The sequence below is a fragment of the Roseateles sp. P4_D2 genome, from assembly GCF_056401875.1.
Genome location: NZ_JBFUIM010000006.1, coordinates 336525 through 392686 on the forward strand (window position 1 = coordinate 336525; position 56162 = coordinate 392686).

The window sequence follows — 56162 nt, forward strand, 5'->3', positions numbered from 1 at the left end:
CGGCACCAGCTAGGCCCGCGGTGCTGTGGCGCAACCGTCGTGCACGGGCCGCCAGCCAAACACGCGCCAACGCTCTGCGAATAAGCATCCCCGCTTTCCTTCGTTCCGCGAGGAAGGCGGTTTCCCTATCGTGCAAGGCATCAACCGACACCGGCCGCCATGCACATCACCAGCCTCTCAGCCAGCCCCAGCGAACGCTCGCGCTCCGCCTGGCTCACGCAGTTCGCGCTGACGCGCCTGGAAGGCCGCGCCACGCATCACGACGACATCCTCGTGCGCGAGCTGCCCGCCGCAGCGCTGCTGACGGCGGACGTGCAGGACCGGGCGATAGCCGCCGCCGTGCAGGCCGTCGAGCAGGCCGACCTGGTCGTCGTCGGCACACCCATCTACAAGGCGGCCTACAGCGGCCTGCTCAAGGTCTTCCTCGATCTGCTCCCGCCCGATGCGCTGCGAGACAAGGTCGTGCTGCCGCTGGCCACGGGTGGCAGCGCGGCTCATTTCCTGGCACTGGACTACGCCCTCAAGCCCGTGCTGTCGGCCCTGGGCGCCCGCCATGTGCTCGACGGCGTATTCGCCACTGACGCTCAATTGCGCCGTCATGAGGCCGGCGGCTTCGTGCCGGAGCCCGATCTGATTGCACGGCTGGACCGTGCCCTCGCTCCGCTGACGCCACGAATGCGGAACTCGCCAGAGCCCACTCAGCTGTCGACGCCGCAAGGCCAGCTTCACCACCGCTTGTCTCCTCGCCTCCCGCACGGGACCGGCGACTTCATCCCGGCGCTCGGGCGCTGATCGGGTGCGCCCGAGCGCCGGGATCTTTTTGCACAGGACGCTCTTCATGCTTTTCCGCTCTCTTCGACATGTCTTCCGCTGGACCGCGCCGCTGCTGATCGCGGCCACCAGCCTGCACGCTTCTGCCCAGACAACGTTACGCATCGGCTTCCAGAAATCCGCCAGCCTGTTGACGCTGCAGAAGTCCTCGGGCTCGCTCGAGAAGAAGCTCAGCTCCCTCGGCGTCGCCGTGAAGTGGGTGGAGTTCCCGGCCGGCCCGCAGCTGCTCGAGGGCCTGAACGTCGGCGCCGTCGACGTGGGCTTTGTCGGCGAGGCGCCGCCCATCTTTGCGCAGGCCGCCGGCGCGCGCTTCGTCTACATCGGCTTTGATCCCGCCGCGCCTGAGGCCGAAGCCATCGTCGTGCCCAAGGATTCCGCCATCAGGACGCTGGCCGACCTGAAGGGCAAGAAGATCGCGCTGAACAAGGGCAGCAACGTGCACTACCTGCTCGTGAAGGCGCTGGAGAAGCAGGGCTTGAAGTACAGCGACGTGCAGCCCGTCTACCTGCCGCCGGCCGATGCACGCGCCGCCTTCGAGCGAGGTGCGGTGGATGCCTGGGTGATCTGGGACCCCTTCCTCGCCGCCGTCGAAAAGCAGAGCGGTGCGCGCCTGCTGCAGGACGGCCGCGGCCTGGTCAACAACTACGCCTATTACCTGGCCGAGCGTGGCTTCGCGCAGCAGCACCCGCAGGTCATCCAGGCGCTGTTCGATGACAACCAGGCCCAGGCCGCCTATGTGAAGGCCAACGTCAAGGCCGCAGCGGCTGTCATCGCGCCGCTGCAGGGACTGGAGCCCGAGGTCGTCGAGAAGAGCCTGACGCGCTACCAGTTCGGCGTGAAGCCGCTGACCCCGGCCGTCGCCGCCGAGCAGCAAAAGATCGCCGATGCCTTCCACGCCCTCGGCCTGATTCCCAAGCCCATCCGCGTCGCCGACGCGCTGCCCGCCACCACCGTTGCGGAGGCCACGCGATGAGCGCCCACGCCACGCGCCGTGCTGCCATCGCCATCCTGGCCACGACGGCCGCCGTCTGGACGCGCGCCAAGGCCGACGCACCCACGCAACTTCGCATTGGCTTCCAGAAGGGCTCGCTCAACCTCGCCCTGCTGAAGAGCTACGGTCTGCTGGAGCAGCGTTTGCCTGGCACCCGCATCCAGTGGACCGAGTTCCCCGCCGGCCCGCAGTTGCTGGAGGCCCTGGCACTGGGCAGCGTCGACCTCGGCGCCACCGGCGACGCGCCACCGGTGTTCGCGCAGGCCGCGGGCAAAGACGTTGTCTACGTGGGCGCCGAGCCGCCCAAGCCGGACAGCTCGGCCGTGCTCGTCAAGCCCGACTCGCCGCTGAAGACGCTGGCCGACCTGAAGGGCCGACGCGTGGCGCTGCAGAAGGGCAGCAGCGCCCACTTCCTGACCGTGCAGGCTGTGAAGAAGGCTGGCCTGGCCTGGGCCGACATCCAGCCTGTCTACCTGCCACCCGCCGACGCCCGCGCCGCCTTCGAGCGCGGCTCGGTCGACGCCTGGGCCGTGTGGGACCCCTACTACGCCGCCGCCGAGATCAGCGGCGAGCTGCGCGCGCTGGCCACCAGCCGCGGCCTGACGAGCAACAACACCTTCTACTTGGCGTCGCGCGCGCTGAGCCAGCAACCGGCCCTGGTGAAGGCGCTGTTCCAGGCCCTGACCGACACCGACACGCGCGTGCGCACCGATCGCAAGGACGCGGTGCAGCGCTATGCCGAATTCGCCGGCCTGCCCACGGCGATCGTGCAACGCATGGTCGAGCGCCGCGGTGCCGCGCCCGTCGGTCCGCTGACGCCCGACCTGGTCCGCGAGCAGCAGCAGGTGGCCGACGCCTTCGCCGAGCTCGCGCTGATCCCCCGCCCCATCCGCGTTGCCGATGCCATTGCACAGGTGAAAGCATGAAGATCTTCTGGTTCATCCCCACCCACGGCGACAGCCGCTATCTCGGCAGCTCGCGCGGCGCCCGCGTGGCCGACCATGCCTACTTCAAGCAGATCGCCATTGCCGCCGACAGCCTCGGCTACGAGGGTGTGCTGCTGCCCACCGGCCGCAGCTGCGAAGACTCGTGGATCGTCGCGGCCAGCCTCATCGACGCCACCAAGAACCTGAAGTTCCTTGTCGCGCTGCGGCCCGGCCTCGTCGCGCCGTCGCAGAGCGCCCGCATGGCCGCCACGCTGGACCGCCTCTCGGGCGGCCGCCTGCTCGTCAACCTTGTCACCGGCGGCGACCCCGACGAGTTGGCCGGCGACGGGCAGTTCCTCGATCACGCGGCGCGCTACGAGCAGAGCGCCGAGTTCATCCGCATCTGGCGCGAACTGCTGGCCCGCTCGCACACCGGCGAGCCGCTGGACCTGGATGGTGAGCATCTCAGCGTCAAGGGCGGCAAGGTGCTCTACCCGCCCATCAACAAGCCCTACCCGCCGGTGTTCTTCGGCGGCTCCTCAGGCCCGGCGCACGACCTGGCTGCGGAGCAGGTCGACACCTACCTGACCTGGGGCGAACCCCCGGCCGAGGTCGAGAAAAAACTCGCCGACGTGCGCGAACGCGCCGCGGCACGAGGCCGCCGCCTGCACTACGGCATCCGCCTGCATGTCATCGTGCGCGAGACCGAAGATGAAGCCTGGCGCGCCGCCGGCGAGCTGCTGTCCGAGCTGGACGAAACCACCGTCACCGCCGCCCAGGCGCGCTTCAAGACCATGGACTCGGTCGGCCAGCGCCGCATGGCCGAACTGCATGGTGGCCAGTTCAACAAGGCCGATGTGCGCCAGGGGCTGGAGATCGCGCCGAATCTGTGGGCCGGCGTGGGCCTGGTGCGCGGTGGCGCGGGCACGGCCCTGGTGGGCAGCCCGCAGCAGGTGGCGGACCGCATCAAGGAATACTCGGACATCGGCCTGGAGTACTTCATCCTCAGCGGCTATCCGCATCTGGACGAGGCTCACCGCTTTGCGGAACTGGTGTTCCCGCTGCTGCCGCTGGGCGTGCGCGAGAAGCTCACCGCGCCCGTGCTGACCGGCCCGTTCGGCGAAGTCGTGGCCAACAGCTACGTGCCCAAGGCCGTTTCCGCGAGCTGAACCGATGTTGCGCCGCCTCATCCCCTGGCTGCTGCCCGCAGCTCTCCTCGTCGCCTGGGAGATCGCCTCGCGCAGCGGGGTGCTGTCTGCGCGCATCCTGCCCGAGCCCGCCGCGGTGCTGGCCGCCTTTTGGCAGCTGCTGCGCTCGGGCGAATTGGCGCATCACGTCGCCGTCAGCACGGCGCGGGCCTTCTCGGCGCTGGCCATCGGCGGCGGCCTCGGCCTGTTGCTGGGCCTGCTGACCGGCACCTGGCGCGCGGCCGAGACGCTGCTGGACACGACGCTGCAGATGGTGCGCAACATCCCCGCGCTGGCCTTGATCCCGCTGGTCATCCTGTGGTTCGGCATCGACGAAGCCGCCAAGCTGGTGCTGGTCGCCGTGGGTGTGTTCTTCCCGGTCTACCTGAACACCTTCCACGGCATCCGCAACGTCGACCGCGACCTCATCGAGATGGCGCGCAGCTACGGCCTGTCGGGCTTCCAGCTCTACCGGCAGGTCATCCTGCCCGGCGCCTTGCCGTCCATCCTCGTCGGCCTGCGCTTCTCGCTCGGGCTGATGTGGGTGCTGCTGATCGTCGCTGAGACGCTGTCGGCCCAGGCCGGCATCGGCTACCTGACGATGAATGCGCGCGAATTCCTGCAGACCGACATCGTGCTGGTCGGCATCCTGCTCTACGCCGTGCTCGGCAAGCTGGCCGACGTCGTCGCGCGCGGGCTGGAGAAGGCCTGGCTGCCCTGGCACCGCGGCTATGCCGCCGAGGGGAACTGATCATGTGGCTCACTGAATTCGACACGCCCGTGCTGCCGCGTGAGCCCGTGGTTGCCGATACGCCGGCGCGCAGCACCTCGCAGGGCCTGGCGCTGCAACTGCGCGGCGTTGCCAAATCCTTCGGCACACGCCATGTGCTGCAGGACCTGGACCTGACCGTCGCGCCGGGCGAGTTCGTCGCGCTGGTGGGCCGCAGCGGCTGCGGCAAGAGCACGCTGCTGCGGCTCATCGCCGGGCTGGACTCGCCGAGCGCCGGCCTTGTCGAAGCGGGCACGGCGGGCGAGCGCCGGCTGATGTTCCAGGACGCCCGCCTGCTGCCCTGGAAGCGCGTTGTCGACAACGTCGCGCTCGGCCTCGCCGGCCCCGATGCCAGGGACCGCGCGATGGAGGCACTGTCCCAGGTTGGCCTCGCCGGCCGCGGCAGCGACTGGCCGGCGACGCTGTCAGGCGGCCAGCGCCAACGCGTGGCCCTCGCCCGCGCGCTCGTGCACCGCCCTCGCCTGCTGCTGCTTGACGAGCCGTTGGGCGCGCTGGATGCGCTGACCCGGCTGGAGATGCACCGCCTCATCGAGCAGCTCTGGCGCCATCACGGCTTCACGGCCCTGCTCGTCACCCACGATGTCGCCGAGGCCGTGGCCCTGGCCGACCGCGTGCTGCTGATCGACCGCGGCGGCATCGCGCTGGATGCGACGGTCTCGCTGCCACGGCCGCGCTCTCGCACGGCGGCAGGGTTTGCGGAGCTGGAGGAGCGGGTGCTGCGGCAGATCGTCGGCCACCCGGCTTTGGCTTAGCGCCGGAAATGGCCGGCGGCCGGCAGGAAGTCCGTGTCGGTTGACTTGCTAGCCCTCACTTGCCATGCCTCTGAGCACATTAACCAGCTCGGGCAGGCGTACCCAAACCTCACCAGAGAATACGTTTGTCTCCGTGACCTTCGCTGGAATTGTGGAGACGGCGCTTGGCAAAACAACATAGCGCGTGGGCACCGCGACGCCGTCCTTGTATTGGAAGTCAGCAACCCAATGAACTCTCAATGCACCGTTTCCGCTGTGCATCACGGTGTTCCTGCGAAGGCGGGAGGCACACCGCTTCTCGTGCTCGGCCTCAGCGTCGCGATGCATGGAATTGGCACTCATCACTGGCTCGTGCCTGCTCCCAGGCCCCACAAGGAACAGGACGTAGCGATTTCCAATTTCGTAGCCGTAGTAGTTCCCAAACTCAATAGTTGCCCCGGCTGAAGCGCCTTTGAATCCGTCGACTATCAAGGCCGAGTACTTGGCGCCGCAGGACTTCTCGCCCGTGCCAATCGTCTCACCAGACGTCACCTCCACCAAAGCGACGATGTCCGCATCTTGAAAGAGCTGAGAGACTTCAATCGGCGGCAGCGTCGTTCCCTGAACCATACAGTGGAGGCCGACTACGCAGACTAAGACCAATCGCTTCATGGTGATGGCCAGCGTGGGAGCTAAGCGGACAGCGAATCCGTCCGCTGCAGCGAATGATTAATTGAAGCTCTCATTGCATGTGGGGTGAATTGGTGACGGGAACAACGCCGACGATGAGCATAGCCGCTGCAAAGTAGAACTCGAAGAACCACCAGCCTGACAAAAGTAGTAGCCACGCCGCAGATGGCTCACGGGAAGGATTGCCGAGAGCAAACAACCCGGCGGCGAAGAGGCCGAAGAGCAAGAAGAGAGAAAGCCAGAAGCCGAGATAGGCACGGCGGGGGAGGTAAAGCCGAACGTGAGCGGGGCTGAGAAGACCAGGAACGGTCTTGTGTTCTGGAAGAAGTGCGTGCCGCGACGCTCCGGACGCAATTGCGGCGCCGACACTCAAGGCGACGAGTGTGAATGGCGCAAAAGGAACTGAGTTCTGGAAGAGCCAAACATACAGCAATAGTGCGGCTACGCTGAATGCAGCGAGGGCGTAGATTCGGCCTGCTGATATGGGCATAAGACGGCTAACGAATAGCGTTTATCCGCCGACCAGGCGAGGTTGGAAGAAGTGTCGGCATAGCGGCGGCGGATAAACCTGTTGGACTGAACCGCCCACCGTACGGCGGCGTCAGGCGGCGATATGGGGAATGTAAGTTTCAAATCCCCCGCCGGACCAGAGCGGATTCACCCGGGTGAACGAGCCGCCCCTGCTCGGCCCGCCGCATGGCTCGCACGAAGCGATGGCGGTTCGCTCGGCCCGCAGTGAGCAGGGCCGTCTTCGCCGCTGGGCGCGCTGGATGCGCTGACCCGGCTGGAGATGCACCGCCTCATCGAGCAGCTCTGGCGCCATCACGGCTTCACGGCCCTGCTCGTCACCCACGATGTCGCCGAGGCCGTGGCCCTGGCCGACCGCGTGCTGCTGATCGACCGCGGCGGCATCGCGCTGGATGCGACGGTCTCGCTGCCTCGCCCACGCTCGCGCACGGCGGCGGGGTTTGCGGAGCTGGAGGAGCGAGTGCTGCGGCAGATCGTCGGCAACCCGGCCTTGGCTTAGCTGTCAGGGACTGAGCGAGTGGTGCTGGCTTAGCCGCCCGCAGAGCAAGGCCGCGAGCCGCGCAGCACGTTGTACGGATTCACCGGCGCACCGCGCCACCAGCGTGGCTTCGGCTCGAGCTTGAAGATCGCCAGGTGCAGGTGCGGTGCACCGGCCGGCGAATTGCCGGTCAGGCCCACGTAGCCGACCAACTGGCAACGGCGCAGCGACTGGCCTTCCACCAAGCCCGGCGCGTAGCCGTCGAGGTGGGCGTAGTAGTAGGCGTAGCGCGACGCGGGGTCGAACTGGTAAACCGTGAGGCCGCCGCGCTGGCTGGTGAACAGCTTGGCCACCACGCCGTCCTCCACCGCCAGCACCGGCGTGCGCATCGGGGCCGGGATGTCCAGTGCCTCATGGGCACCTTTCGTGCGGCCGTCGCCGAAGGTATCCGTCAGGGTGGCAGCCCACACGCCAGGTAGCGGAATGGACAAATCGCGGCCCTGCAGGTCGGCGATGTCGGCAGGCGTGACGGCGACGTCCACCGGGCCTGACGCGGGTGTGACCGCCGTTGCAGGCCAGGACGAAGGCACCGCGGGTGCCTCGACCCGCACCGCCGGCGCGGTCACCTGAGGTTGGACTGGCGGCGGCACTGGCGCGCGGCGCTCGCTGCAAGCGCTGGCGCAGGCCAGCAGCAAGGCCATTGCCGCGTGGGACGCGCCGTGGCGAGGCGGTGGGAGTGCCATTGCGTGCAGCCTGCCTTGCAGCCGAAGTCAGGGCCGAATGTCGACCTCGAAGCCCGGTTTCACGAGCTTGGCCAGACGTTGCGCGTCCCAGTTCGTCATGTGGATGCAGCCGTTGGTTTCCTCGCGGCCCAACTGCGCGGGGTTGGGCGTGCCGTGGATGCCCCAGTGCGGCTTGCTCAGCCCCAGCCACGTGTTACCGACGGGATTGTTGGGGCCCGGCGCGACCTCGGCCTTCTGCGCGTCCTTGGGGGCGTTTTTCAGCAGCGCCGGGTTGTATGTGAAGGTCGGGTTCGGCACCTCGCTGACGATCTTCAGCACGCCCAGCGGCAACGGGTCCTGCGGCCCGCCGATGCTGATCGGGAACGCCCCCAGCACCTTGCGATCGGCGCCGAGCACCCACAAGGTCTTGGCCCTCTTCTCGATCTCGATCCTGACCGCCGCGCCGCCGACCGGTGGACGCGCGGAGACGTCGGGCACGATCAACTCGTCGCCTGCCTTGAAATCCTTCGCCCGGCCACGATTGAGCGACGCGAGCATCGTCTCGCTGAGATGGAAGCGCTCCGCCAGCGCCTCGCCGACGGTTTCGTAGTCCAGCGACTTCAGCTTGGCGCGCTCGGCCATGTCGGCAGGTGTGCGGGTGTAGGGGCCGGCCACGTCCTTGTCGGTGATGGTGTAGGTCGTGAACGCACCGCCCGTATCGCCCTGTTCCAGCGCCTTTGCGGTGGCCGCGTCGAGCCGGCCGCTGACCTTCAGGCCCCTGGCTCGCTGAAACGCGGTCAGCGCGCGTTGCAGGTTGCGCCCCTGGCGGCCATCGATCTCGCCCGGCGAGAACCACGCCCGATCCAGAAGCACCTGGGCGCGGGCAACCGCGTGGGCACCCACCGCGTGACCGTGTCCAGGCACCAGCGACGCAGCGTTGAACGCCTCCAGCGTCTGCGGTGCCGCCGACGGGGTGGCGCGGGCGCGGTGCGTGGCGGCCACGCCCGGCGACGCGACGCAAGCGCAACACAGCAGCGCGGCAGCCATCTTCAGCGGCGAAATTGGCAAGGTCGGCATGGCGGGCTCACGAGGTGGGTCGATTCACCGCACCGTACCGAGGTCACCGCGCCGCACGTGTAGGCCGATGCCTGGAACCACTACCAATTGACGACGTGAACCGCTGCCCGCGAGGCTGGATGACTGCTGCGCGCCCTACATCGGGCATCGAGCCGTAGCCAGACTGTCCGCGGAAGGTGAAAAGAGCCAACGGAGACAAACGGTTCGCGCTCTACGATTTTGGATAGGTCGCAAGTGCGCGTTCCTACCTTCGTCGGTTCATAGCCCTGGAGCCTGAATGTTCTCTCGCCAAACACTTCTCGTTCTGTTGAGCGCCGCAGCGTTCACCGGAATTGCGCATGGTGCGCCATGCAAGACGACTGTCGATATTCCCCAGCGCCTGCGTGACAGCTCTCTGCTCCTATTGGGCGAACTGCACGGCACGCGCCAGATACCGGATTTCGTAAGCGCCTATGTCTGCAACTTGGCTGCTCAGGCGAGAAGCGTGGCGCTCGCGCTCGAATGGCCAGAGGAAAACCAAGCGGCAATCGACGCTTTCCTTGATAGCGATGGCCGGGGCGGTGCACGCAAGGCGTTGTTCGGTTCCCGCGATTGGTCAAAGCCCGCGCATGAACAGGATGGGCGTACCAGCATGGCCATGCTTGTGCTGCTCGATGAGGTGCGGCAGCACAACAAAGCCACGCCGACTCGCAAGATCACTGTCCGCGCGATCGACGGGGACGACCTGACGATGAGCCGCAACGTCCGTGCGCTGACCGCTACGGGGCTTTTCTCTCACGTCGTCGTGCTGACGGGAGACCTCCACACCAGTTTGGCCAAAGGCAACATGTTCGATCCGGCCATGGAGCCCATGGGCTTTCTGCTACGTGACCTCCGCCCGATTTCCCTCGTGGCGGAGTACGACCAAGGGACGGCCTGGAACTGCGCCGCCAGCCAGTGTGAGCCGCATGTAGTGCTATCCATGCCGACGCAGCGAGGCGCGCGGTATTCAATTTCGTTGCGGCCACCGAAAGATCGGCTCGGCTACGACGGCAACTTCTACGTGGGGAGGATCGACGCTTCGCCTCCGGCCGTTTTGCCCACCGCCGCAAACGATTGAGTTGAATGGCTTGCAAGAACGGCCGTCGCCCTTTCTCGCGCTCGGGCTGAGCGGCGGCAATCGCATGCCGGCACGACCGTCTCCGTCGCGCCCGGTGCTCGGACCAGGCAACATGGCACCATCGAGGCCGGGCAGGTCAACGTGGGGACGTCCATCAAATGATTTGGATGAGAGCCGCCGCTGACCGGCGGGTCAGACGTCGATCGTTGCTGGTCAAGCCTGGCCTGTGACTATGTTTTGGTTCAAATGGATTAAGTGACATTGAAGCAAGCGCTGATTTCATTCGTGCTCGTGCTGACGGCTGCAACCCAAGTTGTTGCCGAAGGCTCCGCGGCGGCTTTCCCGCAGATGCTGAAGCCGGAGGCACAGCAGGCCAAGTCGGCCCATCTGGCTGCGGACCTGCTGTCTCGCTACCACTACCGACCCCTCTCGCTCGACGACGCGTTGTCGGCCAGGATCTTCGACCAGTATTTAAAGGCGCTCGATCCGGAGAAACTGTACTTCCTGCAGTCCGACATCGATCGCCTGTCAGGCGACCGCATCTTGCTCGACGACGCGATCCTGGCTGAGGACCTGCGGGTGCCGTTCGAGGTCTTCAACCTGTACGAACGCCGAGTGGCTGAGCGGCTGACCTACGGCCGCACCTTGCTCAAGAAGGGGTTCGATTTCGGGCAAGACGAATCTTTGACGGTCGAGCGCAAGGATCAGCCTTGGCCTGCGACCGAGGCAGAGTCCCAAGACCTCTGGCGCAAGCGCGTCAAGAACGAGTGGTTGCGGCTCAAGCTTGCCGGCAGGGACGACCCGGCCATCGTGAAGATCCTCGACAAGCGCTACGAAAGCGCTTCTAAGAACCTGGGCAAGATCACAAGCGCCGACGCCTTCCAGGCCTTCATGAATGCCTACACGATGGCGATCGACCCACACACGAACTACCTGGGACCGCGCGCCGCGGAAAACTTCGGCATCTCCATGCGACTGTCCCTGGTGGGCATCGGCGCGCTTCTGACGCAGATCGACGACTACGCCACCGTCCGGGAGCTGGTGCCAGGAGGGCCCGCGAGCCTGTCGGGCCAGTTGAAGGTCGGCGACCGTATCGTGGGCGTCGCGCAAGGCGCGACCGGCGCCATGGAGGATGTCGTCGGCAGGCGCCTTGACGACACGGTGGCGTTGATCCGGGGCATGAAGGGTTCGACGGTTCGGCTGGACGTCCTGCCGGCCGACAGCGGGCCCGATGCGCCGAACAGGACCGTCGTACTGGTCCGCAACACCATCACAGTGCAGGACAGCGCCGCCAGGGCCAAGATCTATTCCGTCACGACGGGCGCAGGCAAGCGCCTGGTCGGCGTAATCACCCTGCCTTCGTTCTACGAGGATACCGACGCACTCAGAAAGGGCGACAAGGACTACCGCGGCGCAGCGAACGACGTGGGCAAGCTGCTGTTCGACATGAAGGCCCAGAAAGTAGATGGCGTGTTGATCGACTTGCGCAATGACGGCGGCGGGTCGCTGCGCCAGGCGGTGAACCTGACGGGCATGTTCGTTGGCAAGTTGCCGGTCGTTCAGACCCGAGATGCGAGAGGCAACATCACTGTCGAGAAGAACGCCGAGGCTGGTTTGGCATGGAGCGGGCCGCTGGGCGTCCTGATCAACAGGGGCTCGGCTTCGGCGTCAGAAATCTTCGCCGCGGCGATCCAAGATTACGGTCGCGGCGTGATCATCGGCGAGGGCAGCTTCGGCAAGGGCACCGTCCAGACCCTCGCCAACCTCGACCAGATCGCCAAGAACGCAGCGCCGACGTACGGTGAACTGAAGTTCACCATCGCTCAGTTTTTTCGGGTGAATGGCGGGACGACCCAACTCCGTGGCGTGACGCCAGACATCCTCTTTCCGCAAACCAGCGACGACACCGAGTTCGGAGAGTCGAGCTACGTCAACGCCCTGCCGTGGACCAATATTCGAGCCGTCGACTACTCGCCTGTGGGTGACGTCAAAACGCAGTTGCCCCGCCTGTTGGCTTGGCACGCAGCCCGCGTCGAGCACGCCCTTGACTTCCAGAACCTGCTGCAGGATGTGGCCAAGGCACAGGAGCGTCGCAAGAACAACGTGATTTCGCTCAGTGAATCAGTTCGACGCAAAGAACGTGCTGCCTCGGAGAAGCGCCTGGCTGCCCAGCTGGGTGAAGCGGGAAGGGGCGCGAGCGGCACGCTGGTCGACGACGGCTTGCAGTTCAACGAACGCCAGCTGGACAAGGATCTCGCCGCTGAGAAAACTCGGAAGACCATCAACGATGCGCTTCTTGACGAGGCTGTCAGTATCCTTTCCGACAGCGCGGCATTGAAGGAAGGCCAGACCCAAACAGCAGCGAGCGCTCTACCGATCCGTCCCCAGGTGGTCATGACCTTGCCGAACGTTTCCTCTGAGAAATAGCCGTTGGTGGCCGAGGCCTGACCTGGAGGCGGCCACGTCGAGCGGCGCGCACATTGCCGGACTCGGTGCGGATCTTCACCCAAATGCGCACGACCCCCATCAGGTTGCCTCAAGGGTTCTCGCCCGACATCTCCATGATCAGTCGCGTCACGAGGTACAGCCGCGGCGCGATGGAGCGGATGTCGACGTACTCGGCATCGTTGGAATGGGCGCCAAAGCCCGTGAGACCCAGGCCTTCGATCACCGGTCCTCGGGCTTGCATCGCCGCGAAGGAAGCGTCCGTGCCGCCGCCCGTGGCAACCTCCGCCACCTGCATCGCCAGGCCCAGCTCCGCGTAGATGGCCTGGGCACGCTTGGCCAGCGCACGTGACGCGTCGGTGGCCTCCAGCGGCGGGCGGCGCACCTCGAACTTGAGCTGAACCTTGGCGTCAGCCAGGCGCCGCTGCTGCACGCGGCGCTGCAGCTCCTTCTCCAGGCGGTCGAAGTCCGCCACACGCAAGGCGCGCGCATCGGCCTGGGCCGTGGCCTGGGCCGGGATCACGTTGCGGTTGGTGCCGGCCTGGGCCATCGTCCAGTTCAGCTTCAGGCCCGTGGCCGGCTCTGACAAGTCCTGCATCTGCAGCAGTTGATGAGCCAGTTCCGTCAACGCGTTGACGCCACCCTCCGGCCTTGCGCCGGCGTGCGAGGAGCGGCCTTCCACGCTCAGATAGGCCGAGCCGATGCCGCTGGTCGCCAGGCGCACACCGCCCTGCGCGCCGGCACCCTCGAAGGACAGCGTCATGTCCTGGTCGGCCGCGGTGCGCGTGATGGTTGCGCGCGAGCCCGGTGAGCTGATCTCCTCGTCGCCGTTGATCAATACGGTCAGCGTGCCGTAGTCGTCAATGCCCGCCTTCTGCAACAGCGCGATCACATGCAGGATGGTGGCCACGCCCTGCTTGTCGTCCGCGATGGCCAGGCCGTAGGAGCGTTCGCCCTCGATGCGAAAGGGCTGGTCCTTCAGCATGCCCTTCAGGTAGACGGTGTCCATGTGGGCGATGAGCAGCAGCTTCTTGCTTCCCCGCCCCTTGAACTGCGCCTTCACCATCTGGCCCTGACGCTCCGGCGTGTCCTCCATGCGGTACACCTCCGTGGGTTCGATCATCGACACCTCGCCGCCCAGGGCCTTGAGCTTCCCGGCGATCAGCCCGGCCACCGCGGCCAGGCCGTCCAGATCCTTGCTGCCGGACTCGATCTCGACCAGCGCTCGCAAGGTCTCCAGCAGCGCGGGCTGCTCCTGCTTCGCCAGGTCCTGCAGTTGCTGGGGCGTGGGTGCCGCCTGGGCCAGGGAAGCCGCCAGCAACGCGGCGGCGGCGATCAGGGTGCGAAGGTGCAGGTGCATGTCGAGGAGGTGCAAGCTGGGACCGCGCGACTGTGCCAGCGGTGGCCGGCGGTGCCCATCGACAAGTTTTCCCCACCCTATGCAGTGATGTAATAGGGCCTATTCGCGCTACGGCAATGGGTCGCGTTGTGACCAGAAAGGCTGCAGGCAAGTCGCAAACCGCAAGCCGTGTCATTACCCGGCGAGGATTTGCGACACAGCATTCGGCCTTTCTGGTCACAACCCTTCGGGAAGGTCCGTCGCCAGGGGCCACTCGGCGTTGCATCGCTGGCCCGCACGCGAGTGCGGGCGGCGCGCTGCGCCTTGATTGGCCACTGGCGACGGGCCTTCGCGACCCATTGCCGTAGTGCGAACAGGCCCTCCCATGCGCTTTCGCTCGCCGTCGCTGGCCGAACTCCATGCCTTCGTCGCCGTGGCCGAGCTGGGCAGCTTCTCAGCCGCTTCACAGCTGTTGTCCGTCACCCAGGGCGCGGTCAGCCGGGCGGTGCAGCGGCTCGAGTTGGAGCTGGGCCTGGCGCTGTTGGCGCGCGGCGGTGCCCAGGTCACGCCAACGCCCGAAGGCGCCAGCTACCTTGCCCGCATCAAGCCCGCCCTGGACATGCTGGAACGGGCCGTTCCCTTGCAGACGGCTCCCGCCGGCCCGTCACTGCGCATGGCGCCCGTGCCGTCGCTGTACGCGCGCTGGCTGGTGCCGCGGCTGCCGGCGTTGCAAGCGCAGCATGCGCAGCTCAAGCTCGAGTTCCGCCGCTGGCGCCACGACGACCGCTTCGAGCGCGACGACGTCGACTGCTGGATCAACCCCAAGCCAAGCGCACACAGCCGCTGGCCCGAAGGCGTCGTCGCGCAATACCTGCTCGGGCGCGAACTGGTCCCCGTGTGCCGCCCCTCGCGCGCTGCCCGGCTGACCCGGCCGCAAGACGTGCTGCAGCACCCGCTGCTGCACCACAGCGCCCATCCCGCCGACTGGGCGCTCTGGCTCAAGGCCCAGGGCGTGCAGGCGAGCCAGCCCCAACTGGCCTCGGGCTTCGACCTGGCCGCTGCACTGATCGAGGCCGTCGTCGCCGACATGGGCATCGCGGTCGTGCAGCTCTGCCTCATCGAAAGGGAGCTGGCCGCCGGGCAGCTCGTCGTGCCGTTCAGCGGCTGGGTGTCGTCGGGGCGCGGCTTTTACCTCTGCCGGCGGGCCGACCGGGAAGGCTCTTCCGAGCTCCATGCATTCGCGCAATGGGCGGTGGCCGAGAGCCGGCGCTGGCGGCGCCAGGCCTTGGCCGCGCTCGACTGACGGTCAATACACGAGAGAGAAGGTGACGTAACCCTCGTCCCGCGGCGGTCCATCAATGACTGCGCTCCTGCATCACGGCGCGGTTCTTCCCGCCTCGCTTGGCCTCGTAGAGTGCCTTGTCCGCGGCTTCGATGAGTTCAAGGGATGAGCCACCGCGCTGCGGGATCATCGAGGCGCCGCCGATGCACACCGTGAGGTGTCGGGCGGGCGCCGAATCGCCCGGCGCCAGTTCAAGGTCCTGCACGGCCAGGCGAAGTTTTTCGGCCATGAAACTGGCCCCGGCCGCCGGCGTGGTCGTCATGACCAGCGCGAACTCCTCGCCACCGTAGCGCGCCACGAGATCGGTCGAGCGGTTGGCATTCAGGTGCAAGGTGCCTGCCACCTTCTGCAAGGCCTCGTCGCCGGCCGGGTGGCCGTAGGTGTCGTTGTACTGCTTGAAATCGTCGATATCGACCATCAGCACGGAGAGCGTGCTCTGGTCGCGCAGCGCCCGGCTCCATTCCATCTGGATGTGCTCGTTGAAGCGGCGCCGGTTGCTGATCTCGGTGAGCCCGTCCACGTAGGTCAACCGCTGCAGCTCGATGTTCAACTCCGTCAGCTGCTGCTGGCTCTCGCGCAGGGCCCGGTACGCCTCGTCGCGCTGCAACTGGATCGAATACCCCCTGGAGTGGTAGCGGATGCGCGCCACCAGCTCGACCTGGCTCGGCAGCTTGACGAGATAGTCGTTGGCACCGGCCTCGAAGGCTTCGCTTTTCACCGCCGGGTCCTCGGTGGTCGACAGCACCACGATCGGGATGTCCATGGTGGCCGCGTTGGCGCGGTAGCGGCGAACCAGCGTCAGGCCGTCGATGCCGGGCATGACCAGATCCTGCAGGATCACCGTCGGCCCGATCTGCTCGGCCAAGGCGATCGCCTTCCCGGGATCGGCGCAGTAGTGGAAATCGATGTCCGCGTGGCTCAGCAGCGCGCGGCGCACGGCCTCGCCGATCATCGCCTGGTCGTCGACCAGCAGCACCATGACGGGACGGCGCCTGGCCGCCGATGGCTTCGGGAGGTCGAGGCTCTTCATATCAAGGTCGATCATCATGGCCTCCTGGTTCTGGTTGCATGGAAAGTGCAGCGCGCAGCCGCGGTGCGATCGCGTCGATGGGCAGGACGTCCACCGCAGCGTCCAGCGCCACGGCGGCCCTCGGCATGCCGTAGACGGCGCAACTCGCCTGGTCCTGCGCGATGGTGTGGTGCCCCTGGTCGCGCAGCGCCTTCAAACCGAGTGCGCCGTCGCGTCCCATGCCGGTCAACAGCACGCCGACGACGCCACCCCGCCACAGCGCACAGGCGCTGTGGAAGAACACGTCGACCGAGGGACGGTAGACGTACTCCCGCGGGACCGGCGTGTACGCCAGGCACCCGCCCGCCACAAGCCGCAGATGGTCGTTGGTGGCGGCGAGCAACACCACGCCCGCGGCGGGCCGGTCGCCTTCCGCGGCCACCCGCACCGGCAGCGTCGAATGCTGCCCGAGCCACTGCGCCATGCCGGCGGCGAACTGCTCGTCCACATGCTGCACGATGACGACGGCACCCGGGAAATCTGCCGGCAGGCCGTGCAGCAAGGTGGCCAGCGCCGCCGGGCCACCCGCCGAGGCGCCGATGGCGATCAAGGGTTGCGGGCAGCTCTTGCGCGACCTCGCAGCGGACCGGGCAGCGTCGACCCGGGCCGGGGCGCTGTCGCCGATCAGCTTGCCGATGATCTCGATCTTCGCCAGCAGCGGTGCGGCGCCTGCGTGCGGGTCGGTGCCGGCCAGCGTCGGCGTGTCGACGACGTCGAGCGCGCCGTGGCCCATCGCGTCGAAGACGCGGGCGGTGTTGGCACCCATGTTGGAGGTGACGAGCAGGATGGCGCACGGCGTCTCGGCCATGATGCGCCGTGTCGCTTCGACCCCGTCGACCACCGGCATCAGCAGGTCCATCAGCACGAGGTCGGGCCGCTGTTCCGCGCAGCGCTGCACCGCCTGCGCGCCGTTCTCGGCCACCCAGATGACGCGGTGTTCCGGCCTCAGCGCCAGCACGCGCCGCAAGGCTTCCACGGCAAGCGGCAGGTCGTTGACGATGGCGATCTTCATGTGACGACCGCCTCGCCGATCAGATCCACGGCCGCCTGCAGCAGCGTCTCGTCCTGAAAGCTGCCCTTGGTCAGGTAGTGGTTGGCCCCGGCTTCCAACCCGCGCCGGCGGTCCTCGTCGCGATCCTTGTACGACATGATCATCACCGGCAGCGACTTCAGGTTCGGATCCTTCCTGACCAGCGTGACCAGCTCGATGCCGTCCATGCGCGGCATGTCGATGTCGGTCACCAGCAGGTCGAAGTGGCCGGTGCGCACCGCATTCCAGCCATCCATGCCGTCGACGGCCACCTCGACGTCGAAGCCGTGCTGGGCCAGCAGCTTGCGTTCGAGTTCACGCACCGTCAGCGAGTCGTCGACCACCAGCACGCGCTTGCGCTTGCTCGCCCCGGCGGCGCCGGTGCCTGGCCGCACCTGGCTCAGCTGGCCGGAGGCAATCAGCTTCTGCACCGAGCGGATCATGTCCTCGATGTCGATGATGAGCACCGGCGATCCGTCCTCCATCAGCGCGCCGGCGCTGACGTCCTTGACCTTGCCCAGGCGCGGGTCGAGCGCCTGCACCACCAGCTCGCATTCGCCGAGGAAACGGTCCACCACCAGGCCATAGATGTCCTCGTGGTCGCCGACGACGAGGACCGACAAGTCGCCCGCCAAGGCCCGGGGCGCGTCCACCTGCAGCAACTGGTGCGCAGTGACCAGGCCGACGCGTCGCCCGTCGACTTCGACGTGCTGCCGCCCCTCGAGCAGTTCGACCCGCTGTGGCGCTACTTTCAGGGCGCGGAAAATGCGCGCCAGCGGGAAGGCGTAGGGCTCGCCGCCGATGTGCACGAGCAGGGTGCGCACGACCGACAGCGTGAGCGGCAATTGCAGCTGGAAGCGCGTGCCCAGGCCCGGCTGCGTCGACACGCGAACGCTGCCGCGCACCTGTTTGACCATGTCCTGCACGACGTCGAGCCCGACGCCCCGCCCGGAGACCTCGGTCACCCGCCGGCTGAGCGTGAAACCCGGCAGGAACAGGAACTCCAGCAGCTCGGACTCCGACAGCTCGGCCGCGACCTCGGGCTTGGCGTGGCGGCGCTCGACGACGGCGCTGCGCAGTGCCTCCAAGGCGATGCCGCCGCCGTCATCGGACACGGTAATCTGCAACGCCCCGGCGCTGTGGCGCGCCTCGAGCCGCACGACGCCTTCCGCGGGTTTGCCCACGGCATGTCGCTGCGCGGGCGATTCGATGCCATGGTCGAGCGCATTGCGCAGCAGGTGGCCAAGCGGTGCATCCAGCTTCTCGAGCACGTCGCGGTCCACCGGCGTCGCGGCACCGACGATGTCGAGCCTGACCTGCTTGCCCAGCGAACGCCCCAGGTCGCGCAGCATGCGGGGCATGGTTTGAACACCGTCGGCGAATGGCCGCATCCGACAGGCCACCGCCTCGTCGTACAACCGGCGCGAGAGGTCGGCCGAGCGCCGCTCGAAAGTTTCCAGATCGGCCAACCCCTGAGCCAACAGCTGCTCGCACTCAAGCATGCGGCGCCTGACCTCGGGCGGTGCGGCCCGCTCTTGCGCAGCCTCATGCTGAAGCCGCTTGAGCCGCAGCAGCGAGTTGGCGAAGGGCGTGAGCCACCTTGCGGCCACCAATGATTCGCCGGCCAGCCCGAGCAGCCGATTCAGGTTGTCGGCGGTGACGCGCACGACGCGGTCCGAGGCGTCGCGCACCGGCACCGCCGCGGGGGGCGCCACCGCTGCCTCCAGCACCGGCGCTGCCGCGTCGGGCGCCGGGTCGTCTTCGTCGCTGGCCAGCATCGCGGTCTTCAGGGCCTCGACGAAGGCCTTCACCTGCAGCGCGTCGCCAGGGTCCGTCCCGGCGGTCCGGCCCAGGCGCGCGAGCAGGTCCACACCCGCGAGCAACGGGTCGATCTGACGTTGGCGCAGCCGCAACCGGCCCGTTTGAGCGGCGACGAAGCAGTCTTCCATCGCATGCGCCACTTCCACCGCGGCGCCGATGCCGACGATGCTGGCGGCACCCTTGAGCGAATGGGCGGCGCGCATGCAGGACTCGAGCTGGTCGGGCGCTTCCGGGCTCCGCTCCAGGGCGAGCAACCCCTGCGTCAGCAACGGCGCGTGGTTCTCCACCTCGATGCGGAACAGGTCCAGCATCGACAGGTCGCTGAGGTCGACGTTGCTCATTGGGGCACCCTGGGCGCTGCGCGCCATCCCGCCAAGCGGGAATGAGCCCCTTCGGGCGGCCGGGCGGGGCTCATGCGAGGCCCCGTTGAATGGTGTAGAGCAGCAGTTGCTCGTCGAGCAGGCCGACCGCGCGCTCATTGCTGCCCCCTGGCGCTTCTCGAGGGGTTCGCCCGCGTTCGGGCGGCCGGGTGGCGGGTTCGTGCCAGGCCAGGATCGCCTTGGAGTAGGTCGCCGTGGCACGCGCGACGGTGGCAGGCACTGGCTTCAGCGTGGCCGGATCGAAGCGCTGAATGCCGTGCATTTCGTCGACCGCGAAGCCCAGGCGCTGGCCGTCCAGGCCGATCACCACCAAGCGCCGAAGTGTCAGGCGTTGCCGTGCGTGCCCCGTCTCGGCGACGTGCGCCAGGCCGAGGACGCTGCCCAGCGATACGCAGACCAGCAACTCGCCCCGCACGTTGGCCACACCCTGCACGACGCCGCCGCGCCGGCTCGGCAGCGAATGGATCGCCGGCAAGGCGGCGACTTCCTGGAACACCGGCGTCGGCAGGGCCAGCCATTCGGCACCGATGCGAAAGATGACCGCCGAGCCCACCTCGGCCAGCCCAGCCTCGTGAGCCTGCGCCATGTGGCGGGTGCAGTCGGCGAGGTAGCCGGGCGGCGCCTGCCGGTCAAGTAAGGCCAGCGCGGCGGCGGCGTGGGTGGGACAGTGGCTGCAGTGCACGTGCTGCTTCAGTTCCGGGCAGGAACCATCGCCGCGAATGCCGATGCGGTTCCAGCAGTCGTCCAGGGCCACTTGCATGTTCATGTCAAGCCCCGCCTGGTTGCAGCCGGCTCGCGCGCTGCTGCAAGCGCCGCGCGCCGGCCGCGTCGCCCTGCTTTTGCAGCAGCAGGGCAAGGTGGATCAACGCCTCGTGGTGATTCGGGTTCAGATAGAGCGCCTTGCGGTACTGGTCGGCCGCATCGCCCGTGTTGCCGCTTGCGTCGCGCACCAGGCCGAGCAGATTGAACGCATCGGCCGTAGGCCCGTGCTCGCGCAGATGTGCTTCACAGTGCGACGCAGCCTCGGCGAGGTGGCCCTGGTCGGCCAGGCGCTGTGCGTGGGCTATGCCCGTCGCCGCTTCGGCCCGCACAGTCGCCTGCGGCGCGGTAGCGGGGGGCGCCACCCGGGGCCGAGCGGGCCGCGGGGGCGCGGCCACCGGGGCCGGAGCACGTACGGGCCTGGGTGGCGCCGGGGTTGCACGGAGCTTGATGACGCTGCCGGGCGCCGGCCCCTTGCGGAAGGCAAACGCGAGCGGAAGCTTTGCAGAGACGAAGCCGTGATCCGACAGCAGGGCCGTCTCCGACGGGCCGACGAACAGCCAGCCGCGCGGCGCAAGCAGCCGGCCCAGCACCGCGATGGCGCGATCCTGCGTGGCGCGGTCGAAGTAGATCAGCACGTTGCGGCAGAAGATGACGTCGTAGAGCCCCGTCCCGGCCACCAGGCCGTCCAGCAGGTTGCCCGGTCGAAACTGCACGAGCCCGCGCACCGCCTCCGTCGGGCTGTGGCCGCCCGCCGTCGCGATGAAGTGGCGATCACGGAACGCCAGGTCGCTGCCGCGAAACGAATTGCGGCCGTAGACCGCGCCCTGCGCCCGCGCCAGCGCACGCAGGCTGATGTCGACGGCATCGATGCGCAACGCATTGGCCGGGAAGCCGGCGTCGAGCAATGCCATGGCCATCGAATAGGGCTCTTCGCCGGTAGCGCACGGCACGCTCAGCAAGCGCAGCACGCCCTGCGCCTGAGCAGGCGCTCCCTCGCTGGCCAGGCGCGCCAGCGCCACGAAGGCCGCCGGGTCACGGAAGAACCAGGTCTCGGGCACGACCACCGCCTCGATGAGTTCCTGCAACTCGACGCTCGAGCCGCAGAGCCGTTCCCAGTAGGCCTGCGCGTCCGCCAGCCCGCAGGCCGACAGCCGCTCCTGCACCGCACGCTCGACGGACGCCGATCCGATCGAGGCCGCATCCAGGCCCATCGTCTGCTTGAGCAATTGCTCGAAACGGGTCATGTCCATCACGCTGCCCCGGCCTCGTCGAACAACATCGCGCGCAGCGACGCCGGAAGCAGACCCTGCACCTCGACGCGCTGGATCAGCCCCTGCGCGTCGGTCGTCACCGGGCCGAGCCAGGGCGCTGCGTCGACGTTGACGCCGGCCGCAACGAACTCCGCCGGCTCGCGGCGCAGCGTCTGCGTCGCCCTTTCGACCAACAGGCCGAGCAGGTGCGGGCCGGCTGCGGGATCGGGGAAAGTCAAGAGCACGATGCGCGTGCTCAGGCGGTTCGCTGACGGGCGGCCGAGCGCGAGTTCGCTGAGGTCGATGACCGGCACCGGCACACCTCGGTAGTCGCACAGGCCGGCCACCGTCGACGGCGCGAGCGGGATCGCCTTCACGCCAAGCCGCGGCAGGACGGCGACGACCTGGCCCGCGTCGAGGGCGTAGCGTTCACTGCCGATCTGAAAGAGGATGAACAGCATCCGGCCGGCCCTCGGGCCTCAGGCCTGCGCCAGTTTGAAGCGCGAGACGCCGCTGCGCAGCCCGCCAGCCGCCTGGTGCAAGCCGTCGATCGCCTGGCCCGACTGGCGCAGCGAGTCGACGGTCTGCTGGGCGGCTTCGGTCAACTGTGTCAGTGCCTGGCTGATCTGCTCGGCGCCGGTCGCCTGCGTCTGCACGCTTTCGCTGACGGCCTCGAAACGCGGCGCCAGGGCCTGCACCTGCGAGATGATCTGCGACAGCTGCGCGCCGACCTGCTGCACCTCCTGCATGCCGCGGCGCACCTCCTCGGAAAACTTGTCCATGCCCATCACGCCGGCCGACACCGCGGACTGCATCTCCTTGACCGTCTGTTCGATGTCGTAGGTGGCGACTGCGGTCTGGTCGGCGAGCCGGCGGATCTCAGTGGCAACCACGCCAAAGCCGCGCCCGTATTCGCCGGCTTTCTCGGCCTCGATGGCCGCGTTCAGCGACAGCAGGTTGGTCTGGTCGGCCACCTTGGTGATGGTGGTGACGACCTGGTTGATGTTGCCGGCCTTGTCGCTCAACACGGCGAGCTTGGCGTTGATCGAGCCGACCGCCTCCATCACGTTGTGCATGGTCTCGGTCATGCGCTGCAAGCCTTCCTGCCCGCCGCCGGCCAGCAAGGCGGTCTCCTCGGCGACCTGCGACACCTCGCTCATCGTCTTCACGAGCGCGCGCGACGTGGCGGAAATTTCCTTGGAGGTGGCGCCGATCTCGGTGGTCGTCGCAGCGATTTCGCTGGCGGTGGCCTGCTGCTCCTTGGATGTGGCGGCGATCTCGGTCGCCGAGGTGTTGACCTGGATGCCGGACTGCTGGACCTGGCCGAACAGCTCCGTCAGCTTCTCCGTCATCCGGTTGAACCCCTGCGCCAGCGTGCCGAACTCGTCGCGCCGCTCCAGGTTCATCCGCTGCGTCAAGTCACCGGTGCTGATCGCGTCGGTGGCGGTGAGCAACCGGTGCAACGGCCGGGTGATCGATTGCAGCAGGACATAGCCGAGCGCAAGCGCCAGCAACAGTGCCGCGGCGAGACTGACCAGGATGGCCATGTTGGCCGTTGCGACCGCGCTCATGATCTGCCGGCCTGCCGCCTCGGCATCGGCCATGTTGTAGTCGACGACGGACTGCACGGCGGCGCGCAGCTTGTTGTACTGCGGGTCAAGCTGGCTGTGCAGCAGCGCCCGGGCCTCGTCGCGCTTGCTGGCCGCGCTCAGCTTCAGGATGTCGTCCTGCGTGCGCAGGTAAGGATTGGCAACGTGGAGGTTCTTGAACGCCTCGTAGTTCTCGCGATCCTCGGCCGAGAAGATGGTGCTCTCGTAGCTCTTGGCCAGGGTCTCCAGCCGAGCCCGGTTGACCTGCAACTGCGACTCGATCTTGCGCGCCTCGGTTTCATCCTTCTCGAACACCTGCTCCTGGGTCAACGCGAAGTTCTCTTGCCAGGCGGCCAGCAGCTGGCTGCTGTACAGCATGCCGGGCAAGGCCTCCTTCTGGATGACGGTCGCGTCCTGCGCCACGCGAGCGAGGCGGGAATAGATGACGGCGCCCATGACGATCATCAACACCAGCACGGCGGCGAAGCTGGCGAGGATGCGGTGCCTCACGGTCAAGATATTCATCAAGTTCGGCTCCCTCGCCCTGCGTCATCCAGCCCGGCGGGCAAGTCGACGCAATGCAGCTCACCGTACGCCCTGTCTAACGCGATCTCCGTGCGGTGCCGAACATCCCGAGCGAAGAAATGGAGTTGGCCGCCGGGCGGTTCGTCGTGCCTTCAGCGGCTTTTTGTCATCGGGGGCGCGGCTTCTACCTCTGCCAATGGGCCGACCGGGAAGGCTCGTCCGAGCTGCAAGCCTTCGCGCAATGGGCAATGGCCCAGAGCCGGCACTGGCGGCGCTCGATTGACGATCAGTACACGAGAGAGAAGGTGACGTAGCCCTCACCCTCCTCGGCCAGATGCTTGATGCCCGACGTACCGGCACTGATGCCGATGAACCTGAGCTGCCTTTGAGTTTCCTTGGCGTGCTTGGCCAGTGCCAACGCCGCCGTCATCCTGTCGTTGGCATGAGGCGCCAGGTCGTTGTAGATAAGCTCGAGGTTCGCTCCGGCTGTCATCAGCGAACTCAGGAATGCGGGTTGGAGCGTGTTGTTGTGCATCTGGTCTCTCCGTGGGTTGAGGGCAGCATAGTCTGTCGAATTCCAGCACGACGACAGCCCGTTGTCCCGCCATGGCACCATATTGGCCCATGCCCCTGCACATCGCCTGCCTCTGCGCCGCCTGGTGCCGCACCTGCGAGTCCTACCAAGAAATTTTCGAAGCCGCCTGCGCCGAATTGCCCCAGGCCGGCCTGCATGTGCGCTGGATCGACATCGAGGACGAAGCCGAACTCATCGGCGACCTGGACATCGAGACCTTCCCGACGCTGCTCATCGCCGACGGCGAGCACATCCGCTTCGCCGGGCCGTTGACGCCGCAGCCCGAGACGCTCAGGCGCGTGCTGCGGGCGCACCTGGCGGACGCGAGGCCCATGCCCGTCGAACCGGCCTACGTCGAGCTGGCCTCGCGCCTGCGCAGCGAAGCCTGAGCTGGCCAGGGTCAAGGCCGCCCAAAACGGCCTGTCCGAGCTGACAAAAGCTGCTGCCTTTCCACGATGCGGCAGAACCCACGTTTTTCATGGGGGAGATGTAGGACTGCGCTGACAGAGACACGCGACGCATGCTGCTGTGCCGGCGGCGCGCCGGCACCCAAAGTCGGAGCATGTCCGCACCGCCGCAACACCCGCCGCATGACCTGACGCCCACCGGCGCTGCACAAGCCTTCCTGCGCCTCGCCGGCGGCGCCGAAGCGGCCGCTGCCCCGGTGCGGGCCGTGCAGTTCGGTGCCGACCGCTTTGCCGAACATGGCCGCAGCCTGGCCGCGGCCCAGCGGGTGGACGACCCGCGCCAGCAGCCCCGCCCCTTCTCGCCGCGGCTGCGCAGCAATCTGCAGGTCTGGGCCGCCGCCCTGAGCGTGCTGTCCGAGGAAGGCCTGCAGGCCGACATCGACCCCGCCCACGCCTGGCTGCTGGACAACGCCCGCATCGTGCAGCAGCAGCTCGACGAGGTGCTGCACGACCTGCCGCGCAGCTACTTCCAGCGCCTGCCCCGGCTGGCCGACGAACCGCTTCAGGGCCTGCCGCGCATCTATGGCGTCGCCTGGGCCTGGGTGGCCCACGCAGACAGCTCGCTGGACCTGGCCCTGCTGCACCACTTCCTGGCCGGCCACCACGAGGCCGAGGCGCTGACATTGCGCGAGCTGTGGGCCCTGCCGTCCACGCTGCGCGTCGTGCTGGTGGAGAACCTGCGCCGCCTGGCCGAGCGCGCCGCCTGGCGTCATCTGGCGCGCCGCGCCGCCCAGCACCTGTTCGAGGCGCTGCCGCAGCTGGACGCGGCAGCGGTGCGCAACCAGCTGCAGCAATGGCAATCGGCCTGGCCGCGCGACCCTGCCATCACGGCCCTGGCCCTGCGCCTGCACGAGCGGCTGACCGACCGCGCCCTGGGCCAAGCCGAGCAGCGTGACTCCGATGACTCGTCCTGGGCGGCCGTGCACGCCTGGCTGGCCGAGGCGCTGCCCGACCCCGCCGCTGCGCAGGCCAGCGAGCAGGCCGAGAGCGCGGCCGACCACCAGAGCATCCGCAACGCCATCAGCAGCCTGCGCAACCTCGGCGCGGCCAACTGGGCCGGACTGTTCGAGGCTGTGCACCCGACGCTGCGCGCCCTGGGCCACATTGCCGTCTACCGCCAGGAGCACGAGGCCACGCGCGACATGGCCATGCACGCCATCGAGGCCCTGACCGAGCGCCACAACGTACCCGAGGCCGACGTGGCCCAGGTGCTGCGCCTGCTTTGCAACGACCCCGCCTGGGCCGAGGACGCAGAAGAGCGCGCCCCGCTGTACTGGCTGTCCGGCCCCGGCCGCGAACGCCTGCTGAGCGAACTTCGCCTCAAGCCTACCGCTGGCGAGCGCTTTGCCGCCGGGCTGCACCGCCACAGTGTCGCCCTCTATCTGACCAGCCTGGCAGGGTTGCTGATCCTGGCCGAGCTGACGTTGCTGCTGCTGGGCCTGCCCCCGGGCGCCGGCTGGCCCATGGTGGTGGCGGCCGTGCTGCTGTCGCTGCTGCCGGCCAGCGAGGCCGTGGTCGCGCTGGCCAACCGCCTCATCAGCGAGTCCGCAGCGCCGGCGCAGCTGCCGCGCCTGACCTGGCATCACGGCATTCCGGCCGGGGCGCGCAGCCTGGTTGTCATTCCCTGCATGCTGACGCGGTCCAAGGGCATCGCGACCCTGCTCGCCCAGCTGGAGCGCCACCACCTGGCCAACCTGGAAGACGAGGCGCAGTTCGCGCTGCTCAGCGACTGGACCGATGCCAAGGCCGAGCACCAGCCCCAGGACGCGGGCCTGCTCGCCCAGGCGCGCGCCGGCATCGAGGCGTTGAACCAGCGCCACGGCACGGCCTGCGAGGGCCGGCCGCGTTTCCTGCTGCTGCACCGCGAGCGGCGCTGGAGCGAGACCGAGCAGCGCTGGATCGGCTGGGAGCGCAAGCGCGGCAAGACCGAGGCATTGGCCGCCCTGCTGGCCGGTCAGCCGCCCGAGCTGCTGCCTGACCGCTTTGTCGACCTGGGCGAGCTGTCCACGCCCGCACCGGACATCCGCCACATCATCACGCTGGATGCCGACAACGCCCTGCCCCCCGGCGCGCTGCGCGAGCTGGTCGCCATCGCCGCCCACCCGCTGAACCGCCCACGGTTGAGCCGCACATCCAGCGGCGCCGTCACCGTCGTGCGCGGCCACGGCATGCTGCAGCCACGCGTCGCCACGCCGCTGGCCACAGCCGCCGGCAGCTCCACGGTGCATGGCACCTGGTTCCACAGCCTGTTCGCCGGCCAGCCGGGGCTGGACCCCTACAGCGCCGCCAGCTCCGAGGTCTACCAGGACCTGTTCGACGAAGGCAGCGCCGCCGGCAAGGGACTGATCGACGTGCAGGCCGCAGCGCAGGTACTGGCCCACCGCATGCCCGAGGGCCAGGTGCTCAGCCACGACCTGCTGGAAGGCTCGCTGATGCGCTGCGCCGGCGTCAGCGACGTGGTGCTGGTGGAGCCCGCCCCCATGCATGCCGACGTGGCAGCCTCGCGCATCCACCGCTGGACGCGCGGTGACTGGCAGCTGCTGCCCTTCCTCGGCCACCCGCGCCGCTGGGGCCTGCACGGCATCCACATCTGGAAGATGCTGGACAACCTGCGCCGCTCCCTCGTCGCCCCGGCCGCCCTGCTGCTGCTGGTCGCGTCGTGGATGGGCCTGGGCCTGGCGCCGGCGTGGGCACTGGGGCTGGTGGCTGCCACCTTCGGCGCCGGGCCGTTGATGGGCGCCCTGGCGGCCTGCGCGCCCTCGGGCGACCGCATCTCGCTGCCGCGCTTTTACCGGCAGGCGGCCATTGAACTCGGGCGCGCCATCGGCGGCATCGTCTGGCACATCGCACTGCTTCCGGCGGCAAGCTGGCTCAGCATCGACGCCATCGTGCGCGCGCTGTGGCGCCAGCGTGTCAGCCATCAGCATCTGCTGGAATGGACCACCGCCGACGCGGCGGAAGCCGCGGCGCGCACCGACTGGCGCTCGCTGTGGCGCCAGCACAAGCATGTCACCTTTGCCACCGGCGCGCTGGCCTTGCTGCTGATGACGCCGGCCCTGATCGGCCGCCCCGTCGACTGGGACCAGGCCCTGCCGCTGCTGCTGGCCTGGGCACTGACGCCGCTGTGGATAGGCCTGGCCAGCCGGCCACGCGCCCGGCCGCGCCGCGAGGCCATCACCGACGACGAGCGCCAGTACCTGCTCAGCGTCGCCCGCGACACCTGGCGCTGGTTCGAGCGCTGGGTCACCAAGGACGACAACGATCTGCCGCCCGACAACGTTCAGTTCGACCCCGACATCGCCGTCGCCCACCGCACGTCGCCCACCAATATCGGCCTGTACCTGCTGTCGGCCTGCTGCGCGCGCGAGTTCGGCTGGCTGCATGACGTCGGCCTGGCCGAGCGCATCGGCCGCACGCTGGACACGCTGGACAAGCTGCCCCGCCACCGCGGCCACTTCTACAACTGGATCGACACCCAGCGCCTGGGCGTGCTGGAGCCGCCCTACATCTCCAGCGTGGACAGCGGCAACCTCTGCGCCCATCTGCTGGTGGTCGCGGCGGCCTGCGAGGGCTTTGCGCGCGGGGGCGAGGGCATGCCGCCGCCGCCGGCCGTGGCCGAGGCGCTGAACGCCGTCGCCATGCGGGCGCGCGCCCTTGCGCTGGCCCACGACTTCAGCTGGCTCTACGACCCGCAGCGCCACCTGCTGCACATCGGCGCCGTCGCGGCGCAAGGCTCCGAGCCCGGCACCGAGCGGCTGGACCAGAACCACTACGACCTGCTCGCCTCCGAAGCTCGGCTGGCCAGCCTGGTGGCCATCGCCAAGGGCGACATCCCGCCGGCGCACTGGGGCGCGCTCGGCCGGCCCTTCTTCTCGCGTGGCCGCGTCACCGGGCTGAAGAGCTGGTCGGGCTCGATGTTCGAGATGCTGATGCCCTCGCTGGTGCTGGACGAGCCCACCGGCAGCGCGCTTGCGGAAGCCGCTCGCGCGGCCGTCATGGAGCAGATCCGCGCCGGGCGTGCGGCCGGCCTGCCCTGGGGCGTGTCCGAGAGCGCCTATGCCAAGCGCGACCGGAGCCTGGCCTACCAGTACGGCCCGCAGGGCGTGGCCAGCCTGGCGCTGCGCGACACGCCGGCGGAAGAGATCGTCATCGCACCCTATGCCAGCCTGATGGCAACCATGGTGATGCCGCGCGCGGCCGTCGCCAACCTGCGCGCGCTGCAGGCCCTGGGTGCCCGCCATGAGGGCGGCTTCATGGAGGCGCTGGACTACACAGTCGGCCGCCAGCCCGAAGCCACCAGCGAGACACCCCAGCAAGGGCGTCGCTTCCAGCGCATCGGCACGACGATGGCCCACCACCACGGCATGTCACTCGTCGCGCTGACCGAGGTGCTGTGCGGCGGCGCGCCGCAGCGCTGGGCTGACGCCGAGCCGCGCTTGTGCGCCGTGCGCTGGCTGCTGCACGAGCGCGCGCCGCACAAGGTGGCGCCACTGCGCGAACCGCCGCCGCAGCCCACTCGAAGCGCACCGCGCCGCGCCCGCATCTCGCTGGTCGTGCCCGAGCTGCATGGCCGCGCCCTACCCGCCACCGCCTGGCTGGGCCATGGGCGCCTCAGCGCGATGGTGCGCGAGCATGGCGGCGGCACGCTGGTCTGGGGCGAGCCGGGTTCACTGGTGTTGGTGAGCCGCTGGCGCGACGATCTGCCGCAGGACCTGCTCGGCCACCACCTGCATCTGCGCGACCTGGACCTGCACTGGAACGGCGCGCCCGAGTCCAGCCCCTGGCGGTCGCTCACGCTGCGGCCCACGCCCGGCCCGCAGTGGCGCTATGGCTGCCGCCTGCACCCCGCCAGCGCGCAGTTCACGGCCGAGGGCGAGGAGTTGCACGCCCACACCGAGGCCTGGGTGGCCGTCGAGGACGACGTCGAGCTGCGCCGCATCACGCTGCGCAACCTCGCCCACCGGCCGCGCCGCCTGGCGCTGGTATCCAGCTTCGAGCCCGTGCTGGCGCCGGCCAAGGCCGACCTGGCCCACCCGGCTTTCGGCAAGCTCTTCCTGCAGGCACGTTGGGAACCGGGCCAGCAGGCCCTGAACTGGCAGCGCCTGCCGCGCAGTCCCAACGAGGCGCCCCTGCACGCGGTGCATGCGCTGGTGGGCGTGGAGCTCGAGGGCGGCGCGCGGCTGGACCGTGTGCGCGCCGGTGCCGACCGTGCCCATTGGCTGGCCCGCGGCGGCATGCCCGGTCAGCCCGGCGGCGTCATTGCGCATGCCGGCGTGCAAGCGCTGCTGGGCACCGATGTGACCGGCCTCAACACCGCGTCTGGCATGCTGGACACCGGCAACGACCCGATCTCGCTGCTGCACCTGGTGCTGCAGCTGCCGCCCGGTGCCAGCGTGACGCTGACGCTGGCCACCGCCGCCGCTCGCGAGCCGCAGACGCTCAGCCACTTGCTGGACAAGCTGCGTCAGCCGGCCCTCGTCGAGCGTGCGCTGACGCTGGCCCACACCATGGCCGGCGTGCGCACCCAAGGCGCCAGCCTCGCGCCGGGCGCCTGGCGGGCCGGCCTCACGCTGCAGACCCTGCTGACCTCGCAGGCCGCACGCGAGAACCTGCCCCTGCCCGAGACCGGCTACGAGCGCGATGCGCTGTGGCGCCATGGCATCTCGGGGGACGACCCCATCATCCTGATGCGCGTGGCCGATCCCACCGGCGTCATCATGGTGCGCGAGCTGTGCGCGCTGTTGCAGGCCCAGGGCAGCCCGCTGCCAGTGGACGTCGTCGTATTGGACGCCGAGCCGCCGTCCTATCTGGCGCCGGTGTCGCGCGCGTTGCGGTCGCTGGCCGAGCAGCAAACCCATGGGCGCTGCCGCGTGCATGTGCTGTCGGACGAGACCGTGGGGCCGGACACGCGCTTTGCCCTCAACATGCTGGCGCGCGTGCGCTGGTTCGCCGATGGCCGGCCGCTGGCCCAGCAGCTCGAGCGCCTGGGCCAGAGCCACGAGCAAGCCGCCAAGGCCCGGCGCGGCGCCGGCGCGACGCTGGTGTCCGCCCTCGCCGCCCCGCCCGGCGCCGAGGCGCCAGACAGCGACTTCGAGGCCGACAGCGGTGCCTGCCGCTTCGAGCTGACCGAGCAAAGCCAGCCGGCGCGGCCGTGGATCAACGTCATCGCCAACGAGAACTTCGGCTGCCAGGTGTCCGAGCGCGGTGCCGGCATGGCCTGGGCCGGCAACAGCCGGCTGCACCAGATCACGCCCTGGTCCAACGACGCGCTGCTGGACTCGCCCGGCGAATGGCTGATCCTGCACTGCCTGTCCAGCGGCAAGGCCTGGCTGCTCGGCCGCGCCAGCCCGCACCAGAACGTGTCCCACCTGCCAGGAGCTACGGCCATGGCTTTCCAGCTGCCAGGCATGGTGGTGCGCCTGCGCTGGACAGTAGACGCAACAACCGCCGTCAAGCAATGCCAGGTGGAGTTGCACGCGGCGCCCGGCCGCCCGCCGCGCCTGCTGCGGCTGCTGGCCGCCGCGCAGTGGCAGCTGGGCATGGACAGTGGTGCGCGCCGCAGTGTCGTGACGCGACTGGAACCGCCCCAGGGTGATGGTCCGCTGCTGGCCCTGGCCACGCAGGCCGATGGGCTCAATGGCTTCGGCGGCCACACGGCCTGGATGGCACTGCGCCCGACCCGCGAGGGCGATGCGACGGCCGACCAGATCAACAGCCTGGCCAGCGATCAGGCCCTGTGGCCCTGGCCCGCGGACGCCGGCTTCACGCCCGACCTGAACCGGCCGCACCCGTGGACGGCCGCCATTGAGGCCAGCGGCGACCGCCGCCTGCTGTTCGACGACGAAGGCCGCCTCGTCATGCCGCACGCGCTGGATGGCCAGGCCGGTGCTGCCACCGACCCGGCTGCCCTGCTCGCGGTGCCGATCCGACTGGAAGCCGGCCACGCCTGGCATGGCACGGTGCTGCTCGGCCATGCGCAGAGCCTGCCCGCGGCCCGCGAGCAGGCCGCCAACGCCTGGGCGGCCGACCCACTGCGCCGGCTGGCCGCCCAGCGCGAGGTCTGGCGGGCCTTGAGCGCGCCCGTTCAGGTGGCCACGCCCGACCCCGCCTTCGACGCGCTGGTGAACCATTGGCTGCCGGCCCAAGTGCTGGGCTGCCGCATCTGGGCGCGCGCCGGCTTCTACCAGGCGGGCGGCGCCTTCGGCTTCCGCGACCAGCTGCAGGACGCCATGTCCCTGGTGCAGCACGCACCCGAGCGCCTGGCCGCGCAGATTCGCCGCCACGCAGCCCACCAGTTCCCGCCCGGCGACGTGCAGCACTGGTGGCATGAGCCGGCCGGTGCCGGCGTGCGCACGCATTTCGCGGACGACCGGCTGTGGCTGGCGCTGGCGCTGGCCTTGTACGTCGAGCGCACCGCCGATACGTCGCTGGCCGACGAGATGCTGCCCTTCCTGCAGGGCCGCCCCGTGCCCGAGGGCGCCGAGGACATCTACGAGGTGCCGGCCATCAGCGACGAGCAGGCCAGCATCTACGAGCACGCCGCGCGCTCCATCGATGTCAGCCTGCCCGTCGGCGTCCATGGCCTGCCGCTGTTCGGTACCGGCGACTGGAACGACGGCATGAACCGCGTCGGCGCCGAGGGCAAGGGCGAGTCGGTGTGGATGGGCTTCTTCCTGTGCGCCGTCATCGACGCCCTGCACCCGCTGGCCATCGCCCGCGGCGAGCAGGCCCGCGCGGCGCGCTGGCGCCAGGCGCGCGACAAGCTGGCCAAGGCCCTGGACGCCGAGGCCTGGGACGGCCGCTGGTACCGCCGCGGCTGGTTCGATGACGGCAGCGTCCTCGGCACCCATGACGACAGCGAATGCCGCATCGACCTCATCGTGCAGGCCTGGGCCGTGCTGACCGGCGTCACCGAGGCCGACCGCGCCCGCCTGGCCCTGGACAGCGCCTGGCGCGAGCTGCATGACCGCGATGCCCACCTGCTACGCCTGCTGTGGCCGCCGCTGCAGCATCACCAGCCACCGGCGGGCTACATCCAGGCCTACCCCGGCGGCGTGCGCGAGAACGGCGGCCAGTACAACCACGCCGCCACCTGGGCCCTGATGGCCAGCGCCAAGCTCGGTCAGGCCGAGCGCGCCTGGGCGGCCTTCACGGCCATCAGCCCGGCCCACCGCGGCGCGCACGGCGCGGCCTATGGGCTGGAGCCCTTCGCCGTGGCCGGTGATATCGAAGCCGCCGCGCCGCACGCCGGCCGCGGTGGCTGGAGCTGGTACACGGGCGCCGCCGGCTGGCTGCTGCGCGCGGCGGTCGAGTCGCTGTGCGGCGTCAAGCTGGCCGATGGCCTGCTGCGCGTGCAGCCCTGCCTGCCGCCCCACTGGCCCGAGGCGCGGCTGCGGCTGGTGCACCAGGGTCGGCGTATCGACTTGCTGCTGCAGCGTGCCCCGACGGGCGCCGGCACCGCGCCGCCCGCCGGCTACCGCACCCTGGTGCCAGGATCGACGCTGGCGCTCGGGGAGGTCGACGGCGACCTGCAGCTTTGGGTGCCAGTCACCGATGCCCTGCCGGCCCGCAGGCCGGAACCGGCGGCAGCGTTCTGAAGCCCCAAAAAGCAAGCGGCCCCGAAAGGGGCCGCCGTAGCGAATCAGGGGAGGATCAGACGACCAAGCTCAACACCACGGCCATGAGGACGCTACCCAGGACGACGGTCGTGAACAGCCGGTCGCCGATGGCGCTGTCCAGGAATTCCAGCGAGCACAGCATGCGCTGCTTGCGGTCTGACAGCGTGCGGCACTGGCGCAGGTGAACGCCCAGGCTGTCCAGGTGCTGACGCAGCAGATGATCGGTGGCGCGAGACATGGATGACCTCCTCTGAAAACGATGCCTTCAACTGTAGAGAGAACCTGGCTTCGTTGCATTCGGACACGAAGGGGCCCGCGTGTAGGCCTTGTCTGACATTGCGACGCATGCCATGAGGCACCATGCGGCAATGAGCACCAGCCGGCAAGCACTTTGGTTGTTGACCCTGCTAACCGCGTGGTTTGCCGGCATGGCGCAGGCCGCGCCAGCGGCGCTGCAAGTCGGCTCCAAGCGCTTCACCGAGAGTTATCTGCTGGGCGAGATCGTCACGCAGACCTTGGTCGGTCAGGGTGTCGCCGCTGAACACCGCCAGGGCCTGGGCAATACCGCCATCCTGGCCGCGGCCCTGCAGCAAGGCCAGATCGATCTCTACCCGGAGTACACCGGCACCATCGTGCGCGAGTTGCTCAAGCGCGAGTCATCTGCGGATGCGCAGGCACCGCTGGCGCAGATCAACGCGTGGCTGAAGCCGCTGGGCCTGAAGGCCGGCGTACCACTGGGCTTCAACAACAGCTATGCCCTGGCCCTGCGCGAGGCCGACGCGGCGCGGCTGGGCATCACGACGATCTCGGAGCTTGCCGCCAAGGCACCGCCGGCACTCAAGGCTGGCCTGTCGCACGAGTTCCTGGCCCGGGCCGACGGCTGGCCGGCGCTGCAGCGCGCCTATGGCCTGAAGCTGCAACCCGGCGCCGGCCTGGACCACGGCCTGGCGTATCAAGCCCTCGCCAATGGCCAGGTCGACCTCATCGACGTCTACACCACCGACGCCCAGCTCGCCCGCCAGCCCGTGCGGGTGCTGCGCGATGACCGCGGCTTCTTCCCGCGCTACGACGCGGTGCTGCTGATGCGGGCGGCGGTCGACGACAAGCCGTTGCAGGGCCTGGCCGGCCGCCTGCCCGAAGCCGAAATGACCCGCCTGAACGCCGCCGCCGAGCTGGACGGCCGGCCCTTTGCCGACGTGGCGCACGGCTTCCTGCGGTCAGACTCGGGCGGCACGGGACACCAGGGCTTGATGGACCGACTGTTTGCACCCGATCTGCCCAAGCTGCTCGCCCAGCATCTGGCCCTGGTGCTGGCCTCGCTCGCGCTGGCCGTGGCCGTGGCCGTGCCCCTGGGCATTGCGGCGCATCGCCTGCCGCGGCTGGCGGCGCCCGTCATGGCCGTGGCGGGCCTGCTGCAGACCCTGCCTTCGCTCGCCCTGCTGGCTTTCTTGATTGCCCTGGTTGGCCGCATCGGCTTCGTGCCGGCCCTGCTGGCGCTGTTCGTCTATGCGCTGCTGCCCATCGTGCGCAACACCCATGCCGGGCTGCAGGCCGTGTCTGGCGGGCTGACCCATGCCGCCTTGGCGCTGGGCCTGACCCGCGGCCAGACGCTGCGCGCCATTGAGCTGCCACTGGCCCTGCCGACGCTGATGGCAGGGGTGAAGACGGCAGCGGTCACCAACGTCGGCACGGCCACCGTCGCGGCCTTCGTCGGCGCGGGCGGCCTGGGCGAGCGCATCGTCGCGGGCCTGGCCGTCAACGACAGCAAGCTGATGTTGGCCGGCGCCCTGCCCGCCGCGGCCCTGGCCGTCATCGTGCAACTGCTGTTTGATGCGCTGGAACGCCGGGTCGCGCACAATGGGCCACAAGAATCTCGGGATCGAGGGGCATGAACGCAAGGGTGCGATCGGGCTTGTGGCTATTGGGCTGGCTGGTGGCAATGACCGCCGAGGCCGGCTGCTCGCGCCCCCTCAACGTACCCATGGCCCCTATCGGCCTGAGCGTCAGCTTCGAGGACGGGCGCGCCCAGGGCATCTATCCGACGCTGCTGCGCGAAGTGGCGGCCAGCGCGCCCTGCCAGTTCAATATCCACAAGGTGCCACGGGCGCGGCTGCAGACGATGTTCGACGCTGGTCAGGCCGACATCCTCATGCCGGCCTCATCAAATCCCGCACGTGATGCCGTGGGCGAGTTCGTGCCACTGATCCAGGTGCGGGCCAGCCTGCTGACCCTGGACGCCGACACGCCCGTGCCGCGCTCGCTGGCCGAGCTGCTGGCCCAGCCGGACTACAAGCTCGTCGTCGTGCGCGGCTTCTCTTTCGGTCCGGCCTATGACGGTGCCATCGCAACGCTGCGCCAGCGCCAGCGCCTCGTCGAGGAGGCCGACCCCACCGGCGTCGCCCGCGCTCTGCGCCAGGGCCTGGCCCAGGCCAGCGTCATGACGGCGTCCATCCTGGTCGGCACGCTGGTCAATGAGCCCGAGCTGACGCCGTTGCTGAAGCGCCTGCGTGTCGAGCCGCTGGAGGAACTGGGCTGGCACGCCAGCGGCCTGTATCTGTCACGCCGCGGCCTCGTCGAAGCCGACCGGCGCCTGCTGCGCCAGGCTTTCGGCCAGATGGCACGCAACGGGCGCGTGTGGCAGCTCTTCAACGAGGCCCACCCGGCCGGCAGCCTGGGCGTCAGCATCCGGCCTTTGCCCTGATTCAGCGCACCTGGCTGCTGTAGTCCAGCGGCAGCCACTGCCAACCCTTGCCCGCCTGGCGCATCCACGCGGTGCGCCTGCCCGGCCGCAGCCACGCCACCAAAACCAGGCTCTTCATCGACCACCCGCGCGCGGAGATTGGCGACACGCCCTGGTGGGACCGGCAGGTGCGGGCCATCGCTGTCTCATCCTGATTGGGGATTCGCTGGCGGCGGCGGGCGCATAAGGTCGACACCTCTTCTTCCTGATGGGAGCCGTTGCCATGTGCATTGCCAAGAGCGTCGGGCTGGGTGCCCGCAACGATGTCGCCGATGTCCGCATCGTCCAGGTCCTGCTCAACATGAACAGCGAGGCCTGGAGCGGCGCAGCGCTCAAGCAGTTGGGGGTGGACGGGCAGATCGGCCCCAACACCATCGACGCGATCCGTGCCTTCGAGACCCAGGCCATGGGCCTGCCGGAGTCGGATGGCCTGGTGACACCGGGCGACGCCACGATGACGCGGTTGCTGGCGGGCCTGCCTCCCGGCGCGACCAAGGAGAAGCTCGGCATCGTGATGCCACGGGCCATGCAAAAGCGCATCGACCTCTACTTCGAGCCGCTGGTGAAGGGCATGACACGCTATGGCATCGACACGCCGCGGCAGATCGCCCACTTCATCGCCCAGCTCGCACACGAGTCCGGCTCGCTGCTCTATTCCGAGGAACTGGCCAGCGGCAACGCCTATGACGGCCGCACCGATCTCGGCAACACGGAGCCCGGCGACGGCCCACGCTTCAAGGGCCGCGGGCTGATCCAGCTCACCGGTCGCAACAACTACCGGGACTACAGCAAGTTCACCGGCACCGATTACATCAGCGACCCCACGCAGCTGGCCCAGGACCCGTTCGCCTGCGTCGATGTGGCCTGCTGGTTCTGGAAGACGCGTGGCATCGGCCCGCTCGCCGAAGCCGACGACGCCAAGGCTGTCACCAAGCGGATCAATGGCGGCTACAACGGGCTGGACGATCGCCTGGAGCATCTGGCGCGCGCCAAGGCCCTGCTGGGGCTCTGAACCTCGCGCTGCTGCGACGTCTCCCGACGCCACGCCCAAACGCAAAAAAGGCACTTGGCGGTTCGCCAAGTGCCTTTTTGCTTCTTAAATTTTGGTGGGCCCTGAGTGACTCGAACACTCGACCTACGGATTAAGAGTCCGCTGCTCTACCAACTGAGCTAAGAGCCCTGATTCAACTAAGCGGACTTAGCTGAGCCAAAGATTGTAGCGTTGATTCCGTCGAATCATCGCTCTAAATTCTGGTGGGACGTGCAGGATTCGAACCTGCGACCAACGGATTAAAAGTCCGCTGCTCTACCGACTGAGCTAACGTCCCGTGTCAAGCAGAGCCCGCCATTATAGGCAGGTTTTTAGAGGCTCCGCAAGAAATCCTCGAATTGCCGTCAGCCCGGTTTTCGACTCAGATGCAGGCGCTGCAACTCGGCTGCCGCGCACAGGCCAAAGGTCGCCGTGACGGTGACGCTGGAGCCGTAACCATGGCAGTTCAGGCTGCCATCAACATCACAGGCTTCGCCCTCACCTTGCTGCGGCAGATGCACCGGCTCACGTGAGTACACGCAGGCGACACCCATCTTCCCGGCACGCGCCGCACCGTGGTGCTTGCGCAGGCGCTGGCGCAGCGACGCCAGCAGCGGATCGTGAGTCGTGGCGCTGAGGTCGTCGAGCTCCACGCGATGCGGCTCGCGCTTGCCGCCGGCGGCGCCGACGGTGACGAAAGGCAGCTCAAGCTCACGGGCCCAGGCAGCCAGCACGGCCTTGGCGCGGACCTGGTCGCAACAGTCGATGAGCCCGTCGAACTCCGCATCGCCGATCAGCGCGGGCCAATTCTCGGGTTCGACAAATTCCTCGACGACGTGCACCGCGCAACCGGGGTGGATGTCGGCAATACGCTGCCTCAGCGCCTCAGCCTTGGCCATACCGACGGTCGACCCGAGAGCCTGGATCTGGCGGTTGATGTTGGATTCGGAAACCTGGTCCAGGTCGATCAGCGTCAGCTCCGCCGCGCCACTGCGCGCCAGGGCCTCGACGGCCCAGGAACCGACGCCGCCCAGGCCGACGACCGCGAAGCGCGCGGCGCGCAGGCGCTGGTAGGCGACGTCGCCGTGCAGACGGCGCAGGCCGCCGAAGCGGCGCTCCAGATCAGCGTCCAGCTGATCAGCGGACATCAACGCAGTGCCGCCAACCGTTCCTTGGCGGCCTGGGCGGCCTCGGTGCCGGGATAGGCCTTGATGAGGTCGTCGAGGCTGCGCCGGGCGGACTTGTTGTCCTTCAGCTCGATCTGGCAATTGGCCAGCGCGAGCAGGGCTTCGGCCGCGCGCGGATGGTCAGGATTGCCGGCGATGAAAGCTTTGAAGGTCGCAACGGCGTCCTTGTAGTCGCGCTTGCCGTACTGGGCATTGCCGAGCCAGAAGCGCACCGAGTCGGTATAGCCGCTGGCGGGGTAGCGCTTCAGGAAGGCATTGAGCGCGGCGACGGCCTCGGCGAAGTCGCCACGGCGCACGAGGCCGATGGCGGCTTCGTACTGGTTGCGCTCGTCAGGGTTGACCTGGAATTCGCGGCCATCGAGGCTGACCTTCTGCGGCTCCAGCGGCTTGAAGCGCGCTTCGACGGACTGCGACTGGTCGGTCAGCTTGCGCTGCGTGTCGGCCAGGTCGCGGGCGAGTTGCTCGTTGGCGCCGCGCAGCTTGGCGATCTCGCTGCGCAGCGCATCGATCTGGCCATTCAGGTCCAGCATGCTGCGGCGCAGCGGCTGCAGCTGGTCCTGAACCAGCGTGTTGAGCTGTTCGGCACGCTGCTTGGCAGCGTCCTCGTTGGCCTTCACCGTGCCACGCAGCTCGAGGATGGCCTTGCGGGCTTCATCATCCTCGAACAGGCCCGCCTTTGCGGGCTGCATGAAAGCCGCGCTCGCGGCCAGCGTCATCAGCGACAGTCGCAGAGCGCGCATCACTTTCACTTGTCCTTGAGCTCGACGCGACGATTCTTGGCCCAGACTTCTTCGCCGCTGCCTTGCGCGGCGGGGCGCTCCTTGCCGTAGCTGACGGCTTCGACCTGGGCCGCACCGACGCCCAGCAGCGTCAGCGACTTGGCAACGGCTTCGGCACGGCGCTGGCCGAGGGCCAGGTTGTACTCGCGGCCGCCACGCTCGTCGGTGTGGCCTTCGAGGTTCAGCGCGGCGCGCTTGTTGGCGTTCAGGCGCTTGGCATGCAGGTCGACCAGCGGGCGGTACTCTTCCTTGACGACGTCGCTGTCGTAGTCGAAGTAGACGACGCGATTGGCGCCCTTGTTGACTTCCTGGGTGTACTGGCTGAACAGGTCAACCGTCGGGACAGCGGTCTGCGCGGTTGTCGGCTGCTGCTCAGGGGTCGCCGGGGGCGGTGTGGGCTGGCGCGTCTCGACCGGCGCGGGCTCGTCCAACTTGACGGCGGAGCTGCAGCCGGCCAAGGCGGCGGCGGCAATCAAAGTGAGCGCATAGCGGGTCAGTTTCATTCGAATAGTCTCCACAACAGACAGGGGGCGGGGGATGGGGGGGCGCAGCGCCATCGGCGGCGCGGGCGCGCCATTGTCCAACACGGTGCGAACTGTCAAGTTACTGGCGTGTAAAAGGACCCCACGTGGGTTCACGAACCTCTACCAAAGTGACGAGCAGCGGCGTCTTCATCTTGCCGTCCAGCGTCGTCGTCATCAGCACTTCCTTGCCGCCGGCACGGCTCGCGTACACGATGAGCTTGCCATTGGGCGCGAACGCCGGGCTTTCGTCGTCGTTGGCTTCGCTGATCTGCTGTGACTGGCCGGTGCCGAGATCCATCACCGACAGGCGGAAGGCACCACTGATGCGGGTGATGTAGGCCAGCGTGCGGCCGTCAGGGCTGACCGCCGGGCTGATGTTGTAGTTGCCGTTGAAGGTCACACGCTCGGCCGCGCCGCCACTGGCCGGCATGCGGTAGATCTGCGGGCCGCCGCCACGGTCGCTAACGAAAAAGATCTTGCTGCCATCGGGCGAGTAGCAGGCCTCGGTGTCGATGGCGCCGCTTTGCGTGAGGCGACGCAGGCCCGAGCCGTCACGGTTGATGACGAAGAGCTGGGTCCCCCCGTCGCGCGACAGGCTGAGCACGAGCTGCGAGCCATCGGGCGACCAGGCCGGCGCGCTGTTGGTGCCCTTGAAGTCGGCCAGCACGCGGCGGCCGCCAGTCTGCACGTCCTGGACGCGCACCGTGGCCTTGCGGCTTTCGAAGGTCACGTAGGCGAGTTCGCGGCCATTGGGCGCCCAGGCTGGCGAGATGATGGGATCGGGGCTGGTCAATGCGACCTTGGCGCCCTCGCCGTCTGCGTCGGCAACGACCAGGCTGTAGCGCGGGCCGGCCTTGGTCACATAGGCCATGCGGGTGGCGAACACGCCGCGCTCGCCGGTGAGCTTCTGGTAGATGGTGTCGGCGATGCGATGCGCGGCAAGGCGGGCATCATCGGGATGCACGGCATGCGCTTCGCCGAGGAGCTCGGTGCGGTTGACGACGTCCCAGAGCTTGAAGCGGATATCCAGCCGTCCGTCGGCCAGGCGGGTGATCGAACCCGCCGCAAGCGCATCGGCCTGGCGGGCCTTCCAGTCGGGCCAGGCCGGGCTGCTCATCTCGTTCAGCCCGGCGGGTGCATCGACGCTGCGAAACAGGCCGCTGCGTTCCAGGTCGGCGCGCACGATGGCGGCGATCGGCTGGGCCGAGGTCTTGGCGTCATCGCGGAAATCGACGATGGCCACCGGGATGCGGGTGCCGCCCGTGCCGGCGATGTCGATGCGCACCTGGGCCAGGGCCGAGGCGGCAGGAAAGGCCGCAAGCGCGGCAAGGCTGAGACGGCGAGAGATCATGCAGTGGACTTTGCAGTGCGGTCCGGAATTCTGCCGCAGTGCCGCGCCACTTCAGAGTAGGACGATGTCGTAATGTTCCGTCTGGTTGGTCGGCTCGGCGGTCAGCGAGATGGGTTTGCCGATGAAGTCCGACAGGCCGGCCAGGTGGGCGCTCTCTTCGTCGAGCATCATCTCGACGACGTTGGCGGCGGCCACGACGCGGAACTCGCGGGGGGAGAACTGGCGTGCCTCGCGCAGGATCTCGCGCAGGATGTCGTAGCAGACCGAGCGCGCCGTCTTCACCTGGCCACGGCCCTCGCAGGTCGGGCAGGGCTCGCAAAGCATGCGCGCCAGCGACTCGCGCGTGCGCTTTCGCGTCATCTCGACCAGGCCCAGCTGCGTGAAGCCGCCGACGGTCACCTTGGTGCGGTCCCGGCCCAGCTGCTTGCGGAACTCGGCCAGCACCGCCGTCCTGTGCTCCTCACGCGTCATGTCGATGAAGTCGACGATGATGATGCCGCCCAGATTGCGCAGCCTCAGCTGGCGGGCGATGGAGCCCGCCGCTTCGAGGTTGGTCTTGAAGATGGTGTCGTCGAAGTTCTTGGCACCGACGAAACCGCCGGTGTTGACGTCGATGGTCGTCATCGCCTCGGTCTGGTCGAACACCAGCGAGCCGCCAGACTTCAGCTCCACCTTGCGCGCCAGCGCGCGGGCGATCTCGGCGTCGACATTGCACAGGTCGAAGATGGGCCGTTCACCGCGGTAATGTTCCAGTTTGGCCGTGGCGGCCGGCATGAAGGTCTCGCCGAAGCCGCGCAACACGTCGTACTGCATCTTGGAGTCGATGCGGATGGAGCCCGTGCGTTCGCTCGTCAGGTCGCGCAGCACGCGCTCGACGAGGCTCAAGTCCTGGTGCAACAGGCTGGCCGGCGGCGTTGTCAGCGCACCCGCGCGGATCTGCTGCCAGGTCTTGCGCAGATAGGCGATGTCGGCACCGAGCTCCTCGTCGCTGGCGTCCTCTGCGTTCGTGCGCAGAATGAAGCCCCCGCCACCGCCCTGCTCCTTTGTCCCCACCAGTGCGACCATGCGCGCGCGCAAGGCCTCGCGCGCCTCGGGCGAGCCGATCTTCTGGCTGACGCCGATGTGCTCGTCCTGCGGCAGATAGACCAGCATGCGGCCGGCGATGCTGATCTGGCTGGACAGCCGTGCGCCCTTGGTGCCGATGGGGTCCTTGATGACCTGCACCGTCAGCGGTTGGCCTTCGAAGATGAGGCGCTCGATGGGCGTGGGAGGCACCTCGACGCCATGGCCGTTCTGGTGCCGGCCATGGCCGAACTGCGAGGCACTGTGCAGGTCGGCAACGTGCAGAAAGGCGGCGCGCTCCAGGCCGATATCGATGAAGGCGCTCTGCATGCCAGGCAGCACGCGCACCACCTTGCCGAGGTAGACGTTGCCCACCAGGCCCCGCTCCAACGTGCGCTCGATGTGCAGCTCCTGCACCGCGCCGTTCTCGACCACGGCCACCCGCGTCTCCTGCGGTGACCAGTTGATCAGGATGTCTTCCATCTCTTGCCTTTGAATGCTGATGCGTGCCGCCGGTGGAGGCGGCACGCATCAAAACTCAGGGTCAGAACTCAAAGCCGAATTTGTCCAACAGCTGCGCCGTCTCAAAGAGGGGCAACCCCATGATGCCCGAGTAGCTACCGGCAATCTTCACGATCCAGGCGGCTGCCTGGCTCTGGATGGCATAGGCGCCAGCTTTGCCGAACGGCTCGCGGCTGGCGACGTAGCGGTCGATCTGCGCGGCCGACAGCGGCGCGAATTCCACGTGAGAGACATTCAGCGCCGCCACACGACGCGCCGCGTCGGCCACCGCAACGGCGGTGATGACGCGGTGCGTGCGACCCGACATCAAGGCCAGCATGCGTGCCGCGTCGGCATCGTCGGCGGGTTTGCCGAGGATGAGGCCGTCGACAGCCACAGTCGTGTCCGCACACAGGATGGGCGCCGACGGCAGCCCACGCGCGGCCAGACGGGCCAACGCCGCATCCAGCTTGGCCGCGGTGACGCGGGCGCAATAGGTCTCGGGCACCTCGTCGGCTTGGACCGCCTCCAGCGCTTCCGCATCTTCGTCGGCACCGGGCAGCAGCAACTCATGCCTGACGCCGAGCTGCTCCAGCAGCTGGCGGCGGCGCGGGCTTTGCGAGGCGAGGTAGATGGAGCGGGGACCGGCGCCGGGCCGTCCCAAGCCGGTCGCGCCCCCATGGGGGGCCGACGACGAAGTCGTCTTGGGGGTCATATTCATTCGCGGTGATACGGGTGGCCGGTTGTCACGGTCCAGGCGCGGTACAGGCCTTCGGCCAGTAGCACGCGGGCGAAGGCATGGGGCAAGGTGAGGTCCGACAGCCGCAAGGTCTCGTCGGCCGTGGCCTTGAGATCGGGATGCAGGCCGTCGGGCCCGCCGATGATGAGGGCGGCATCGCGGCCCTCACCCATCCACAGCTTCAGCCGCTCAGCCAACTGCACTGAGGTGCGGCGCTCGCCACGCTCGTCCAGGATGATGCGGCGCACGCCCTTGGGCAACGCTGCCTCGATGCGCGCCGCCTCGGCCGCCATCAGCTGTTCGGCCGTCTTGCTGCCGCGCGTCTCGGCCTTGACGGCCTTCAACTCCAGCTTGAGCTCGGGCGGAAAGCGCTTGGCGAAGTCCTCGTAGGCGGTGTCGGCCCAGGCCGGCTGGCGCTGGCCCACGGCGACGAGGAAAAGGCGCATCAGCCCTTTTTCGGCGCCGCGCGGCCGGCAGGCTTGGCAGGCGCGCGGGGTGCTGCCTTGGCGGCTGGCTTGGCCGCAGGCGCGACCCGCTTGGCCGTAGCCGCCTTGCCGACACCCTGGCCAGCGCCGACCTTCACGGTCTTGACGGGTGCTGCCGTCTTCACGCCCACGCTGCGGGTCACGCCCTTCTTGGGCGCCTGGGTGCCCGCTGCGGCCTTCTTGGCAACCGCCTTCTTGGCGGCCGCCGACGGCACCGCCTTGTTGGCGCCCGCCTTGGCTGCAGGTTTCGCGGCGGGTTTGGGCGCAGCCCTGGTCGTGATGGGCTTGGACGCCGTCGCCTTGCGCGCCGTCTTGACCGGTGCGGCAGCGGGCTCCTCGGAGGCCTTGACCAGCCTGGTCTCGGTGCTACCGAGCTTGAGCTTGACGGGCTTGTCGCCCCAGATCTCTTCGAGGTGGTAGTAGTCGCGGATGGCGGGCTGCATCACGTGGACGACGGCGGCGCCGCAGTCGACGATGATCCATTCGCCGTTGTCCTCGCCCTCGGTGCGCATGACCTGCATGCCGCGCCCCTTGACCGTTTCACGCACGCTGGACGCGAGGGCCTTGGTCTGCCGGTTGCTCGTGCCCGAGGCGATGATGACGCGCTCGAACAGAGGCGACAGATGCTCGGTGTTGAACACAACGATGTTCTGGGCCTTGACGTCTTCGAGACCATCGACGATGGCTCGTTGCAGCTTGCGAATGTCCATTCAGTGCTTCTTCTCGTAGAGGCGGTGCGAGGCAATATAGCTCGCCACCTCGGCGCCCACCATGGGGCTGATGTCCTCGCCGCGCGCGACGGCGTCGCGCACGGCGGTGGACGAAAGGGGAATTTCGGGCAGGGCCAGCACCTGCAGGCGGTGTGCCGGCAGGCCTGGCGGGGTCACGACGGCCTCGCCGGCGCGTGGCACGACGACCAGTGTGGCCAGCGTGGTGATGGTTTCAACTTGGTACCAGCTCGGCAGGCGGGCGTACTGATCCTGGCCGATCAGGAACATCAACTCCGTGCCAGCGTTCTGGCTGGCGAACTCACGCAGGGTATCGGCCGTGAAGCTGGGGCCGCGGCGGTGCAGTTCGCGCTCATCAACCACGAAGCGCGGCTCTCCGGCGATGAGGCGCTTGATCATGCCTGCACGGTGCACGGCGGCGGCCATGATCTGGTCGGGCTTCTGCCACTGCCGGCCGGCGGGCAGCCAGACCATGCGGTCCGGCGCCAGCGCGTCCAGCGCAAAGCGGGCGAAGGCCAGGTGGCCGAGATGGGGCGGGTCAAAACTGCCGCCGAAGATTGCCAGTTTCACAGCCACAGTGCGGTGGGTGTTTCGCCGGCCCAATCGCGTGGGCGCAGGAAGTCGCTGTACAGCTTCGCCTCGGGCGTGCCTGGCTCGGGCGCCCAGTCGTAGCGCCACTTCACTTGTGGGGGCATGGACATGAGGATGGATTCGGTGCGGCCGCCCGACTGTAGGCCGAACAGGGTGCCGCGGTCCCAGACGAGATTGAACTCGACATAGCGGCCACGGCGATAGGCCTGGAAGTCGCGCTCACGTTCGCCATAGGCATACCCCTGGCGGCGCTCGACGATGGGCAGATAGGCAGCCAGGAAGGCATCGCCGACGGAGCGCATCAGCGCAAAGCCCGTGTCGAAACCACCTTCGGCGAAATCGTCGAAGAAGATGCCGCCGATGCCGCGCGGCTCCTGGCGGTGCTTCAGGAAGAAGTAGTCGTCGCACCAGGCCTTGAACTTCGGGTACAGCTCGGTGCCATGCGGTTGCAGCGCGTCGCGGCAGATGCGATGGAAATGCTGCGCGTCGCGCTCGTAGCCGTAGTAGGGTGTCAGGTCCATGCCGCCGCCGAACCAGGTCACGGCAGGCAGCCCAGGCGGCAAGGCGATGAAGGCACGCACATTCATGTGCACCGTCGGCACGAAGGGGTTGTGCGGGTGCAGCACCAGCGACACGCCCAAGGCCTCGAAGGGCGCTCCGGCGAGTTCGGGGCGATGCTGCGTCGCCGACGGCGGCAGCACGCGGCCCTTCACATGCGAGAAGTTGACGCCACCGCGCTCGAAGACCGGGCCACCCTCGATGAGCCGCGACAGGCCGTCGCCTTCGAGCCGGCCACCGGGCTCGCGTGTCCAGCCGTCGGACGCGAAGGCATTGCCGTCGACCCCTTCCAGCGCCGTGACGATGCGCTGTTGCAACTCGAGCAGATAGTCGCGGACGGCTTGGGTGTTCATGTGCGCGGGCCGGTGTTCGATGAGCGAGGCTGAATCGGGCTGGCCAGCTCGGGGCGCTTGCCGACGCGCGTGCCGAAATAGGCGGCAAAGAGCGCGAAGTCGGCCTGCACATCGCCGGTCAGCATGACGAAGCGCGTCACCGAGACGACGCGCTGCTCGAAATCGAAATAGCACAGCCCCACCGGCACGCCGGCCTGCACGGCCACCTGGTAAGCGCCGGTGCGCCAACCGCTCTTCAGCGAACGCGTGCCTTCGGGTGCGGCGGCCAGCCAGAAGCGCTCGCCACGCGCCGCGGCGGCCTGCATCTGGCGCACCGTGTCGGCGACGATGCCATGCGAGCTGCTGCGATCCACGCCGACACCGCCGATCCAGCGCATCCAGTGGCTGAGCAAGGGCGCCTTGAACAGGCTGTCCTTGCCCCAGAAGCGAAGCTGGATGCCGACGGCCCACTTGGCCAGCAGGCCGATGACGAAGTCCCAGTTGGAGGTGTGCGGATAGACCAGGATGACACCCTGCTCCGCCGGCACACCGGGTGCATCCACCGTCCAGCCGAACAGCCCCAGCAGCCAGCGCGCCAGGGCGCTGGACGGGCCATGCGGGCGCAGGGGCCCGGTCAGGACAATGGGCTGAATGGGGAAAGTCGGGTTCAACGCTTGATGGCCCGATGGCCGATGTCGCTGCGGTACTGGCGGCCCGCGAACTGGATGCCCGTGGCCAGCTCATAGGCGCTCTGCGCTGCGGTGCGCACGGATTCACCCAGGGCCGTCACGCAAAGCACGCGGCCACCGCTGGTGACGAGCTGGCCATCGACCATCGCCGTGCCGGCATGAAAGACCATGGCCTCGTCGTCATCTTCCGGCAGGCCGCTGATGGCGTCGCCCTTGCGCGGGTTGAGCGGGTAGCCCTCGGCCGCCAGCACGACGCCGAGCGCCACGCGACGGTCCCACTGCAGCTCGACCTCGTCCAATGTGCCGTCGGTCGCATGCATCATCAGCTCGAAGAGATCGCTCTTGAGCCGCATCATGATGGGCTGGGTCTCAGGGTCGCCCATGCGGGTGTTGAACTCGACCGTACGCGGTTGGCCGTGCTCGTCGATCATCAGGCCGGCATACAGGAAGCCAGTGAACGGATGGCCGTCACGCGCCATGCCGGTGATGGTCGGCTGGATGATCTCGTGCATGACCTTGGCATGCACATTCGGCGTCACGACCGGCGCAGGCGAGTAGGCGCCCATGCCGCCGGTGTTGGGGCCGACGTCGCCGTCCAGCAGGCGCTTGTGGTCCTGGCTGGTGGCCAGCGACACGACATGCTTGCCATCACAGACGACGATGAAGCTGGCCTCCTCGCCTTCGAGGAAGTCCTCGATGACGACGCGCGCACCGCCGGCGTTGTGCGTCACGCCCAGCTTGTTGTCCTCCAGGATCCACGAGATCGCCTCGTGGGCCTCGGCCAGCGTCATCGCGACGACGACGCCCTTGCCTGCTGCCAGGCCGTCGGCCTTGATGACGATGGGCGCGCCACGGCCGTCTACATAGGCGTGAGCGGCCGCGGCGTCCGAGAAGGTCTCGTAGGCTGCCGTCGGAATTCCATGGCGCTTCATGAAGTCCTTGGCGAAGGCCTTGGAGCTCTCGAGCTGGGCCGCGGCCTTGGTGGGCCCGAAGATGCGCAGGCCCCGCGAGCGGAACTCGTCGACGACGCCAGCGGCCAGCGCGACCTCGGGGCCGACGACGGTCAGCGTCATCTTCTGTTCGACGGCAAAGTCGGCCAGCGCGCGCGCGTCGGTCATGCCGATGGGCACGGTCTCGATCTGCTCGTCACGCGCCGTGCCGCCGTTGCCGGGGGCGACGTACACCTGGCTGACGCGTTCGCCCTGGGCGAGCTTCCAGGCCAGCGCGTGCTCGCGGCCACCATTGCCAATGACTAGGACTCGCATCAGTTCAATTCTGCGTTGTGATAGACCGCTTGCGTGTCGTCGAGGTCTTCGATGACGTCAAGCAGCTTTTGCATGCGTTCGGCGTCTTCGCCGGTCAACTCGATCGTGTTCTCGGCCCGCATCGTCACTTCGGACAGCTCGGGTACCAGGCCGGCGGCTTCCAGCGCGGCCTTGACGGCTTCGTAGTCGGCTGGCGAGGTCAACACCTCAATGGCACCGTCGTCACCGGTGACGACATCTTCGGCACCGGCGTCCAGCGCCACTTCCATGACCTTGTCTTCCGACGTGCCCGGCGCGAACAGCAACTGGCCGCAATGCTTGAACTGGAAGGCCACCGAGCCGTCCGTGCCCATGTTGCCGCCGTATTTGCTGAAGGCATGCCGCACCTCGGCCACGGTGCGAACGCGGTTGTCCGTCATCGTGTCGATCATGATGGCCGCGCCGCCGATGCCATAGCCTTCATAGCGGATTTCTTCGTAGGTCAGGCCATCGATGTTGCCGCTGGCCTTGTCGATGTTGTACTTGATGCGGTCGGCCGGCATGTTGGCGGCCTTGGCCTTGTCCACCGCCAGACGCAGGCGCGGGTTGTCCTTGATGTCGGGGCCGCCCTGGCGCGCGGCAACGCTGATCTCACGAATGATGCGGGTCCAGATCTTGCCGCGCTTCTCGTCCTGACGGCCTTTGCGATGCTGGATGTTGGCCCATTTGGAATGTCCGGCCATGTGGCTCTAGCTCCTTTGGCAGCACGGCTCAGATGCCATGCAACCCTCGATTCTACGAGGCCGCCTCCTGCCCCCGACCCCACCGCCTGCTCGCGGGCGTCCATCTTCCCGCGGCCTCGCCAGCGCCAACGCGCCCGGAACTTCATCATGCATTCGCAGCCCGGACTGGCCGAACTGCGGGGGTGTGCGGCATGCGGAGCTCCCGGCCCGCTGGGACCTTCCCCCTAGAAACCTCCCCCTAAGGGCGTCCCCCTAAGAGCTGCAGTCTTCCTCACGTTGAAGGGTGAGGGGTGGGTGAAGCCCTGCAGGCCGGCGCCTAACTTTGAGTCGTCCCTGCCCGCCAGGGTTCGCTCTCAGGAGGTTTTTCATGATCCGTTTGTCCGCTCATTTCCGATGGACTGGCTGCTTAGGTGCAGCGCTGCTGTCCACATCCGTCCAGGCCGCCCCGGTCTGCTATCACAACTACGGCGCCATCGACGCGATGAAGCCGAACAAGCTCTTCCTCTACTACCCGACGGCCAACGACGCCACGTTTCCCGCCTACGCGACCAACGTCTCGCCCGCACGCACCTTCGCCATCGGCTCGCTGCCGGGCGCGCCTGCCGGCACCACCGCCCAGCTGCGCGACCGCATCTTCGATGTGGTGGCCACCGACTACTGCGAGTTCAACGTCCAGGTGCTGCCGCCCACGACGACCAACCCGGACGCGCTGGGCGCGCCGCCGGCGCGGCGCAACATGGTCGCCATCGGCGCTGACACCGACCCCTCACTGTTCGGCATCGCCGAGGCGGTGGACACCGGCGACGCCGACGTCATCGACCACGCCCGCGTCTTCGGCGGCTCCTATGGCGTGTTCTGCAGCGCCGAGCTTTCCGGCGCCAACAACACGCTGGACCGCTGGGCCCTGGGCATCGGCGGCACGGCCGCGCACGAGGCCGGGCACAACTACGGCCTCTCGCACAGCGCGGTGGTGCACACCGGGGAGGACGCCTTCATCCACCACATCATGCCCGCCGGGCCTTCCATGCCCTGTACGAATCGCGTCGGCGAACGCCGCCACTTCAGCGACCAGGACTTCGGCATCCTGGCCAACAACGTCGGCCTGACGCTGCAATCTCTGGCCAACTGGGACTTCGTCAACCCCAATTCCGCCACCGCGTCGCGGCTGCGCATGGAGGTGCTCAGCCTCAGCACCACGCTCACGCCGGTGTCCACCTATACCGGCTCGCTGAGTCCCTGGAACCCGCCCAGCGTGGTGGCGTCCGGCACGCGGACCTTCAAGGGCACCAGCTACCACCGCTACTTCGTAACCTGGCAGTCCGCCAAGGGCTGGGCCAGCCCCAACCAGCCCGGCAGCATCGCCGGCCAGGTGCGCGGCGCCGAGCAGTTCCACGTCGGCACGCATTTCGCGGAAGAGAACATCCTCAACACCACGACCCAGGTGGTCATCGCCGACGCGACCCTGCTGGATGCCGGCGGGTCGGCGCTGCCCCTGCACCCACGCGTGCCCACCTTCGACACCGGCACCCTGTCGGCGGACGGCAACTTCATTCTGGGCCTGGCCAACCTCGCAGCGGCCAATCTGGTGCTGCGCAACTGGCGGGGCTTCGTGCTGCCGCGGCCCGCACACATCGACAGCATGTTGTTCGACCCCACGGGTGGCGTGAAGCTGTTCGACAACCAGCAGGAGCCGATCACGCCATGGCGCCAGCTGCAGTTGCCGACGGCCATGGAACTGCCCGCCGGCTCGACCGACAAGCCCGGCGAAGCCCGCTTCGTGCTCGGCAACCTGCTCAAGGACGGGCACAACGTGCGCATCAAGTTCCGTGGCCAGGTCACGGACGCGACGGTCGGCGCACAGGAAGTCAACCCCGACGTGAAGGGCGCGCTGGCGACGGACCCCTTCCCCGGCGCCTCGGTCTTCCTCGAAGGCGACCTGGTTGAGCCCAATGCGCTGCAGTGGGACGCCGACAAGAAGACCTTCGTCACCAAGGACCTGGTCACCCACGTGTTCCTGCAGGTGGCCGGCAAGCGTGCCAAGCCGGTGGACGGCATCCTGATCGGCCTGCTGCGCGGCAAGGTGGTCTGCGCCAACCTGAACACCCGCCAGTCGGTCAGCGTTCAAGCCAATACCGATGGCAGCTTCGACTGCGAAAAGGCCGGTCTCGTCTCCCTGCACGGGGAGCGGGTGCAGGTCTCGCAGGTAGGCCTGGTCAACACGCAGCTGCCGGCCGTGCAGGTCGGCGGCATGGACATCGCCAAGGTCACCTGCACCAACCTGCGCTCGCGCCAGTCCGTGTCGTTCAAGCCCGAAGTCAGCACCAATGCGCTCGACTGCGTGAAGGCCGGCCTCGGCGTCGAGCAGCAGAGCACGCTGCAGATCACGCAAATCGGCACCGTGCGCTGAAGGCGCCGACCACCCTTTCCTACCCTGTTGTCTGGAGACCCTGATGAAGCAACTCAAATTCACATTGGCCGCACTGAGCCTGGTGGCATCGACGGCGATGGCCGCGGGCGTCACCAATGGCGACTTCGCCGGCGGCCTGACGGGCTGGGCCAAGGCCGGAAACGTCGCCGTCGACACAACCAGCCAGTTCGGCGCCCCACCTGCCGGCTTCACCGCCCAGGCCGTGCTCGGCACGGCCGACACGTCCGGCTTCCTGTTCGGTGGCAGCGCGGTGGCCGCAGCCTCGCTGGAATCCTTCGCCGGGCTCGGGGCCGCCTCGCTCAGCGGCATGGGTGCCGTCGTGGGCTCCGGGCTGAGCGCGGACTTCACGGCCGCCGCCGGCGAGCGGCTGATCTTCCAGTGGAAGTTCATGAGCAACGACCCACCGGGCACCCCGGCCGACGACACCGCCTACGTCGTGCTCGACAAGACGACCGTCATCAAGCTGACCAGCGTCAACAGCGCCACCTTCCTGGGCGGCTCGGCCTCGCCGCTGTTCGACGAGACGGCCTACCTGACCTTTACCAGCGCGCCGCTGACCGCCGGGGCACACAGCGTCAGCCTGGGCGTGTTCGACGGCTTCGACGCGCTCGGCGCCTCGGCGCTGGCCGTCGCCGACGTGCACCTGGCGCCGGTGCCCGAGCCGGCGTCAGGCCTGCTCCTGCTGCTGGGCGGCTCGGTGCTGCTGGGCCTGGCCAAGCGCCGCGCCAGCTGAGCGCCAGCGGGCGCGTCACAGCCTCCGGACAGCGGCTGCGGTGAGTCGAAGTGGTCAAAGCGGACCGCTAGACTCGCCGCAGCCTACCTGCCCCTGATCCGGAGACCCCCCATGCCCGCCGACCCCATCCTGCTGGCCCGCCATGAGCAGACCGAGTGCCTGCTGCTGCCCGCGCTGGCCAACCGCCACGGCCTCATCACCGGCGCCACCGGCACCGGCAAGACCATCAGCCTGCAGAAACTCGCCGAGAGCTTTTCCAAACTGGGCGTGCCGGTCTTCATGGCCGACGTGAAGGGTGACCTGACCGGCATCAGCCAGGCCGGCAACCCGAGCGAGAAGCTGCTCGGCGTGCTGAAGGAGCGCGGCCTGGAGGCGCCCGAGAAGCTGGCCTGCCCTACCACGCTGTGGGACGTCTTCGGCGAGCAGGGCCACCCGGCTCGCGCCACCGTGTCGGACATGGGCCCGCTGCTCTTGAGCCGCATGCTGGCGCTCAACGAGACGCAGGCCGGCGTGCTGCAGATGGTGTTCAAGATCGCCGACGACAACGGCCTCTTGCTGCTGGACCTGAAGGACCTGCGCGCCATGCTGCAGCACGTGGGCGACAACGCGAGTCAGTTCACGACGCAGTATGGCAACGTCTCGGCCGCCAGCGTCGGCGCGATCCAGCGCGGCCTGCTGCAGATCGAGGCCCAGGGCGGCGACAAGTTCTTCGGCGAGCCCATGCTCAACATCGCCGACTTCATGCAAACCGAGGGCGGCCTGGGCGTCATCAACGTGTTGGCTGCCGACAAGCTGATGAACGCGCCGCGGTTGTACGCGACCTTCCTGCTGTGGATGCTCAGCGAGCTGTTCGAGACCCTGCCCGAGGTGGGCGACCTGGAGAGACCCAAGCTGGTGTTCTTCTTCGACGAGGCCCACCTGCTGTTCAAGGATGCGCCCGACGCACTGGTCGAGCGCATCGAGCTGGTCGTGCGCCTGGTGCGCTCCAAGGGCGTGGGCGTGTACTTCGTGACGCAGAACCCGCTGGACATTCCCGACGCGGTGCTGGGCCAGCTCGGCAACCGCGTGCAGCACGCCCTGCGCGCCTTCACGCCGCGCGACCAGAAGGCCGTCAAGAGCGCGGCCGACACCATGCGCGCCAAGCCGGGTCTGGACATTGCCACCGCCATCATGGAGCTGGCCGTCGGCGAGGCCCTGGTCAGCCTGCTCGACGAGAAGGGCCGGCCGAGCATCACCGAGCGCGTCTTCGTGCTGCCGCCCGGCAGCCAGATCGGCCCGATCACGCCCGCCCAGCGCCAGACCCTGGTCGCCAACTCGCTGGTGGCCGGCGTCTACGAGAAGCAGCTGGACCGGGAGTCCGCCTACGAGAAGCTCGCTGGCAAGCCCGCCGCAGCGCCCTCGGGCGGCCAGGTTCCCCAAGGCGGTACCACCGCGCCAGCCCCTGCCGATGCCGGCGGCGGCATGCTGGGCGGGCTGAAAGACGTGCTCTTCGGCACCACCGGCCCGCGCGGCGCCCATCACGCCGGCCTGGCCGAGACCGCAGCCAAGTCGGCCGTGCGCAGCATCGGCTCGGCCGTGGGCCGCGAGATCATCCGCGGCGTGCTGGGCAGCATCCTGGGCGGAAGCGGCAGCCGCCGGCGCTGAACGCCGTGCGCCTCGCGCCGCGTCGGCCCCGCTCGTCGCAGACCACTTGCACCAGTGCGCAGGCCACATGATGCTGGCCGCATGACCTCCACCGACCGCAACCACGACTGGACGACGCATGTGGGCGGCACCGCCCTCATCTGCGTCGTCGTCGGCCTGCTGAACTTTCTGCTGCAGGGCGGCAGCTTCGGCATTGCGATGCTGTATTCCTTCACCGTCGGCGCGCAGATCTCGCTCTACATCTCGCTGCTGATGGCCGGCGTGGCCCTGCTGCTGCGCCGCCGGGGCGGCGACTCGCCCCAACTGCGCCACGGCTGGGTCGGCTGGGGCTGGGTTGCCCCCTGCGTGCTGCTGGGCGCGCTGGCCGGCTACGCGGGCGGGCTGTGGCTGGGCGACCTCCTCAGCGGCCGGCACGCCAGCCGGCCCTGGGACATGCCCGGCGGCCGCGCGGCAGTGTCGGTGAGCTTCGTGCTGCTGGTGTCGGTGCTGGGCACCTTTTTCTTCTTCTCGCTGTTCCGGCTGAACGCGTTGCGGCTGGAACAGGCCCAGGCCCAGCGCCAGGCGGCCGAGGCGCGGCTGACGCTGCTGCAGAGCCAGCTCGAACCCCACATGCTGTTTAACACGCTGGCCCATCTGCGCGTGCTGATCAAACTGCGGCCCGACGAAGCCCAGCGCATGCTGGACCAGCTCATCGCCTATCTGCGCGCCACGCTGCAAGCCAGCCGCGCCACCGAGCACCCGCTGAGCGAGGAGTTCGAGCGCCTGTCGGACTACCTCGCGTTGATGCAGCTGCGCATGGGCGAACGGCTGCGCGTGAAGCTGGTTCTGCCGGCCGAACTGGGGGGCCTCCCCATCCCGCCGCTGCTGCTGCAGCCGCTGGTGGAGAACGCGATCAAGCATGGGCTGGAGCCGCATGTGGATGGCGGTGAGTTGCGCGTGACGGCAACCCGCGACGGCAAACGCCTGGTGCTCGAAGTCGCCGACAGTGGCATCGGGCTGACCAGCGCGAGCGAGCTGGCCGGTGTCGGTACCGGCTTTGGCCTGAGCCAGGTTCGCGAGCGCCTCGCTCAACGCTACGGCAACGCCGCGAGCTTCGAACTGAAGTCACAACCGGATGGCGGCAGCACCGCCCGCATCGAGATCACGTCATGACGACCGCCCTCATCGCCGAAGACGAGCCCCTGCTCGCCGAGAACCTGCGCGCCGAACTGGCTGCTGCCTGGCCCGATCTCCAGATTGCCGCCCAGGCCGGCAGCGGTACGGCCGCCGTCGAGCTGGCGCTGCAGCACCGCCCCCAGGTCTGCTTCCTCGACATCCGCATGCCTGGCATGACGGGGCTTGAGGCCGCCCAGGCCATCAGCGAGGACTGGCCCGACGATGCCGGCGCCCTGCCCCTGTTCGTCTTCGTCACGGCCTATGACCAGTACGCGCTGCAGGCCTTCGAGACCGCGGCGGCCGACTATTTGCTCAAGCCTGTCACGCCCGAGCGGCTGGCCCAGTGTGTGGCGCGGCTGCAGGCCCGCCTGGCCGAGCCCGAGCAAGTGGCACAAGGCGACGCGACGCTGGCCTCGCTGCGCCAGTTGCTGACCCAGGTGACGGCGCCAGCACCGAAGTTGCGTCATCTGCAGGCGGCCGTCGGCGACGCCATCGAGCTGGTGCCGCTGGACGACATCGTCTACCTGGAGGCGGCCGACAAATACGTGCGCGCCGTGACCGCCGAGCGCGACTACTGGGTGCGCGTGTCGCTGCGCGAACTGCTGCCGCAGCTGGACGCCGAGCGCTTCTGGCAGGTGCACCGCTCCACCGTCGTCAACATCGACGCCGTGGCGCGCGCCCTGCGCCAGGAAAACGGCACGGTACTGCTGGAACTGCGCCTGCGCCCCGAAAAGCTGACCGTCAGCCGCGTGCACGCAAATCGTTTCAAAGCCTTGTAGCCGCGCGATAGCGGGGCTTCGATGAAAACCGTATAAACGGTTTTCATCGTTATGAACCACACCCGCAAACCCGCCCCAACCGAACGCGCCAAGCTCGTGCGCGACGGCTTCACGATGCCCGAGGCCGACTACGCACTGCTGAAGGAGCTGAAGAACCGGCTTCACGACGTCAAGCGCGAAGCCAAGAAGAGCGAGCTGCTGCGCGCGGGCTTGCAGGCCCTGGCCCAGCTCGACGCCAAGGCCCTGGCCGCGGCGCTGGACCGGCTGGCGCCGGTCAAGACCGGCCGGCCACCGAAGGCGGGCTGAGGAGAACACCATGCTCGACGCAACCTACTGGTGGCATCTGCTCTGCGCCATCGCCGGCCTCAACCTGATCGCCTGGACGGCCTCGACCGCCTGGCTGCACCGCAACCGCCCCGACGGCACCACCTGGCCCCACCAGCGCCTGCAGCTGCTGCTGTCGGCGCTTTACGTGCTGGGCTGCGGCTACCGCTCCTTGCTGCCGGTCTTTGACGTACCGCGCCTCGTCATGGTGGATTCCTGGGCGTCCAGCGTGCTGGTCGGCCGCACCGTCGCCACCATCGCCGAGCTGAGCTTTGCCGCCCAATGGGCACTGCTGCTGCGCGGCGCGGCGCTGGCGACCGGGCACCGCTTCAGCCTCCGGGTAGCGGGCGCCGTGCTGCCGCTGATCGCCATTGCCGAGGTCAATTCCTGGTATGCCGTGCTGACGACGCGCAATATCGGCCATGTCGTCGAAGAGACCCTGTGGGGCACGGTCGCCCTGCTCAGCGTGCTGGCGCTGCTGGCCATGTGGCCACACGCCACGCGAGCGGCGCGGCGCTGGCTGGGCCTGGCCATCGTCGCAGGTGCGATCTACGC

Annotated in this window: 50 protein-coding genes, 2 tRNA genes and 1 pseudogene (2 of these 53 cut by a window edge); 23 read left to right on the forward strand and 30 right to left on the reverse strand. The window is 68.5% G+C overall.

Annotation, left to right across the window (positions count from 1 at the left end; all coding sequences use genetic code 11):
• The 7 genes from AC1DW0_RS13490 to AC1DW0_RS13520 form a co-directional block, all read left to right on the forward strand.
• On the forward strand, positions 1 to 13 hold the final stretch of the coding sequence (locus AC1DW0_RS13490) for a YdeI/OmpD-associated family protein (protein WP_477946364.1). It extends 572 nt beyond the left edge of the window; 13 of the gene's 585 nt are visible here — the last part of the coding sequence; the start codon falls outside the window, past its left edge; its stop codon occupies positions 11 to 13.
• Positions 14 to 159: 146 nt separating this feature from the next.
• Entirely contained in the window at positions 160 to 792 is a 633-nt protein-coding gene (ssuE, locus tag AC1DW0_RS13495; protein WP_477946366.1) for an NADPH-dependent FMN reductase, read from the forward strand.
• Between the two features lie 46 nt (positions 793 to 838).
• Entirely contained in the window at positions 839 to 1804 is a 966-nt protein-coding gene (locus tag AC1DW0_RS13500) for a sulfonate ABC transporter substrate-binding protein (RefSeq protein WP_457354533.1), read from the forward strand.
• Positions 1801 to 2748 (forward strand): aliphatic sulfonate ABC transporter substrate-binding protein, encoded by a 948-nt coding sequence (locus tag AC1DW0_RS13505; protein ID WP_457354535.1) that lies wholly within the window; start codon positions 1801 to 1803, stop codon positions 2746 to 2748. Before AC1DW0_RS13500 ends, AC1DW0_RS13505 begins: the two co-directional genes overlap by 4 nt.
• Entirely contained in the window at positions 2745 to 3917 is a 1173-nt protein-coding gene (gene ssuD, locus AC1DW0_RS13510; RefSeq protein ID WP_457354537.1) for an FMNH2-dependent alkanesulfonate monooxygenase, read from the forward strand. The genes AC1DW0_RS13505 and ssuD overlap by 4 nt, the downstream gene beginning before the upstream one ends.
• Before the next feature lie 4 nt (positions 3918 to 3921).
• Complete coding sequence (ssuC, locus tag AC1DW0_RS13515; RefSeq protein ID WP_056198904.1) at positions 3922 to 4686, forward strand: aliphatic sulfonate ABC transporter permease SsuC; 765 nt, start codon at positions 3922 to 3924, stop codon at positions 4684 to 4686.
• Positions 4687 to 4688: 2 nt separating this feature from the next.
• Positions 4689 to 5477, forward strand: a complete 789-nt coding sequence (locus AC1DW0_RS13520) for an ATP-binding cassette domain-containing protein (RefSeq protein WP_056198905.1) — start codon at positions 4689 to 4691, stop codon at positions 5475 to 5477.
• Positions 5478 to 5525: 48 nt separating this feature from the next.
• On the opposite strand, the gene AC1DW0_RS13525 is transcribed toward AC1DW0_RS13520, so the two are convergent.
• Both AC1DW0_RS13525 and AC1DW0_RS13530 read right to left on the reverse strand, forming a co-directional pair.
• Positions 5526 to 6128, reverse strand: coding sequence for a hypothetical protein (locus AC1DW0_RS13525; RefSeq protein ID WP_457325670.1), 603 nt, complete (start codon positions 6126 to 6128; stop codon positions 5526 to 5528).
• 70 nt (positions 6129 to 6198) lie between these two features.
• On the reverse strand, positions 6199 to 6519 hold the full coding sequence (locus AC1DW0_RS13530) for a hypothetical protein (protein ID WP_457354539.1): 321 nt from the start codon (positions 6517 to 6519) through the stop codon (positions 6199 to 6201).
• A 381-nt stretch (positions 6520 to 6900) separates the two neighbouring features.
• On the opposite strand from AC1DW0_RS13530, the pseudogene AC1DW0_RS13535 reads away from it, so the two are divergent.
• A pseudogene (locus tag AC1DW0_RS13535) lies at positions 6901 to 7173 on the forward strand (P-loop NTPase family protein); the annotation flags it as partial.
• A gap of 29 nt (positions 7174 to 7202) precedes the next feature.
• Here AC1DW0_RS13535 and AC1DW0_RS13540 read toward each other — a convergent pair.
• Complete coding sequence (locus AC1DW0_RS13540) at positions 7203 to 7895, reverse strand: M23 family metallopeptidase (protein WP_477946369.1); 693 nt, start codon at positions 7893 to 7895, stop codon at positions 7203 to 7205.
• Between the two features lie 27 nt (positions 7896 to 7922).
• Positions 7923 to 8951 carry a L,D-transpeptidase family protein gene (locus AC1DW0_RS13545; RefSeq protein ID WP_477946371.1) on the reverse strand — a complete coding sequence of 343 codons (1029 nt, stop codon included), beginning with the start codon at positions 8949 to 8951 and terminating at the stop codon, positions 7923 to 7925.
• 277 nt (positions 8952 to 9228) lie between these two features.
• Between AC1DW0_RS13545 and AC1DW0_RS13550 the strand changes: the two genes are divergently transcribed.
• Together AC1DW0_RS13550 and AC1DW0_RS13555 are read left to right on the forward strand one after the other, a co-directional pair.
• Positions 9229 to 10050, forward strand: a complete 822-nt coding sequence (locus AC1DW0_RS13550) for a hypothetical protein (protein ID WP_477946373.1) — start codon at positions 9229 to 9231, stop codon at positions 10048 to 10050.
• 255 nt (positions 10051 to 10305) lie between these two features.
• Positions 10306 to 12477, forward strand: a complete 2172-nt coding sequence (locus AC1DW0_RS13555) for a carboxy terminal-processing peptidase (protein ID WP_457322998.1) — start codon at positions 10306 to 10308, stop codon at positions 12475 to 12477.
• Between the two features lie 109 nt (positions 12478 to 12586).
• On the opposite strand, the gene AC1DW0_RS13560 is transcribed toward AC1DW0_RS13555, so the two are convergent.
• A complete protein-coding gene (locus AC1DW0_RS13560) occupies positions 12587 to 13855 on the reverse strand; it encodes a M20/M25/M40 family metallo-hydrolase (RefSeq protein ID WP_477946375.1) in 1269 nt (422 codons plus the stop codon).
• A gap of 364 nt (positions 13856 to 14219) precedes the next feature.
• Between AC1DW0_RS13560 and AC1DW0_RS13565 the strand changes: the two genes are divergently transcribed.
• Positions 14220 to 15137, forward strand: coding sequence for a LysR substrate-binding domain-containing protein (locus AC1DW0_RS13565; protein WP_477946377.1), 918 nt, complete (start codon positions 14220 to 14222; stop codon positions 15135 to 15137).
• A 52-nt stretch (positions 15138 to 15189) separates the two neighbouring features.
• On the opposite strand, the gene AC1DW0_RS13570 is transcribed toward AC1DW0_RS13565, so the two are convergent.
• The 8 genes from AC1DW0_RS13570 to AC1DW0_RS13605 form a co-directional block, all read right to left on the reverse strand.
• Complete coding sequence (locus AC1DW0_RS13570; RefSeq protein WP_394326326.1) at positions 15190 to 16224, reverse strand: diguanylate cyclase; 1035 nt, start codon at positions 16222 to 16224, stop codon at positions 15190 to 15192.
• Positions 16208 to 17257, reverse strand: coding sequence for a chemotaxis-specific protein-glutamate methyltransferase CheB (cheB, locus tag AC1DW0_RS13575; RefSeq protein ID WP_477946379.1), 1050 nt, complete (start codon positions 17255 to 17257; stop codon positions 16208 to 16210). Before cheB ends, AC1DW0_RS13570 begins: the two co-directional genes overlap by 17 nt.
• The gene (locus tag AC1DW0_RS13580; protein ID WP_477946381.1) at positions 17254 to 19437 is read right to left on the reverse strand and encodes a hybrid sensor histidine kinase/response regulator; all 2184 of its coding nucleotides are present in this window, start codon (positions 19435 to 19437) and stop codon (positions 17254 to 17256) included. The genes cheB and AC1DW0_RS13580 overlap by 4 nt, the downstream gene beginning before the upstream one ends.
• Before the next feature lie 70 nt (positions 19438 to 19507).
• A complete protein-coding gene (locus tag AC1DW0_RS13585; protein WP_477946382.1) occupies positions 19508 to 20230 on the reverse strand; it encodes a chemotaxis protein CheW in 723 nt (240 codons plus the stop codon).
• Positions 20231 to 20243: 13 nt separating this feature from the next.
• Complete coding sequence (locus AC1DW0_RS13590; RefSeq protein ID WP_477946383.1) at positions 20244 to 21488, reverse strand: CheR family methyltransferase; 1245 nt, start codon at positions 21486 to 21488, stop codon at positions 20244 to 20246.
• Positions 21488 to 21949 carry a chemotaxis protein CheW gene (locus AC1DW0_RS13595; protein WP_457354129.1) on the reverse strand — a complete coding sequence of 154 codons (462 nt, stop codon included), beginning with the start codon at positions 21947 to 21949 and terminating at the stop codon, positions 21488 to 21490. The genes AC1DW0_RS13590 and AC1DW0_RS13595 overlap by 1 nt, the downstream gene beginning before the upstream one ends.
• Positions 21950 to 21967: 18 nt before the next feature.
• Positions 21968 to 23602: a methyl-accepting chemotaxis protein gene (locus AC1DW0_RS13600; protein ID WP_457354131.1), complete on the reverse strand. Its 1635-nt coding sequence runs from the start codon at positions 23600 to 23602 to the stop codon at positions 21968 to 21970.
• Between the two features lie 286 nt (positions 23603 to 23888).
• Positions 23889 to 24137 carry a hypothetical protein gene (locus AC1DW0_RS13605; RefSeq protein ID WP_157281708.1) on the reverse strand — a complete coding sequence of 83 codons (249 nt, stop codon included), beginning with the start codon at positions 24135 to 24137 and terminating at the stop codon, positions 23889 to 23891.
• A gap of 89 nt (positions 24138 to 24226) precedes the next feature.
• On the opposite strand from AC1DW0_RS13605, the gene AC1DW0_RS13610 reads away from it, so the two are divergent.
• Together AC1DW0_RS13610 and AC1DW0_RS13615 are read left to right on the forward strand one after the other, a co-directional pair.
• Positions 24227 to 24565, forward strand: a complete 339-nt coding sequence (locus AC1DW0_RS13610; RefSeq protein WP_235532012.1) for a thioredoxin family protein — start codon at positions 24227 to 24229, stop codon at positions 24563 to 24565.
• A 173-nt stretch (positions 24566 to 24738) separates the two neighbouring features.
• The gene (locus AC1DW0_RS13615) at positions 24739 to 33240 is read left to right on the forward strand and encodes a GH36-type glycosyl hydrolase domain-containing protein (RefSeq protein WP_477946384.1); all 8502 of its coding nucleotides are present in this window, start codon (positions 24739 to 24741) and stop codon (positions 33238 to 33240) included.
• A 55-nt stretch (positions 33241 to 33295) separates the two neighbouring features.
• Here AC1DW0_RS13615 and AC1DW0_RS13620 read toward each other — a convergent pair whose 3' ends face one another.
• Positions 33296 to 33499 carry a hypothetical protein gene (locus AC1DW0_RS13620; protein ID WP_056198956.1) on the reverse strand — a complete coding sequence of 68 codons (204 nt, stop codon included), beginning with the start codon at positions 33497 to 33499 and terminating at the stop codon, positions 33296 to 33298.
• Positions 33500 to 33629: 130 nt separating this feature from the next.
• Between AC1DW0_RS13620 and AC1DW0_RS13625 the strand changes: the two genes are divergently transcribed.
• Complete coding sequence (locus AC1DW0_RS13625) at positions 33630 to 35153, forward strand: glycine betaine ABC transporter substrate-binding protein (RefSeq protein WP_457354135.1); 1524 nt, start codon at positions 33630 to 33632, stop codon at positions 35151 to 35153.
• Between the two features lie 89 nt (positions 35154 to 35242).
• Positions 35243 to 35962 carry a substrate-binding periplasmic protein gene (locus AC1DW0_RS13630; RefSeq protein ID WP_162247805.1) on the forward strand — a complete coding sequence of 240 codons (720 nt, stop codon included), beginning with the start codon at positions 35243 to 35245 and terminating at the stop codon, positions 35960 to 35962.
• 1 nt (position 35963) lies between these two features.
• On the opposite strand, the gene AC1DW0_RS13635 is transcribed toward AC1DW0_RS13630, so the two are convergent.
• On the reverse strand, positions 35964 to 36140 hold the full coding sequence (locus AC1DW0_RS13635) for a hypothetical protein (RefSeq protein ID WP_457322685.1): 177 nt from the start codon (positions 36138 to 36140) through the stop codon (positions 35964 to 35966).
• Between the two features lie 69 nt (positions 36141 to 36209).
• On the opposite strand from AC1DW0_RS13635, the gene AC1DW0_RS13640 reads away from it, so the two are divergent.
• Entirely contained in the window at positions 36210 to 37013 is an 804-nt protein-coding gene (locus AC1DW0_RS13640; RefSeq protein WP_200955295.1) for a glycoside hydrolase family 19 protein, read from the forward strand.
• Positions 37014 to 37105: 92 nt separating this feature from the next.
• Here AC1DW0_RS13640 and AC1DW0_RS13645 read toward each other — a convergent pair.
• The 15 genes from AC1DW0_RS13645 to AC1DW0_RS13715 all read right to left on the reverse strand — a co-directional run bounded on the left by AC1DW0_RS13645 (position 37106) and on the right by AC1DW0_RS13715 (position 48544).
• Positions 37106 to 37181 (reverse strand) — tRNA-Lys (locus AC1DW0_RS13645).
• Between the two features lie 72 nt (positions 37182 to 37253).
• Positions 37254 to 37329, reverse strand: a tRNA-Lys gene (locus AC1DW0_RS13650).
• A gap of 67 nt (positions 37330 to 37396) precedes the next feature.
• Positions 37397 to 38179 (reverse strand): tRNA threonylcarbamoyladenosine dehydratase, encoded by a 783-nt coding sequence (locus AC1DW0_RS13655; protein WP_056198965.1) that lies wholly within the window; start codon positions 38177 to 38179, stop codon positions 37397 to 37399.
• Entirely contained in the window at positions 38179 to 38958 is a 780-nt protein-coding gene (gene ybgF, locus AC1DW0_RS13660; RefSeq protein WP_457354137.1) for a tol-pal system protein YbgF, read from the reverse strand. Before ybgF ends, AC1DW0_RS13655 begins: the two co-directional genes overlap by 1 nt.
• A 5-nt stretch (positions 38959 to 38963) precedes the next feature.
• Positions 38964 to 39500 (reverse strand): peptidoglycan-associated lipoprotein Pal, encoded by a 537-nt coding sequence (pal, locus tag AC1DW0_RS13665; protein WP_457322682.1) that lies wholly within the window; start codon positions 39498 to 39500, stop codon positions 38964 to 38966.
• A 100-nt stretch (positions 39501 to 39600) separates the two neighbouring features.
• Positions 39601 to 40872, reverse strand: a complete 1272-nt coding sequence (gene tolB / locus AC1DW0_RS13670; RefSeq protein WP_477946385.1) for a Tol-Pal system beta propeller repeat protein TolB — start codon at positions 40870 to 40872, stop codon at positions 39601 to 39603.
• Between the two features lie 51 nt (positions 40873 to 40923).
• Positions 40924 to 42417 carry a ribonuclease G gene (rng, locus tag AC1DW0_RS13675; RefSeq protein WP_056198977.1) on the reverse strand — a complete coding sequence of 498 codons (1494 nt, stop codon included), beginning with the start codon at positions 42415 to 42417 and terminating at the stop codon, positions 40924 to 40926.
• 61 nt (positions 42418 to 42478) lie between these two features.
• Positions 42479 to 43156 carry a Maf family protein gene (locus tag AC1DW0_RS13680; protein WP_477946386.1) on the reverse strand — a complete coding sequence of 226 codons (678 nt, stop codon included), beginning with the start codon at positions 43154 to 43156 and terminating at the stop codon, positions 42479 to 42481.
• Positions 43153 to 43620, reverse strand: a complete 468-nt coding sequence (rlmH, locus tag AC1DW0_RS13685; RefSeq protein WP_056198982.1) for a 23S rRNA (pseudouridine(1915)-N(3))-methyltransferase RlmH — start codon at positions 43618 to 43620, stop codon at positions 43153 to 43155. Before rlmH ends, AC1DW0_RS13680 begins: the two co-directional genes overlap by 4 nt.
• Positions 43620 to 44369: a ribosome silencing factor gene (rsfS, locus tag AC1DW0_RS13690; RefSeq protein ID WP_056198984.1), complete on the reverse strand. Its 750-nt coding sequence runs from the start codon at positions 44367 to 44369 to the stop codon at positions 43620 to 43622. The genes rlmH and rsfS overlap by 1 nt, the downstream gene beginning before the upstream one ends.
• Positions 44370 to 44957: a nicotinate-nucleotide adenylyltransferase gene (gene nadD, locus AC1DW0_RS13695; protein WP_457444648.1), complete on the reverse strand. Its 588-nt coding sequence runs from the start codon at positions 44955 to 44957 to the stop codon at positions 44370 to 44372. It lies immediately after the preceding gene.
• Entirely contained in the window at positions 44954 to 45889 is a 936-nt protein-coding gene (hemF, locus tag AC1DW0_RS13700) for an oxygen-dependent coproporphyrinogen oxidase (protein WP_477946387.1), read from the reverse strand. The genes nadD and hemF overlap by 4 nt, the downstream gene beginning before the upstream one ends.
• Positions 45886 to 46539, reverse strand: coding sequence for a 1-acyl-sn-glycerol-3-phosphate acyltransferase (locus tag AC1DW0_RS13705; RefSeq protein ID WP_477856092.1), 654 nt, complete (start codon positions 46537 to 46539; stop codon positions 45886 to 45888). The genes hemF and AC1DW0_RS13705 overlap by 4 nt, the downstream gene beginning before the upstream one ends.
• Entirely contained in the window at positions 46536 to 47822 is a 1287-nt protein-coding gene (gene purD, locus AC1DW0_RS13710) for a phosphoribosylamine--glycine ligase (protein ID WP_477946389.1), read from the reverse strand. Before purD ends, AC1DW0_RS13705 begins: the two co-directional genes overlap by 4 nt.
• Positions 47822 to 48544 (reverse strand): YebC/PmpR family DNA-binding transcriptional regulator, encoded by a 723-nt coding sequence (locus AC1DW0_RS13715; RefSeq protein WP_056198998.1) that lies wholly within the window; start codon positions 48542 to 48544, stop codon positions 47822 to 47824. The genes purD and AC1DW0_RS13715 overlap by 1 nt, the downstream gene beginning before the upstream one ends.
• A 367-nt stretch (positions 48545 to 48911) precedes the next feature.
• Between AC1DW0_RS13715 and AC1DW0_RS13720 the strand changes: the two genes are divergently transcribed.
• The 7 genes from AC1DW0_RS13720 to AC1DW0_RS13750 form a co-directional block, all read left to right on the forward strand.
• Entirely contained in the window at positions 48912 to 50951 is a 2040-nt protein-coding gene (locus AC1DW0_RS13720; protein WP_477946391.1) for a hypothetical protein, read from the forward strand.
• A gap of 43 nt (positions 50952 to 50994) precedes the next feature.
• A complete protein-coding gene (locus tag AC1DW0_RS13725) occupies positions 50995 to 51705 on the forward strand; it encodes a PEP-CTERM sorting domain-containing protein (protein WP_477946393.1) in 711 nt (236 codons plus the stop codon).
• Positions 51706 to 51816: 111 nt separating this feature from the next.
• The gene (locus AC1DW0_RS13730; RefSeq protein ID WP_477946395.1) at positions 51817 to 53349 is read left to right on the forward strand and encodes a helicase HerA-like domain-containing protein; all 1533 of its coding nucleotides are present in this window, start codon (positions 51817 to 51819) and stop codon (positions 53347 to 53349) included.
• Positions 53350 to 53430: 81 nt separating this feature from the next.
• Positions 53431 to 54501 carry a sensor histidine kinase gene (locus tag AC1DW0_RS13735; RefSeq protein WP_477946397.1) on the forward strand — a complete coding sequence of 357 codons (1071 nt, stop codon included), beginning with the start codon at positions 53431 to 53433 and terminating at the stop codon, positions 54499 to 54501.
• On the forward strand, positions 54498 to 55283 hold the full coding sequence (locus AC1DW0_RS13740) for a LytR/AlgR family response regulator transcription factor (RefSeq protein ID WP_477946399.1): 786 nt from the start codon (positions 54498 to 54500) through the stop codon (positions 55281 to 55283). Before AC1DW0_RS13735 ends, AC1DW0_RS13740 begins: the two co-directional genes overlap by 4 nt.
• Positions 55284 to 55334: 51 nt before the next feature.
• A complete protein-coding gene (locus AC1DW0_RS13745; RefSeq protein WP_477946401.1) occupies positions 55335 to 55589 on the forward strand; it encodes a hypothetical protein in 255 nt (84 codons plus the stop codon).
• A 10-nt stretch (positions 55590 to 55599) separates the two neighbouring features.
• Positions 55600 to 56162, forward strand: the 5' portion of a protein-coding gene (locus AC1DW0_RS13750; protein WP_457325181.1) for a hypothetical protein. 253 nt of this gene lie beyond the right edge of the window; the window shows 563 of its 816 coding nt (coding positions 1-563); the start codon lies at positions 55600 to 55602; its stop codon lies off the right edge, out of view.

Excerpts from the sequence above, each read along its gene's own strand:
- purD (WP_477946389.1), bottom strand. The coding sequence starts at position 47,822 with ATGCGAGTCCTAGTCATTGGCAATGGTGGCCGCGAGCACGCGCTGGCC.
- AC1DW0_RS13500 (WP_457354533.1), top strand. The coding sequence starts at position 839 with ATGCTTTTCCGCTCTCTTCGACATGTCTTCCGCTGGACCGCGCCGCTG.
- cheB (WP_477946379.1), bottom strand. The coding sequence starts at position 17,257 with ATGAAGATCGCCATCGTCAACGACCTGCCGCTTGCCGTGGAAGCCTTG.
- AC1DW0_RS13570 (WP_394326326.1), bottom strand. The coding sequence starts at position 16,224 with ATGATGATCGACCTTGATATGAAGAGCCTCGACCTCCCGAAGCCATCG.
- hemF (WP_477946387.1), bottom strand. The coding sequence starts at position 45,889 with ATGAACACCCAAGCCGTCCGCGACTATCTGCTCGAGTTGCAACAGCGC.
- AC1DW0_RS13540 (WP_477946369.1), bottom strand. The coding sequence starts at position 7,895 with ATGGCACTCCCACCGCCTCGCCACGGCGCGTCCCACGCGGCAATGGCC.
- AC1DW0_RS13560 (WP_477946375.1), bottom strand. The coding sequence starts at position 13,855 with ATGCACCTGCACCTTCGCACCCTGATCGCCGCCGCCGCGTTGCTGGCG.
- AC1DW0_RS13635 (WP_457322685.1), bottom strand. The coding sequence starts at position 36,140 with ATGGCCCGCACCTGCCGGTCCCACCAGGGCGTGTCGCCAATCTCCGCG.
- ssuC (WP_056198904.1), top strand. The coding sequence starts at position 3,922 with ATGTTGCGCCGCCTCATCCCCTGGCTGCTGCCCGCAGCTCTCCTCGTC.
- AC1DW0_RS13625 (WP_457354135.1), top strand. The coding sequence starts at position 33,630 with ATGAGCACCAGCCGGCAAGCACTTTGGTTGTTGACCCTGCTAACCGCG.
- AC1DW0_RS13735 (WP_477946397.1), top strand. The coding sequence starts at position 53,431 with ATGACCTCCACCGACCGCAACCACGACTGGACGACGCATGTGGGCGGC.
- rlmH (WP_056198982.1), bottom strand. The coding sequence starts at position 43,620 with ATGCGCCTTTTCCTCGTCGCCGTGGGCCAGCGCCAGCCGGCCTGGGCC.
- tolB (WP_477946385.1), bottom strand. The coding sequence starts at position 40,872 with ATGATCTCTCGCCGTCTCAGCCTTGCCGCGCTTGCGGCCTTTCCTGCC.
- AC1DW0_RS13680 (WP_477946386.1), bottom strand. The coding sequence starts at position 43,156 with ATGAATATGACCCCCAAGACGACTTCGTCGTCGGCCCCCCATGGGGGC.
- AC1DW0_RS13565 (WP_477946377.1), top strand. The coding sequence starts at position 14,220 with ATGCGCTTTCGCTCGCCGTCGCTGGCCGAACTCCATGCCTTCGTCGCC.
- AC1DW0_RS13620 (WP_056198956.1), bottom strand. The coding sequence starts at position 33,499 with ATGTCTCGCGCCACCGATCATCTGCTGCGTCAGCACCTGGACAGCCTG.
- AC1DW0_RS13725 (WP_477946393.1), top strand. The coding sequence starts at position 50,995 with ATGAAGCAACTCAAATTCACATTGGCCGCACTGAGCCTGGTGGCATCG.
- rsfS (WP_056198984.1), bottom strand. The coding sequence starts at position 44,369 with ATGGACATTCGCAAGCTGCAACGAGCCATCGTCGATGGTCTCGAAGAC.
- AC1DW0_RS13720 (WP_477946391.1), top strand. The coding sequence starts at position 48,912 with ATGATCCGTTTGTCCGCTCATTTCCGATGGACTGGCTGCTTAGGTGCA.
- AC1DW0_RS13590 (WP_477946383.1), bottom strand. The coding sequence starts at position 21,488 with ATGGACATGACCCGTTTCGAGCAATTGCTCAAGCAGACGATGGGCCTG.
- AC1DW0_RS13525 (WP_457325670.1), bottom strand. The coding sequence starts at position 6,128 with ATGAAGCGATTGGTCTTAGTCTGCGTAGTCGGCCTCCACTGTATGGTT.
- AC1DW0_RS13730 (WP_477946395.1), top strand. The coding sequence starts at position 51,817 with ATGCCCGCCGACCCCATCCTGCTGGCCCGCCATGAGCAGACCGAGTGC.
- AC1DW0_RS13745 (WP_477946401.1), top strand. The coding sequence starts at position 55,335 with ATGAACCACACCCGCAAACCCGCCCCAACCGAACGCGCCAAGCTCGTG.
- AC1DW0_RS13550 (WP_477946373.1), top strand. The coding sequence starts at position 9,229 with ATGTTCTCTCGCCAAACACTTCTCGTTCTGTTGAGCGCCGCAGCGTTC.
- AC1DW0_RS13605 (WP_157281708.1), bottom strand. The coding sequence starts at position 24,137 with ATGCACAACAACACGCTCCAACCCGCATTCCTGAGTTCGCTGATGACA.
- ssuD (WP_457354537.1), top strand. The coding sequence starts at position 2,745 with ATGAAGATCTTCTGGTTCATCCCCACCCACGGCGACAGCCGCTATCTC.
- AC1DW0_RS13505 (WP_457354535.1), top strand. The coding sequence starts at position 1,801 with ATGAGCGCCCACGCCACGCGCCGTGCTGCCATCGCCATCCTGGCCACG.
- AC1DW0_RS13600 (WP_457354131.1), bottom strand. The coding sequence starts at position 23,602 with ATGAATATCTTGACCGTGAGGCACCGCATCCTCGCCAGCTTCGCCGCC.
- rng (WP_056198977.1), bottom strand. The coding sequence starts at position 42,417 with ATGGAAGACATCCTGATCAACTGGTCACCGCAGGAGACGCGGGTGGCC.
- AC1DW0_RS13740 (WP_477946399.1), top strand. The coding sequence starts at position 54,498 with ATGACGACCGCCCTCATCGCCGAAGACGAGCCCCTGCTCGCCGAGAAC.
- ybgF (WP_457354137.1), bottom strand. The coding sequence starts at position 38,958 with ATGCGCGCTCTGCGACTGTCGCTGATGACGCTGGCCGCGAGCGCGGCT.
- AC1DW0_RS13595 (WP_457354129.1), bottom strand. The coding sequence starts at position 21,949 with ATGCTGTTCATCCTCTTTCAGATCGGCAGTGAACGCTACGCCCTCGAC.
- AC1DW0_RS13580 (WP_477946381.1), bottom strand. The coding sequence starts at position 19,437 with ATGAGCAACGTCGACCTCAGCGACCTGTCGATGCTGGACCTGTTCCGC.
- AC1DW0_RS13640 (WP_200955295.1), top strand. The coding sequence starts at position 36,210 with ATGGGAGCCGTTGCCATGTGCATTGCCAAGAGCGTCGGGCTGGGTGCC.
- AC1DW0_RS13655 (WP_056198965.1), bottom strand. The coding sequence starts at position 38,179 with ATGTCCGCTGATCAGCTGGACGCTGATCTGGAGCGCCGCTTCGGCGGC.
- ssuE (WP_477946366.1), top strand. The coding sequence starts at position 160 with ATGCACATCACCAGCCTCTCAGCCAGCCCCAGCGAACGCTCGCGCTCC.
- AC1DW0_RS13615 (WP_477946384.1), top strand. The coding sequence starts at position 24,739 with ATGTCCGCACCGCCGCAACACCCGCCGCATGACCTGACGCCCACCGGC.
- AC1DW0_RS13520 (WP_056198905.1), top strand. The coding sequence starts at position 4,689 with ATGTGGCTCACTGAATTCGACACGCCCGTGCTGCCGCGTGAGCCCGTG.
- AC1DW0_RS13630 (WP_162247805.1), top strand. The coding sequence starts at position 35,243 with ATGGCCCCTATCGGCCTGAGCGTCAGCTTCGAGGACGGGCGCGCCCAG.
- AC1DW0_RS13610 (WP_235532012.1), top strand. The coding sequence starts at position 24,227 with ATGCCCCTGCACATCGCCTGCCTCTGCGCCGCCTGGTGCCGCACCTGC.
- pal (WP_457322682.1), bottom strand. The coding sequence starts at position 39,500 with ATGAAACTGACCCGCTATGCGCTCACTTTGATTGCCGCCGCCGCCTTG.
- AC1DW0_RS13545 (WP_477946371.1), bottom strand. The coding sequence starts at position 8,951 with ATGCCGACCTTGCCAATTTCGCCGCTGAAGATGGCTGCCGCGCTGCTG.
- AC1DW0_RS13715 (WP_056198998.1), bottom strand. The coding sequence starts at position 48,544 with ATGGCCGGACATTCCAAATGGGCCAACATCCAGCATCGCAAAGGCCGT.